This window comes from Tersicoccus phoenicis (assembly GCF_001968835.1).
Taxonomy (GTDB): domain Bacteria; phylum Actinomycetota; class Actinomycetes; order Actinomycetales; family Micrococcaceae; genus Tersicoccus; species Tersicoccus phoenicis.
In genome coordinates, this window is record NZ_MRDE01000024.1 from 57083 (window position 1) to 99127 (window position 42045).

The following is a 42045-nucleotide window of genomic DNA, read 5'->3' on the forward strand; positions in this document are numbered from 1 at the left end:
GGTCAGCCCTTGCTGCCGGGCACCTTCGCCGCTCCTTCCCAGTGAGCGCGGTTCGTCCGTCACCGCGAGGTCGGCCGTCACCGACGACCGCTCGGTGATCGCCGCACCGATCGGCCCGGCGCGTTGCAGGTCGTGCGCCGTGCGTCCGGTGGTCAGGGCGGCAGCGGCGAGCAGAAGCAGGGCCGCGCACATCAGCGACGCTGTCGGAGCCGGGGCGGCACGGGTGCCGTCATCCCCGTCGAGTGTCGCACCACCGGACCGCCGTCGCACGGACGCCACCACGAGGAGCGTGACCCCGGCCAGTACGGCGGCGGACGCCGCCCAGCCGGCGAGCCCCGGTACCGTGACCGCCAGGGCGGTGCACGCCCAGATGGTGGCGGCCGGCGCGACCAGTCGCAGGTCCCAGCGGCGATCGCGGGAGGGTCGCGGCGGTCGAGGTGCGCGGGCGTGATCCTGCGTGGGCGTTCTCCGCGGCGCTCGCGACCGGGCTCGTCTGGGCACACCGGCCACTTCGACAGCGGCACGATCACGGCCGGAGCGCGACGCCGGGGCACGGTGGCCGGCAGCCTCGCCGGTCGGCGGCACCACCGCCGAAGGAGCGTCGACGTCGGTCCCCAGGCCCCTGTCGGGGCCGATGTCGACGTCCGTGTCGGGGCCGGTGCGGGGGCCACGGCTGGCCGCCTCGGCCAACCGTCGCCACGGGGGGTCCGGTCGCCGGTTCATCCGATGGTCACGAGGGGGCGCAGTTCGGCCATCATCTTCTCCCCGATGCCGGGCACCGCGTCCAGGTCGTCGACGCTGCCGAAGGGCCCCTGCTCGGTGCGCCAGGCGACGATGCGTTGGGCCAGGACGGGCCCGACACGCGGCAGGGTGTCCAGTCCGGCGGCATCGGCCGTGTTGATGTTCACGGGCGCTCCCATGCCTGGCGCCGCGGCCGCCGGGTCCGGGCTCGAGGCCGACGCCGGACCGGGAACGGGCGCCGATTCGTCCCCGGCGGCCGGTACCCGGATCTGCGTCCCGTCCTCCGCACGCGCGGCCAGGTTCACGGCTTCCAGTCGAGCGCCCGGGAGGGCACCTCCCGCAGCGGTCACGGCGTCGGCGACCCGGCTACCGGCAGCCAGACGCACCACGCCCGGACGGCGCACGGCCCCCGCCACGTGGACGACCACCCGGCCGTCCCCGCCGGCCACGCGGTCCGACGGCGCGGTACCGGACGGCGCCGGATTCGTGCTCGGTGCACCGGCAGCTGCGCTGCGAGCCGACGGTGGATCGGCCGTCGCCGGTGGCATCGACGCCGGACCGAGCGGTGCTCCGGTGGCAACGGCCCGGACGCTGACCTCCGTCGTGGCGGGGACGATCAGGGCCCGCACCAGGAGAACGACCGCAATCACGGCCAGCACCACGGCGGCAGCCGTGCCGATCCGCCACACGATCCGTGCCGCGCCGTGCCGGTCACGGCCCGCGGGCCGGTGGCGAAACTCGTTCGCGGCATCGGTGTTCGAGAGGTCAGCGAGCCGTGTGGACGGATCGGGCATGCGACCACGCTAGGAGTGGGCGGGTACCTCCGGCAGGCGCCTCCCACCGGGATGTGGATTCAGCCGTCGGTTCGCGGCCGTGTGGAGGGAGAATCTCGGTGGCCGGTGACCACGCCGAGCACCCCGAGCCCCACGTGGGCGGCCAGTACCGAGGGGAGGCGGGACACCAGCGGGCGGACGCCGGTCTGCGCCGTCAGCCGCTCGGCCAGTTGGTCCGCCTCGGCGAGGTTGCCGAAGTGGTGCACGGCGCAGTCCCGGTCGGCTGCCGGCACGGTGCCGAGGTCGGCGACCGCCAGGGCCTCCAGCCGCCGGATCGCCCGGGGCGCCGAACGGACCCGCTCGAGGGGCACGACCACGCCGTCGTCGATCTGCAGCAGCGGCTTGATCGCCAGCACTCCCCCGAGCCAGGCCGCCGCCCCACCGACCCGGCCACCGCGGCGCAGCGTGTCCAGGCTCGGCACGTAGAACCGCACCCGGTGCTGCTCGGCGGCGCGGCGCGCCGCCGCAACGACCGCGGCCGGCGGCGCGCCGGTGGCCGCCATCAGGCACGCGTCACGGACGGCGAAGCCCAGCGCCATCCCGGCGGTGCCGGAGTCGATCACGGACACCGGCACCGGGACGCGGCCGGCCGCCCAGCGGGCCGAGTCGACCGTGCCGGACAGGCCGGCGGACAGGTGCACCGAGACGATGTGCGGGTGGCCGGCCGCGGCCAGGCGCCGGTACACGGCCTCCACGGCGCCCGGCGACGGCCGGGACGTGGCCAGCGTGCGGCCCGACGCCAACGCCAGCTCCAGCGCGGCCGGTGACCCGGGAGCCAGCGGTTCGCCGTCCACGGTGACCGGCAGCTTCAGCACGGTCAGGCCGTGATCGGCCTCCAGGGCGGCGCGCAACGCATCGGGCAGTCCGCAGGCGGCGTCGGTGACCACCGCCACCGGGAGCCGGACGCCCCGCTCGTCGTCGCCCACGCGGCCGTCCCGCCTGCTCCCGGTGGATGACCCGGCTCAGGCCGGGACGATGTTGACGAGCTTCGGCGCCCGCACGATCACGGTCCGCACCCCGCGACCGTCCAGCGACCGGGTCACCCCGTCGGCGGCCAGGGCGCGCTCCCGCAGCTCCTCCTCGCTGATGTCGACGGGCACCTCGAGGCGGTCCCGGACCTTCCCGGCGACCTGCACGACGGCGGTCACGGTCCGCTGCACCAGCAGCGACTCCTCCACCGCCGGCCACGCGGCCTGGTTGACCGGTCCCTCGTGGCCGAGCCGGTGCCACATGTCCTCCGCGGTGTACGGGCCGACGAGGCTGAGCAGGATCGCCACCGCCTCGGCCGCTTCCCGCACGGCGGGGTCCGCCGCACCGGGCCCGGCGTCGATCGCCTTCCGGGTCGCGTTCACCAGCTCCATGGTGCGGGCGATCACGACGTTGAACTTGTGGTCGTCCAGCAGGGCGGCGGCGTCCGCGACGGTGCGGTGGGTGACGGTCCGCAGCACCCGGTCCCCGGTGGCGGGATCGGCGCCGGCCGGGGACGCGACGTCGGCGGCCAGCCGCCACGCCCGGGCGAGGAACTTCGCCGACCCGGCCGGGGAGACGTCCGCCCAGTCGACGTCGTCCTCGGGCGGGGACGCGAACACCATGGTCAGCCGCACGGCGTCGACCCCGTACCGGTCCAGCTGCTGGCCCAGGTCCACGCCGTTGCCCAGCGACTTGCTCATCGCCCGGCCGCCGTTGAGCACCTGGCCCTGGTTCAGCAGCGCGCGGAACGGTTCGGTGAAGTCCAGCAACCCCTCGTCGTGCAGCACCTTGGTGATGAACCGGCTGTACAGCAGGTGCAGGATCGCGTGCTCGACGCCGCCGACGTACTGGTCCACGGGTGCCCACCGGCGCACCGCTTCCGGGTCGAACGGGCGCTCCGCCTCGTCCGGCGACGGGTAGCGCAGCACGTACCAGGACGAGTCGACGAAGGTGTCCATCGTGTCGGTGTCTCGACGGGCCGGCCCGCCGCAGGACGGGCAGTCCACTCGCACCCACGCCTCGTTGGACGCCAGCGGGGACTGACCACGCGGGGCGAGGTCCTCGCCGCGCATGTCCTCGGGCAGCCGCACCGGCAACGCCTCGTCGGGCACCGACACCTCCCCGCACGCCTCGCAGTGGATGATCGGGATGGGCGGGCCCCAGAACCGCTGCCGGGACACCAGCCAGTCCCGCAGCCGGTAGTTGACGGTCGCCTCCCCGGTGCCGGCCGCGGTGACCAGTTCGACGGCGCGGGCGATCGCCTCGGCCTTGTCCAGCCCGTCCAGGGGTCCCGAGTTGATCAGCACGCCGTCCCCGGTGGTCGCGATCCCGGTCACCGCGGGGTCCTCGTCACCGGTGTCGACGACGGCCCGCACCGGCAGGTCGAAGGTGCGGGCGAAGTCCAGGTCCCGCTGGTCGTGGGCGGGGACCGCCATGATCGCGCCGGTGCCGTAGTCGGCCAGCACGTAGTCGGCCGCCCACACCGGGATCCGCTCCCCGCTCAGCGGGTTGACGGCGTACCGGCCCAGGAACACGCCGGTCTTGGTCCGGTCGGTGGCCTGGCGTTCGATGTCGGAGAGGTGCTTGACCTCCTCCCGGTACGCCGTCAGCATCTGTGCGTGCTCGTCGGTGACCAGTTCGGTGGCCAGCTCGGCGTCGGCGGCGACGACGAAGAACGTGGCCCCGTACAGGGTGTCCGGACGGGTGGTGAAGACGGTGACGGCGGATCCACCAGCACCGGCGGGTGCGTCACCAGCACCGGCGGTTCCGTCGACGGGTTCGATGACGAAGTCGACGTGCGCGCCGGTGGACCGGCCGATCCAGTTCCGCTGCATGGCGAGGACCCGTTCGGGCCAGTGCCCGGCGAGCTGATCCATGTCGTCGAGCAGCCGATCCGCGTAGTCGGTGATCCGGAAGTACCACTGGTTCAGGGCCTTCTTCGTCACCGGGGTGCCGCACCGCTCGCAGGCGCCGTTGACGACCTGCTCGTTGGCCAGCACGGTCTGGTCCTTCGGGCACCAGTTCACCGGGGAGTTCTTCCGGTACGCCAGACCGCGCCGGTACAGCTGCAGGAACAACCACTGGGTCCACCGGTAGTACTCGGGGTCGGAGGTGTGCAGGCGCCGGCTCCAGTCCAGGCTCAGGCCGTAGCGCTGGAACGAGGCGGCCTGGGTCGCGATGTTCGCGTACGTCCACTCCGCGGGGTGCGCGTTCCGCGCGATCGCCGCGTTCTCGGCCGGCAGGCCGAACGAGTCCCACCCGATCGGGTGCAGCACGTCGTAGCCCTTCAGCCGCCAGTAGCGGGCGACGACGTCCCCCATGGCGAAGGCCTCGGCGTGGCCCATGTGCAGGTCACCGGACGGGTACGGGAACATGTCGACCACGTACCGGCGCTCCCGGGACCCGTCGTCGGCGGGGGCGAACACGTCGTGCTGCGCCCACCACGGTCCCCAGGTCGCCTCGAGCGCGGCGAAGTCCCAGCCGGCGGCCGGCGGCGCCTCGGTGGGCTGGGCTTCGGTGTGCTGCGCCTCGGTGTTCACGCTGATCTCAATCCTTCGGTACGCGACGGTGGTCTCGACGCCTCGGTGCGGCCCGATGACGGACCTGGACACACAAAAGCCCCTCGCTGCGCAAGGGGCCGCTGTGCCTGCGGGACGCGGAGCGCCCGGGCACAGCCTCTAGAGAAGTCGAAACGGCATGTCGTCATGCTACCGCGTCGGTACCGGTGACTGATCGACCGCCGCGGCCTAGCATGGCCGCCATGGCGCGTAGCGAACTGCCCGCACCCGTCGTCCGACCGGTCGACCCGGTCCACCCGTCACCCGGGGTGGACCGGCACGCGCTGGAGCGGGAGTTGCGCGCCCGGGTCGACGGCGAGGTGCGGTTCGACGCCGGCTCCCGGGCCGCCTACTCCACGGACGCGTCCAACTACCGGCAAGTGCCGATCGGCGTCGTCGTGCCGCGCACCCGGAGGGCCGCCGCCCGGACCATGCTGATCTGCGCCGAGCGCCGGGCCCCGGTGGTCTCCCGCGGTGGCGGCACGAGCCTGGCCTGGTGCTGGACGATCTGAACCGGCAGCTGGCTCCGCACGGACTCCGGTTCGGCCCGGAACCGGCCACCCACAACCACTGCACGCTCGGCGGCATGATCGGGAACAACTCCTGTGGCGCCACCGCCCAGCACACCGGCAAGACGGTGGACAACACCGTCGCCCTGGAGGTGATGCTGCCGGACGGCACCCGGATGGAGGTGGGGTAGACCTCCGACGACGCGTACGCCGAGATCATCGCCGCCGGTGGGCGCAGGGCGCAGGTCTACGGGCAGTTGCGCGCCCTCATCGACGAGTACGGGGACGCGGTGCGTCGCCGGTATCCGCCCATTCCCCGCCGCGTCTCCGGGTACAACCTGGACTCGCTGCTGCCCGAGAAGCAGTTCCACGTGGCGCAGGCCCTGGTGGGGACCGAGAGCACGTGCGTCCTCGTGCTCCGCGCCAAGCTCACGCTGATGCCGGTGGTGAACCACTACGGCGTCGTGCTGCTCGGGTGCCCGGACGCCGGCGCCAGCGGGGACGACGTGCCTGCCGTCGTCGCCCACGATCCGCTCGCGCTCGAGGGGTTCGACGCGAAGGTGATCGAGGACGAGCGGGCCAATCGGATGAACGCCACCGCGATCGAACAGTTGCCGGCGGGCCCGCAGGCCTGGCTGCTCGTTCAGTTCGGCGGCGACTCGGTGCAGGAGGCGCAGGTGGCGGCGCGCGCGTTCGCGCAGGACGCCCGCGGGTTCGCGTCGGAGCCGACCGTGACGGTGCTGACGGACCCGCAGGAGCAGGGACAGTTGTGGGAGGTGCGGGAGGCGGCGCTGGGTGCCGTCGCCCAGGTCCCGGGCCTGCCGGCGATGTGGCCCGGGTGGGAGGACTCGGCGGTGGCGCCGGAGCGGATGGGCGACTACCTGCGGGCCCTGCGCCGGCTGTACACCGAGTTCAGGTACGACGACGCCGCCGTCTACGGGCACTACGGGCAGGGATGTGTGCACAGTCGGGTCCCCTTCGACCTGGTCACCGCGGACGGCGTCGCCCGGTTCCGGGCGTTCCTGGAGCGCGCCGCCCGGCTGGTCGTCTCGATGGGCGGGTCCCTGTCCGGCGAGCACGGCGACGGGCAGGCCCGGGCCGAACTGCTGCCGATCATGTACGGCGACGACCTGGTGGACGCGTTCGCCCGGTTCAAGGCGATCTTCGACCCGGACAACCGGATGAACCCGGGGAAACTGGCCGCGCCGTACCGCATCGACGAGAACCTCCGGCTCGGTCCCGGGTACGCGCCACGGACCATGGACACGCACTTCGCCTTTCCGCGCGACGACGGCGACTTCGGCAGGGCGGCGCTGCGCTGTGTCGGGGTGGGCAAGTGCCGGCGGAACGAAGGCGGCGTGATGTGCCCGTCCTACATGGTCACGCGCGAGGAGGAACATTCCACGCGCGGCCGGGCCCGCGTGCTGTTCGAGATGCTGCAGGGTCACCCGGACTCCCCCATCCAGGACGGCTGGCGGTCCACCGCCGTCCGGGACGCCCTCGACCTCTGCCTGGCCTGCAAGGGCTGCAAGCAGGACTGCCCCGTCAACGTCGACATGGCCACCTTCAAGGCCGAGTTACTCAGCCACCACTACGCCGGGCGGCTCCGGCCGCTCTCCCACTACTCGATGGGGTGGCTTCCGGTGTGGGCGCAGCTGGCGTCCCGGCTCCCCACCGTCGTGAACGCCGTGACGGCGGCACCCGGTCTCTCCCGGCTGGCTCTGCGGCTGGCCGGTGCTGCGCCCCAACGGCAGATCCCCCGTTTCGCCGAGCAGAGCTTCACCGCGTGGTACCGGGAACGGAACCACCACGAGGAGCACAGCCGCGACGCGCACGGTCGCGGGGGCCACCGCCGCGAAGCGCAAGGTCAAGGGAACCGGGGCGGCGGCGGCCGCGGCGAGGTGGTGCTGTGGCCGGACACGTTCACCAACGTTTTCCATCCGCACATCGCGCAGGCCGCCGTCGAGGTGCTCGAGGACGCCGGTTGGCGGGTGGTGGTGCCCGAGCAGGCGGTGTGCTGCAGGCTGACTTGGATCAGCACGGGACAGTTGGACATCGCGAAGCGAGTGCTCCGCCGCACGGTCGCGGTGTTGCGCCCCTATCTGCGCAACGGCACGCTCATCCTCGGCCTGGAGCCCTCCTGCACCGCGGTCTTCCGCGCCGACGCCGTGCACGGTCAGCAGCTCGGCCAGGGTGACGGTCTGCACCTGGCCGAGCTGCTCGCCGCCGCGCTGCACACCGACCCGGACGAGCCGGCCCGGGCACGGCCCGAGGCGGCGTGGGCACCGCGCCCGCACACGTCACGGGCGGCCGGGTGGGCCGCGCTGAGCGCGGTGGTGCTCGGCACCGCCGCCGTGGTCGGATCTGCTCGCGTGGTCGGCACCGCCCGACGCAGCCTCGCGTCGACGTCCCCGAGCCGCATGCGGCGGTGACGACCGTGGACCGCCACCCCGGTCAGGGTGGCGGGCCACGGCGACGATCTCGACGGCGAGGCTCTTGACTACCGCACGTCGTCGTCGACCCAGTCGAAGGTGCGGGTCACGGCCTTCTTCCACAACCGCAGCTGCCGGTCCCGCTCGGCGGCGTCCATCTGCGGCTCCCAGCGCTTGTCCTCGGCCCAGTTGGCGGTCACGTCATCCGTGCTCTGCCAGAACCCGACCGCCAGGCCCGCCGCGTACGCCGCACCCAGGGCGGTGGTCTCGGTGACCTTCGGGCGGACCACCGGGATGCCCAGGATGTCGGCCTGGAACTGCATCAGCGCGTCGTTGGCGACCATGCCACCGTCCACCCGCAGGTCCTCCAGGTCGACGCCGGCGTCCGCGTTCGCCGCGTCGAGCACCTCGCGGCTCTGGAACGCGGTGGCCTCCAGCGCCGCCCGCGCCAGATGGCCGCGGGTGACGTACCGGGTCAGACCGACGATGGCCCCTCGGGCGTCGCCGCGCCAGTACGGCGCGAACAGCCCCGAGAACGCGGGCACGAAGTACACGCCACCGTTGTCCTCCACCGTGGCGGCCAGCTTCTCCACCTCGGGGGCGGAGGAGATGATGCCCAGCTGGTCGCGCAGCCACTGCACCAGGGAGCCGGTGACCGCAATCGAGCCCTCGAGCGCGTACACCGGCTTGGCGTCACCGAGCTTGTAGCAGACCGTGGTCAACAGCCCATTCGTCGAGCGCACGATCTCCTCGCCGGTGTTGACGATGAGGAAGTTGCCGGTGCCGTAGGTGTTCTTGGCCCCGCCCTTCTCGAACGCCGCCTGCCCGAACGTCGCCGCCTGCTGGTCGCCGAGGATCCCCGCGATCGGCACCCCGGGGACCATGCCACCGGTTCGGCCCTCCCCGTACACCTCGGAGGAGGACCTGATCTCCGGCAGCATCGACGCAGGCACGCCGAACACGTCGAGGATGTCCTGGTCCCAGGACAGACTCTCGAGGTCCATGAACATCGTGCGGGACGCGTTGGTCACGTCCGTGACGTGCACGCCGCCGTCCGTGCCGCCGGTCATGTTCCACAGCACCCAGCAGTCCGTGGTGCCGAACATGAGGTTCCCGGCCTCGGCCTTCGCGCGGGCCCCGTCGACGTTGTCGAGGATCCACTTGATCTTGGTTCCGGAGAAGTAGGTGGCCAGGGGCAGCCCGACCTTCTGCTTGAACCGGTCCGTCCCCCCGTCGGCCGCCAGCTCGTCGACGATCTTCTGGGTGCGCGTGTCCTGCCAGACGATCGCGTTGTACACGGGCTTGCCGGTGGTCCGGTCCCAGACCACCGCGGTCTCCCGCTGGTTCGTGATGCCGACGGCGGCAAGGTCCCGGTGGGTCAGGTTGCCGCGGCTGAGCGCGAGGGCGACGACCTCACGCACGTTGGTCCAGATCTCCTCCGGGTCGTGCTCGACCCAGCCGGCACGCGGGAAGATCTGCTCGTGCTCCTTCTGACCGGTGGAATGGATGCTGCCGGACTTGTCGAAAACGATGGCGCGGGACGAGGTGGTGCCCTGGTCGATCGCCAGAACGTAGTCAGCCATGAGTGACTCCTTCAATGAGGGTGGACGGGGTTCGCGGCTCAGGCCGCGATGACGACGCGGACGAGCGGGGCGAGCAGGCCGCCGAGGGCACCGCCGATCAGCGGACCGACGACGGGGACCCACGCGTAACCCCAGTCGCTGGAACCCTTGCCCCGGATGGGCAGGAACGCGTGGGCGATGCGCGGTCCGAGGTCACGGTTCGGGTTGATGGCGTAGCCGGTGGGACCGCCCAGGGACGCACCGATGCCGACCACGAGCAGCGCCACCGCCAGCGGACCGAGCCCGCTCGGGGTGTTGCCGAAGGCGATGATCACGAACACGAGCACGAACGTGCCGATGATCTCGGTGACCAGGTTCCACGGGGCGCTGCGGATGGCCGGGCCGGTGGAGAACACGCCCAGCTTGTTCGCCGGGTCCGGCTCCGCGTCGAAGTGCTGCTTGTAGGCCAACCAGGTGAGCACGGCACCGAGGATCGACCCGATCATCTGGGCGAGCAGGTAGAGCAGCGCGTTGCCGAAGGTCTTCTCGATCCCGGGGGCGAAGACGGGCGTGTCCGGGTTGACCCAGAGCCCGAGCGTGACGGCGAAGTTGAGGTGGGCACCGGACGCCGCGGCCGCGAACACGCCGGCGAACACGCCGAGACCCCAGCCGAAGTTCACCATCAGGAAACCGCCGCCGCTGCCCTTGGTCCCGGCGAGCGCGACGTTGGCGACGACGCCACAGCCCAGCAACAGCAGCAGCATGGTGCCGAGCATCTCGGCCACGAATGCCTGTGAAGACACCTTTGACTCCCTTCGTGCAGGTGGACGTGGCCAGCGACTCTGCTGGCCACGCGGGGGTGGAACGGACATCCCCGGGTACCGACGTGGGGTCATCGAGTGTCCCCCATCACATCTTGCGGGCAACTCAGCGAAGGCGCAACCGTAATGGCCCAAGTCGCGCGGCGAAAAGAAGCTCAGACGGTGCTCCCGGATAGAGTCGACGCCATGGATCCCGTGCCGCGTCCCGTTGTTCCTCCGGGCTCCGTGCGGGCCCCGGTGCCGCGCGAGATCGTGCTCAACAACGGTGTGGCCATGCCGGTCCTCGGCTTTGGCACGTATCATCTGCCCGCGGAGCGTGCCGCTCAACTGGTCGGGTCGGCGTTCGAGGCCGGGTACCGGCACGTGGACACCGCGGCGATGTACGGGAACGAGGGGGGCGTCGGAGCGGCGGTCCGGGAGGCCACGGCCGGGGCCGGGGACTTCCGGCTCGACCGCGAGGACGTGTTCATCACCACGAAACTGTGGAACGACCGGCACGACGACGCCCGTGCGGCCTTCGCCGAGTCACGGGACGCCCTGGGTCTGACCACCGTGGACCAGTACCTGATCCACTGGCCGCAGCCCACCGCCGACCGGTACGTCCACGCGTGGCGGCAGCTGGAGGACCTGTATCACGAGGGTGCGGTCCGCAGCATCGGCGTCAGCAACTTCACGGTGGCGCAGCTGGAGCGGCTGCTCGCTCAGACCACGGTGGTCCCGGCCGTGAACCAGGTTCAACTGCACCCCTACCGGCAGCAGGACGACCTGCTCGCGTTCCACGCCGCGCACGGCATCGCAACCGTCGCCTGGAGCCCGCTCGGCCGGGGCGCCTGCCTGCACGACGCCGAACTGGCGTCCATCGCCGGGCCGCTCGGCGTCTCGATCGCCCAGGTGATCCTGCGTTGGCACCTGCAGCGCGGCTGCGTCGTGATCCCGAAGGCGAGCAGCGAGGAGCGGATCCGGACGAACGGCGACCTGTTCTCCTTCCGGCTCGACGACGAGACGATGCGCCGGATCGCGGCGCTGGACCGCGGCCGCGACCACCGGGACCCTGGCGGGGAGTCGGTGCGATGACCGGGCAGCCCGAGGTCCTCTCCCTGCCCGACGGACGGCGTGCCCCGGTGTGGTGGTACGGCGGGGCGCTGGACGCCGCGGCCGGCACGCGGACGGTGGTGCTCGTGCACGGTTTCCGTGGTGATCACCACGGTCTGGCGGGCATCGCCACCGCCCTGGCGAACGCCGTGCCCGGGGTGCGGGTGGTCGTACCGGATCTGCCCGGATTCGGCGCGGCGGAACCGCTGCCCGGCCGGCACGACGTCGCCGCCTACGCCGGATTCGTCCGGCTCGTGGCCGAGGCGGCGTGCCCCGGCGCGTCCCCCGCCCTGGTCGGTCACTCCTTCGGTTCGATCGTCGCGGCGCACGCGGCCGCCGTCGACGGACCCGGCGGCGAGACCTCACCGCGGTTCAGCAGCCTGAGCCTGATCAACCCGATCGCGGCACCGGCCCTGGACGGACCGCAGGCCCTGCTCTCCCGGCTCGCCCAGCTCTACTACGCCGCCGGCGCCCGCCTTCCGGAGCCCGTCGGCCAGGCGCTGCTACGCAACCGGGTGATCGTCCGGCTGATGAGCGAGGTGATGGCGACGACCAGGGACCCGGCGCTGCGCCGCTTCATCCACGACCAGCACCGCCGCTACTTCAGCGCCTTCGCCGACCGGCGCGTGGTGCAGGAAGCGTTCACCGCATCGGTGACCAGCACGGTCACCGGCGTCGCCGACCGGCTGACGCTGCCGGTCCAGTTGATCGCCGGCGACGCCGACGACGTCGCGCCCCTGGACACCCAGCGGCGGCTGCACACGCTGCTGCCCGGCAGCGAGCTGTCGGTGATCGCGGGCGTCGGCCACCTGACGCACTACGAGACGCCGGAACTGGTCGCCGGCTTGATCGGCGGCTTCCTCGACCGGCACCCGGCCCCGTCGTCGGCACCGGACGCGGAACTACCGGCGGCGTCCGCGGGACCGACGTCGTGAGGCTGCTCGTCGACGCGCGTTTCACCCGGATCGGCCGGCACGACGGCATCAGCCGGTACGGGGCCAGCCTGATCGCCGCCCTGTCCCGGCACACCGACGTCGTCATGCTCATCCACGACGAGCGCCAGCTCGCGCTGCTGCCGGACGTGCCCTGGGTCAAGGTGACCAGTCCGCTCTCCCCCGCCGAACTGGTCATCGCGGGCACGATCAACCGGCTCCGCCCGGACGTCGTGTTCTGCCCGATGCAGACGATGGGCAGCGCGGGCCGCCGGTACGGACTGATCCTCACGCTGCACGACACGATCTACTACGACCACCCCACCCCGCCGGGGTTCCTGCCCGCACCGGTCCGGTTGTTGTGGCGGCTCTACCACCGGGCCTACTGGCCGCAACGACTGCTGCTGAACCGGGCCGACGCCGTCGCGACGGTCAGCACGACCACCGCGGACGCCATCGCGCGGCTGAGGCTGACCCGGCGCCCGGTCACCGTGATCGGTAACGCGCCGCAACCGTCGACCGCCTCGGGCCCGCGGGATCCCGGAACGCCGCCCGAGCGGTCCCTCGTGTACATGGGGGCGTTCCTGCCGTACAAGAACGTCGAGACGCTGATCGCTGCCCTGGGTCATCTGCCCGGGTACACGCTGCACCTGCTCAGCCGCATCGCGCCGGCCCGCCGCCGCGAACTGGCGGCGCGTGTCCCGCCGGGGGGCGACGTCGTCTTCCACGACGGGGTCAGCGACGAGGAGTACACGAACCTGCTGCACCGGTGCACCGCCCTGGTCACCCTCTCCCACGCGGAGGGCTACGGCTTGCCGCTGGTGGAGGCGATGGCCGCGGGCGCTCCGGTGATCGCCAGCGACATCCCGATCTTCCGGGAGGTCGGCGCGGACGCGATCCGTTACGTCCCGGCGACGGACCCGGCCGCGGTGGCCGCGGCCGTCCGTGAACTGGAGGATCCGCGCCGGTGGTCGGCCGCCTCGGTGGGCGGCGTGGCGCGCGCGGCCGACTTCGACTGGGACGCCTCCGCCCGGACCCTGCTGGCGCTGGCCGAGGACGTCATGGCCGAGCGGGCGCGGCGGCCGCGCCGGCCTTGAGCGGCGGCGAGCTCGGTCCCACGATCCTCACTGTCAGACCAGGTCGGGACCGTCCAGGCGCAGGTGCGCGGGTGCGGCCTGCTTGCCGGCCCACTGCCGGGCACGAGAGGCCTTCAGCGCGGCGGCCACCACCTCCCCCTGTCGGTAGGGGAAGAACACCAGGGCACGCTCCTCGCGGCCCCCGGCTCCGGTCGAGGGTAGATCATCGATTCCACCACCGGCGACGGGCACCGGGCCGATCACCCGGCAGCCCTCCGGCAGTTCGGCCCGCTCGAGCAGATCCCGGACCGAGTCAGGGGTCCCGGTGGCCGCGGCGACCCGCACGGCCGGCGGGAGCGCCAATTCCCGACGCAAGGCGTACTCCCGTTCGGCGAACCCGGCGGCGTCCCACCGCACCAGGGCGGCGACCGCGGCGGACTCCCCCGCCGTGACCACGACGACGCCGCCCTCGGCGGCACTGCGCACCAGCCCGGCCGCGCCGAACCAGCGCCGCACCGTCTCCTCGGCCGCCCGCAGCGACTCGCGTTCGAGCATCGCGTCGCCGTCGAGCAGCAGCGCGGCGGCGTACCCGGCCGCCGGGACCGGCTCGGCGCCCGAGGTGGCGACGACGAGCGCGGGTTCGTCCGGCACCTCGGTGCGCACGTGGTCACCCGAGGAGGAGATCACCGGTACCTGCGGGAACGCTCGGCCGAGCTCGTCGGCGGTGCGGAGCGCTCCGGCGGCAACCATCCGCGGGGCGGTGCCGCCGCAGACGGGGCACGCGTACGCGGCGGCACGCCGGTGACACCAGCGGCACACCGGAGGCGCGTGCTGACCGGTCACCGCCAACGGGCCGGCGCAGTGCGCGCACCGGGCCGGTTGCCGGCACCGCTGACAGGAGAGAGCCGGCGCGTACCCGGTCCGGGCCACTTGGACGAGCACCGGGCCGCGGGCGAGTGCGGCGCGTGCCGTCTGGTGCGCGAGTTGGGGCAGCCGGGCCACCCGGGCGAGCGGGTCGCGCGCGGACTGGACGCTGTCGGCGGTGCTGATCACGCGGGGCGCCGTCCGCCGACGGGTGTCCCGGTCGGGGCTCAGCGGCTGCGCCCAACCGGTGCTGACCAGGCGCTGCGCCTCGGTGCTGCGGCTGGATCCGGCCAGCAGGACACCGGCCCCGGTCCGGCCGGCGCGCAGCAGCAGCACCTCGCGGCTGTGCTGATAGGGCGCCCGGGGCTCGACGTGCAGATCGTCGCCGTCGTCCCAGCAGCAGAGGAGCCCGAGGTCGCGCACCGGTGCCCAGGCAGCGGACCGGGCGCCGATCGCCACCCGGGCGGTCCCGAACCGGAGTGCGAGGTAGTTCCGATAGCGGGGGGTCGGCCCGTCGTCGGCGCTGAGCCGGACCACGGCACCGTCGGGCAGCCGACCGGTGAGGGTGGCCTCCAGCCGGGCGAGGTCCCGCAGGTCGGGCACGACGACGACGGCGCCACGTCCGGAGGCATGGCAGGCGACGACCGCGGCGGCCAGCAGGTCCGGCCAGGCGTGCGGACCGTGGCCGGGCGCCGCATCGAGGACCGCGCGCGGGGTGCCACCGGCGCGCAGGTGGGCGAGGAAGGCCGCCCCGTGGGGGTAGCGGGAGAAGGCGGCGTCGGGCGCCGTTCCGCCGTCGGACGCGGGAACGCCGTCGCCGGACCCGGGGACGTCGGGCGCCGCGACGGCGGATTCCGGCGCGCTCACGTCCGCCGCCGGCACGTCGGCCGGGCCCGCCGTCGGGTCGTCACCCGTCCAGCGCAGCAGCTCCGGCGGCAGTTCGAGGGACTTCTCCACCGCCGCGACCCGGGACGGGATCGCGGCGCGCAGCACGTCCCAGGTGACACCGGCATACCGGGCGGCGACCGCCCGGGCGAGGTCCAGTACCTCCGGGGTGAGCACCGGCAGGGACGAGTCGACGCGCTGCAGTTCGGCCAGCCGGCCTTCCGGGTCGGGCTCCCGGACGCGTTCCACGACGAACCCGGACCGGATACGACCCGAGAACCGCACGGTCACCCGGCAGCCCACGGTGACCGCGTCGCTCATCACCGCGGGGATGCGGTAGTCGAAGGGCCGGTCCAGGTGCGGCAGGGGGCTGTCCACGACGACGCGGGCGATGTCCACGGGCTCGGCGGCCGGCTCGGGCGCGGAGTTCGCCCGTGAGACGGGTAGGTCGAGCAGTGCCGCCTGGCCGGAGTCCTCGTCCGGCGTCCACGCAGCCATCGGGTTCTCCCTCCTGCCGTTCTTCCGCGGTGCGCCCGGCGCCCGGGTGGGGTGCGGCGCCCGTGCACAGTTCAGCACCGGCCACCGACAGAACCGGGAGCGCCGTCCTGCGGAGCCGTCGACCGAACCGCCGTCGCCGGCGTGTGCTCAGAGCCCGGCGGCGCTGCGCAGGGCGTCGGCGCGGTCGGTCAGTTCCCACGTGAAGCCCGGCTCCTCACGGCCGAAGTGGCCGTGGGCGGCGGTACGCGCGTAGATCGGCCGCTGCAGGTCCAGGTCGCGGATGATGGCCAGCGGACGCAGGTCGAAGACCTCGCGGATGGCCCGGGAGATCCGACCGGGGTCCGTCTTCTCGGTGCCGAAGGTCTCCACGTACAGGCCCACCGGGTGCGCCTGCCCGATGGCGTACGCCACCTGGATCTCGGCGCGCGCGGCCAGCCCGGAGGCCACCACGTTCTTCGCCACCCAGCGCATCGCGTAGGCGGCGGACCGGTCCACCTTCGACGGGTCCTTGCCGGAGAACGCACCACCGCCGTGCCGGGCCATGCCCCCGTAGGTGTCGACGATGATCTTCCGACCGGTCAGACCGGCATCGCCCACGGGCCCGCCGATCACGAACGGGCCGCCCGGGTTGATGATGAGCTTGGCGGCCGAGGCGGCCAGCCCGGAGGAGGCGAGCACCGGGGCGATCACGTGTTCGGTGATGTCGGCTCGCAGCTGGTCCTGTGGGTAGTCGGGCTCGTGCTGGGTGGACACGACGACGGTGTCCACGGTCACCGGGGTCAGCCCGTCGTAGCCGACGGTGACCTGGGTCTTGCCGTCCGGGCGGAGCCGGGGCAGGGCCCCGGTGGTGCGCACGTCGGTGAGCCGCTCGGAGAGCCGGTGCGCGAGCCAGATCGGCATCGGCATCAGCACCGGCGTCTCGTCACTGGCGTACCCGAACATCAGACCCTGGTCCCCGGCACCCTGCCGGTCCAGGTCGTCGACCGCGCGGCCCTCCCGCACCTCCAGGGACGTGGTCACACCGCCGGAGATGTCCGGGGACTGCTCGCCGATCGAGACCGAGACACCGCAGTTGGCGCCGTCGAACCCCTTGTCGGAGGAGTCGTAGCCGATCCGCAGGATGGTGTCCCGGACGATCCGGGGAATCTCGACGTACCCGGACGTGGTGACCTCACCGGCCACATGCACGAGGCCCGTCGTGACCAGGGTCTCGACGGCGACGCGAGACTGCGGGTCGGCGGCGAGCAGTCCGTCCAGGATCGAGTCACTGATCTGGTCACAGATCTTGTCCGGGTGCCCGTTGGTGACGGACTCGGAGGTGAACAGGCGCAGATCGGTGGAAGTCACCCGATCACTGTACTGGCTGCGATCCCCGCGACCGTGTCGACGAGGAACACGGCGACATCATCCTTGGAGCCGGTCGCCTCGGCCACCTCGCCGTCCCGGGTGACGACCTGCACCGCGGTGCTGTCCTGCCCGAACACGGCCCCGGCGGTCACCTCGTTGAGCACCAGCGCGTCACAGCCCTTGCGGGCCAGTTTGGCGCGGGCGAACTCGAGCGGCGTGTGGGTGGCGTCACCGGTCTCGGCAGCGAATCCGACGATCACCTGGCCGGGCCGGGCCCGGTGGGTGGAGATCTCGGCGAGGATGTCGGGGGTGCGGGTCAGTTCGATGACCGGGTCGGTGCCGTCCTCGCTCTTCTTGATCTTGTGTGCGGCGAGACTGCGGGGCCGGAAGTCGGCGACGGCGGCGGCCATGATGACGACGTCCGCCGTGGCCGTGGCGCTGAGGACCGCGTCACGCAGTTCTTCGCTCGTCTCGACGGTGATCAGGTCGACGTCGGTCGGCGGCTCGACCTGCAGGTTCGCGCCGATCAAGGTCACGTCAGCTCCCGCGGCGCGAGCAGCTCGGGCCAGGGCGACGCCCTGCTTCCCACTGGACCGGTTGCCGAGGTAGCGCACGGGGTCCAGCGGCTCCCGGGTTCCGCCGGCGGTGACGAGCACGCGGCGACCGGTCAGGGCACCGGACTCGCCGGCCCGGCCCTGCTCGGCGGTGCCGGCTCCGGCCTGACCGCCCGCGGCGTCGGTGCGGAGGAGGGCCAGGGCGGCGGCGTGGATGTCGTCCGGGTCGGGCAGTCGGCCGGGCCCGCTGTCCGCGCCGGTCAGCCGGCCGACGGCGGGCTCGAGCACGTGCACGCCGCGGGACCGCAGCGTGGCGACGTTGGCGACGGTGGCCGGGTGCTGCCACATCTGGGTGTGCATGGCGGGCACGAGCAGCACCGGACAGGTGGCGACCAGCAGGGTGTTGGTCAGCAGGTCGTCGGCCAGGCCGTGGGCGGCGCGAGCCAGCAGGTCCGCGGTGGCGGGGGCGACGACGACCAGGTCCGCTTCGCTACCGAGCCGGACGTGGTTGACCTGCTCCACGTGCTCGAAGACGTCGCGTGGCGCCGGGCGGCCGGACAGCGCCTCCCAGGTGGCGGCGCCGACGAAGTTCAGGGACGCGGCGGTCGGCAGCACCGTGACGTCGTGGCCCTCCTCGGTGAACAGGCGCAGCAGCAGCGCACTCTTGTAGGCGGCGACTCCACCGCCGACGCCGAGGACGACCTTCACGCCCCGGTCCGGCTCACGCGTGCGGTTCGGTGTCGCCGAAGACGTCGGCGTCGTCCAGGGCCGACGGCGTGGTCTGCGGCGCGTTCGGGTCGAGGGCCTTGCGCTCGAGCAGGCCCTCGTCGATCTCGCGCAGGGCGATGGACAGCGGCTTCTCGTTCAGCTTGGTCTCCACCAGCGGACCCACGTACTCGAAGAGGCCCTCGTGCAGCTGGGCGTAGTAGGCGTTGATCTGGCGAGCGCGCTTGGCGCCGTAGATGACGAGCGCGTACTTGGAGTCGGTGTCCTCGAGCAGCGAGTCGATCGACGGGGAAATGATGCCTTCGGCGTGAGTGGTCACGGGTTCGTCTCCAGGAGGTCGGGGGCTCGAGCCGCCGGGTGGTGCCGGTGACTCGAGGATCGTCGGGCAGAGCCCTCGCTCGGGTCGGTGCGTCAGCGGGCCGGCAATCCCATCAGACTGACGAGCTCCGCCGCGGCCCGCTCGACCCGGTCGTTGATCACGGTGTGATCGAACTCGGGTTCTGCGGCAAGTTCCAGTCTAGCGGTCTCGAGCCGGTGCCGCTGTTCGTCGGCCGTCTCGGTGCCTCGTCCGATCAGCCGTCGCACCATCTCGTCCCACGTCGGTGGGGCGAGAAACACGAAGGAGGCCTCGGGCATCGCGTCCCGGACCTGGCGGGCGCCCTGCAGGTCGATCTCCAGCAGCACGCTGCGGCCCTGGGCCAGCGCTGCCTCCACCGCCGGCCGCGGTGTGCCGTACCGGTGCCGCCCGTGCACGACCGCCCACTCGAGCATCTGGCCGGTGGCGACGAGTTCGTCGAATCGCTCCGGGGTCAAGAAGAAGTAGTGCACCCCGTGCTGCTCACCGGGCCGCGGTGGCCGGGTGGTGGCCGAGACGGAGAGCCACACCTGCGGGAAGTGGTCGCGGATGTACGTGGAGACGGTGCCCTTGCCGACAGCGGTGGGGCCGGCCAGCACCGTCAACCGTGGGTCTCCGTCGAGCCGACCGCCGTCGCCTTGCCTGGACCGGGCGCGCGCCCGGTCGGCGGTCGGCGACGGTGCCGCCGGATCGGTGCCCATCACCGTCGGAAGTTCGTCGCTCACGATGCTCGGGCCCTTGTCCGGGCGCCGGGGTGCGGTCCTGCGGTGCCCTGTGCGTCACGGGACGGCTGCGATGTGACGAGCTGACCCTAGTGTGCGGTGAGGTAGTCGATCAAGGCCTTGCGCTGATGGACGCCGAGACCCCGGATCCGACGGGACGGCGAGATGCCTACCTCGGTCATGATAGCCGCCGAACGCTTCTTGCCCACGCCGGGCAGCGACTCCAGCATCTCGCTGACCTTCATCCGTCCGATCGCCTCGTCCGAGGCGCCCGAGTCGATCACGGCGGCGATCGAGGCCTTCCCCGACTTCAGCCGTGCCTTCGCATCGGCTCGCACGGTCCTCGCCGCGGTGGCCTTGTCCCGGGCACGCGCCCGCTCGTCGGTGGTCAACGGTTTCAGAGCCACGATTCTCTCCCGTGCACAGTCCCGATCGCCGGGACCGGCCTCGCGGACCGTCCGGCGCGTGGTTGTTGGTCGAACAGAGCCCGCGCCCCGGCCCGCGAGCACACCGGTGCGCGGGTGGGAAGGCCCCCGTGTCGCGTCGTGCAGGTAGTGTAACCCGGGCCCGTGGCCGGGAACAGGACGGGGGGTCACCCCGACGGCACGGTGTGCCCGCAGGTCAGCGCACGGACGCAGCGCCCCCGAGGCCGGCGCGCCAGCCGCGGTCAGCGGCCGCGGGACAGGGCCCGCAGTTCCTCGGCCGTCCGCTCGACTGCGGCGCGCACCTCCGCCATGCTCGGCCCCGCGGTCAGGATCTGCCGACTGGAGGAGACCAGCGCCGCCGGCACGGCGGGCCCGAACGTGGCCGCCACCTCCGCGACGCCGGCACCCTGCGCCCCGAACCCGGGGGCGAGGAGCGGACCGGCCACGGCGGCCAGGTCGATGCCCAGCCGGTCGATGCTCGCGGCGCCGACGGTGGCTCCGACGACCAGTCCGACCGGGCCCCAGCTGTCGGCGGACCGGCGGGCGGCGTTCTCGTCGGCGGCGGCCGCGCAGATCCGGGCGGCGACCGAGCCGCCCACGCCGTCGTCGCCGGCGTGCTGGACCGCGGCGCCCTCCGGGTTGGAGGTGAGAGCGAGCACGAACACGCCGCGGCCGGTCACGGCGGCCAGGTCGAGGGCCGGGCGCAGTGAGTCGAACCCCAGGTACGGGCTGAGCGTCACCGCGTCCGCGGCCAGCGGGGAGTCGTCGGCCAGCCACGCGTGCGCGTAGGCGGCCATGGTGGAGCCGATGTCGCCGCGCTTCGCGTCGGCGATGGTCAGCACGTCCGCGTCCGCCGCCTCCGCCAGCAGCCGCTCGAGCACCGCCAGTCCCGCCGACCCGTGCCGTTCGAACAGGGCCACCTGCGGTTTGATCGCGGCGCACCGTCCGGTGGCCGCCTCCAGCACGGAGCGACTGAACCGCTCGAGCCCGGCGGCGTCGTCCGCCAGGTCCCAGGCGCTCAGCAGCGCCGGATGCGGGTCGACGCCGACGCACAGGGGGCCGTTGCGGGTCATCGCCCGCTGCAGCCGGGGCCCGAAGCCCAGCACGGCCACGGAGGCGGGCTCAGGCACGGGCCGGCTCCTGCGCCCCGGCGAGCCGGGCCGCGTGCTCCTGCAGGCTGGCCACCGACCAGGTGTAGGTGCGCTGGGCCTCGATGGCCTGCACCGCCGCGCCGAGCTCGGCCAGGGTGGTGATCACCGGGATGCCCGTGGAGGTGGCGGCGGCCCGGATCTCGTACCCGTCCTCCCGTGCCGCTCCGCCGGTGGGCGTGTTCACGACGAGGTCGACCCCGCCGCTGGTGATCAACTCGCCGATCGTCGGGGCGCCCGGCTCGCCCGCATCGGTACCCGCCCGCTGGCCGGTGTCCAGCTGCCGGGCGGTACCGGCCTGCCGGGCGGTGCTGGCCTGGTGGAGGGTGTCGAGCTTGCGGACCGTGCCGGCCTTGATCCCGTTCCGGCGCAGCACCTCCGCCGTCCCGTCGGTGGCGAGCAGGGTGAACCCCAGGTCCGCCAGCCGCTTGACCGGCAGTACCATGGCCCGTTTGTCCCGGTTCGCGATCGACACGAACGCCGTGCCCGCCGAGGGCAGGGCATTGTTGGCCGCGGCCTGACTCTTGGCGAACGCGGTGTCGAAGTGCTTGTCGATGCCCATCACCTCGCCGGTGGAGCGCATCTCGGGTCCGAGCAGCGAATCGACGACGGTGCCCTCCGGGGTGCGGAACCGGCTGAACGGCAGCACGGCCTCCTTGACCGCGACCGGCGCGGACAGCGGCAGGGTGGACCCGTCGCCCTCGGCGGGCAGCAAAGCCGGCCGCTCCCCGTTCTCGCCCGGGGCCGGCGTCCGCAGTTGTGCGATGGTGGCGCCGGTGCCGATCAGGGCGGCGGCCTTGGCCAGCTGCACGCCCGTGGCCTTGGACACGAACGGCACGGTGCGGGAGGCCCGCGGGTTGGCCTCCAGCACGTACAGCACGTCGGAGGCGAGCGCGAACTGGATGTTGATCAACCCGCGCACCCCGACGCCGGCCGCGATCGCGAGGGTCGCGGCCCTGACCCGGTCGACGACGTCGGCACCGAGTGTGACCGGAGGCAGCACGCACGCCGAGTCGCCGGAGTGGATGCCGGCCTCCTCGATGTGCTCCATGACCCCGCCGACGTACAGGTCGGTGCCGTCGTAGAGGGCGTCGACGTCGATCTCGATCGCGTCCTCGAGGAAGCGGTCGATCAGGGCCGGGTGGTCCTCGGTGATCTCGGTGGCGTGCGCGATGTACCGGGCCAGGCCCTCCTCGTCGTACACGATCTCCATGCCGCGCCCGCCCAGCACGTAGGACGGGCGCACCAGCACCGGGTAGCCGATCTCGTCGGCGATGCTCTTCGCGTCCTCGAAGCTGACGGCGGTGCCGTTCTTCGGTGCGGTCAGCCCGGCCGCGTCCAGCACGCGCGAGAACGCGCCGCGGTGCTCGGCGGCCTCGATCGCCTCGGCCGGGGTGCCCAGGATCGGCACCCCGGCGGCCTGCAGCTGCGCCGCGAGCTTGAGCGGGGTCTGCCCGCCCAGCTGCACGAACACGCCCAGCAACCCCCCGGTCCGGCGCTCCGCCGCAATCACCTCCAGCACGTCCTCGAGGGTCAGCGGCTCGAAGTACAGCCGGGAGGAGATGTCGTAGTCCGTGGACACCGTCTCCGGGTTGCAGTTGATCATCACCGTGTCGATGCCGGCCTCGCCGAGCACCAGTGAGGCGTGGACGCAGGAGTAGTCGAACTCGATGCCCTGCCCGATCCGGTTCGGCCCGGACCCGAGGATGACGACGGACGGCTTGACGTGCGGCGTGATCTCGTCCTCCTCGTCGTACGCCGAGTAGTGGTACGGCGTGTAGGCGGCGAACTCGGCGGCGCAGGTGTCGACCGTCTTGAACACCGGCCGGACGCCGAGGGCATGCCGGATGCCGCGGACCACGTCCTCCGACCGGTGCGTCAGGGCGCCCAGCTGCGCGTCGGAGAAGCCGTGGGCCTTGGCGCGGCGCAGCAGCTCCGGCGTCAGGTCGGCGTCCCGGACCTCGGCGGCGACCTCGTTCAGCAGCACGAGCTGGTCGAGGAACCACGGGTCGATGGCCGTCGTGGCGTAGAGCTCCTCGATACTCGCCCCGGCCAGCAGCGCCCGCTGCACCTGGTGCAGGCGTGCGGTGGTCGGGGTCCCCGCCCCGGCGAGGGCGGCCTCCTTCTCCCCCGCGGCGGCCGGGCGGAAGTCGAAGGAGGAGCCGGCCTGCTCGAGCGAGCGCATCGCCTTCTGCAGGGCCTCGGTGAAGTTCCGGCCGATGGCCATCGCCTCCCCCACGGACTTCATCGTCGTCGTCAGGGTCGGGTCCGCGGCGGGGAACTTCTCGAACGCGAAGCGCGGCACCTTGACGACGACGTAGTCGAGGGTCGGTTCGAAGGAGGCGGGGGTCTCCCGGGTGATGTCGTTGCGGATCTCGTCCAGGGTGTAGCCGACGGCGAGCCGGGTGGCGATCTTGGCGATCGGGAACCCCGTGGCCTTGGACGCCAGCGCGGAGGACCGGGACACCCGGGGGTTCATCTCGATCACGACGACGCGCCCGGTGGCCGGCTCGACGGCGAACTGGATGTTGCAGCCGCCGGTGTCGACGCCGACCTCGCGAATCACCGCGATCGCGACGTCCCGCAGCTTCTGGTACTCCCGGTCGGTCAGGGTCAGGGCGGGCGCGACGGTGATGGAGTCGCCGGTGTGCACGCCCACCGGGTCGACGTTCTCGATCGAGCAGACCACGACGACGTTGTCGTTGCGGTCCCGCATCATCTCCAGCTCGTACTCCTTCCACCCGAGGATGGACTCCTCCAGGAGCACCTCGGAGGTGGGGCTGTACCGGATGCCGGCCCCGGCGATGCGGCGCAGGTCCGTCTCGTCGTAGGCGATGCCCGAGCCGAGGCCGCCCATGGTGAAGGAGGGGCGCACGACGACGGGGTAGTTCAGCTCCTCGACGGCGGCGAACGCCTCGGCCAGGCTGTGCACGATCCTCGAGCGGGCCGATTCGGCGCCGCACCGCTCGACGACGCCCTTGAACGCCTCCCGGTCCTCCCCGAGATTGATGGCCTCGACGTTGGCGCCGATCAGTTCGACGCCGTACGTCGAGAGCACCCCGTTGCTGTCGAGGGCGATGGCCGTGTTCAGGGCGGTCTGCCCACCCAGGGTCGGCAGCAGGGCGTCGGGCCGCTCCTTGGCGATGATCTTCTCGACCACCTCCGGAGTGATCGGCTCGACGTAGGTCGCGTCGGCCAGCTCCGGGTCCGTCATGATCGTCGCCGGATTGGAGTTGACCAGGATGACCCGCAGGCCCTCCTCCTTGAGCACCCGCAGCGCCTGGGTGCCGGAGTAGTCGAACTCGGCCGCCTGCCCGATGACGATCGGCCCGGAGCCGATCACCATGACCGAGGTGAGGTCGTCGCGTCTGGGCATCAGTGGGAATCCTCCATCAGGGCGATGAACCGGTCGAACAGGTAGGCCGCGTCGTGCGGGCCGGCCGCGGCCTCGGGGTGGTACTGGACCGAGAAGGCGGGGATGTCCAGGCAGCGCAGGCCCTCGACGACGTCGTCGTTCAGGCACACGTGGCTGACCTCGACCCGGCCGTAGTCGCCGACGGGGGCCAACACGGGCCCGTCCAGCGGGGCGTCGACGGCGAAGCCGTGGTTCTGGGAGGTGATCTCCACCTTCCCGGTGCTGCGGTCCAGTACCGGGACGTTGATGCCGCGGTGCCCGAAGCGGAGCTTGTAGGTGCCGAAGCCGAGGGCCCGGCCGAGCAGCTGGTTGCCGAAGCAGATGCCGAAGAACGGGATCCGGGCGTCCAGCACCCGGCGCAGCAGGGCCACCTGGTCGTCGGCGGTGGCCGGATCGCCCGGGCCGTTGGAGTAGAACACGCCGTCGGGTGCGATCGCCTGCAGGTCCGGCCAGCTGGTGGTGGCGGGCAGCACGTGCACCCGTACCCCGCGCTCGGCGAACCGGTGCGGGGTCATCGCCTTGATGCCCAGGTCGACGGCGGCCAGGGTGAATCGGACGGGCCCGTCCCAGCCGTGCTCGGCCGGTTCGATCACCTCGGCCTCGGTCACGGAGACCGTCTCGGCCAATCGGGCGCCGGTCATCGACGGGCTGGCGGCGACCGCGGCGGCCAGGTCGGCGACGGGCCGCTCAGCGTCGGGGCCGGAGAAGATGCCGCCGCGCATGGAGCCGGCGTCGCGCAGGTGCCGGGTCAGGGCGCGGGTGTCGATGCCGGCGATGCCGACGATGCCCTGCCGGACCAGCTCGTCGTCGAGGGCGACCTCGCTGCGCCAGTTCGAGGGCCGGCGGGCGGGGTCGCGGACGATGTAGCCGGCGACCTGGATGCGCACCGACTCGGCGTCCTCGCGGTTGACACCGGTGTTGCCGATGTGCGGCGCGGTCTGCACCACGAGCTGACCGGCGTAGGAGGGGTCGGTGATGGTCTCCTGATAGCCAGTCATGCCGGTGGCGAAGACGGCCTCGCCGAGTGCCTGCCCGACTGCGCCGTACGCGCGGCCGTGGAAGGTGCGCCCGTCCTCGAGGATCAGGATGGCGGGTGTGGTCATGCGGTGGGTCCCCTGCTCTCGCTGGTGTCGGTGGAATCGGGCGGCTCGGTGGGCCCGGTGCCGGGGGCGGGCTCCGCCTCGGGCACGCCGCCGGGCGTCTCGCGGCGCCGCACCCCCGGCAGGGTGAGCAGCGCCGCGATCAGGGCCGCCTGCTCGCCCGCGTGCCGGACGCGGAAGCCGGTGTCGACGCGGCGCGGTCCGAGCCGCCAGGTGAGCACGAGCAGCCCGTCCCGCTCGACGAACTTCCCCGCCATCCCGGACGTGGTGGTCACGGACTCGAGGTCGGCGGTGGGGATGACGACGTCGTCGGCGCCGCGACGGGCGATCAGCACCCCGCCGGGGTGCACCGTCAGGTCGGCGTCGGTGCGCACCCCGAGACCGTGCACGGCGACCCGGTCCAGCCAGTCGCCCGCGCTGGTGGTGACCACGTACATGCCCGCGGCGCCGGCGAGCGGCTCACCCAGCTCCCCGGTCCGCTGCGGGGCGGGCACGTCCGCCTGGCGCCGCTGCCGGGCGCGCCAACCCCGGCGCATCAGGGCGAACACGACGACGAGGAGCGCGACGAGCAGGATCACAGCGAGCACGCGGCCGTTCATCGGGTTGCCTCCGCCGCGATCGACGGGAGCGGCCGCGGGTCGGCCGACTTCCCGTCCAGGACCGTGGGATGACCGGCGAGGAACGTGGCGATCACCCGGCCGGGAAGCTCCCGTCCGGCGAAGGGACTGTTACGTCCCTTGGTGGCCATCGTCGCGGGGTCGACGACGCGTCGGGCGGCCGGGTCGACCAGGGTGACGTCGGCCCGTTCCCCGGCGGCCAGGCCGCCGCCCTGCCAGGGCAGCTTCCCGATCCGGGCGGGCGTCTGGGACATGATCCGGGCGACGCCGGCCCAGTCGAGCATCCCGGTCTCGACCAGGGTCTGCTGGACGACGGAGAACGCGGTCTCCAGACCGGTCATCCCCATCGCGGCCTGGCTCCACTCGCACTCCTTGGCCTGGGCCGGGTGCGGGGCGTGGTCGGTGCCGATGGCGTCGATCGTGCCGTCCGCGACACCCTCCCGCAGCGCCCGCACGTCGTCGGCGGTCCGCAGCGGCGGGTTGACCTTGTACACCGGGTCGTACCCGGTGACCTCCTCGTCGGTGAGCAGCAGGTGGTGCGGCGTCACCTCGGCGGTGACCCGGACGCCGCGCTGCTTCGCCCAGCGGATCAACTCGACGCTGCCGGCGGTGGAGACGTGGCACACGTGCAGCCGGGAGCCGACGTGCTCGGTGAGCAGCACGTCCCGGGCGATGATCGCCTCCTCGGCGACGGCCGGCCACCCGGTCAGGCCGAGGGTGGCCGAGACGCGGCCCTCGTTCATCTGCGCGCCCTCGGTCAGCCGCGGTTCCTGCGCGTGCTGGGCGATCACCCCGTCGAAGGCCTTGACGTACTCCAGGGCGCGGCGCATCAGCACCGGGTCGTGCACGCACATGCCGTCGTCGGAGAAGACCCGGACCCGGGCACGGGAGTCGGCCATGGCCCCGAGCTCGGCCAGCCGGGTGCCCCCCAGGCCCACGGTCACCGCACCGACCGGGCGGACTTCGGTCCAGCCGGCGTCCCGGCCCAGGGTGAAGACCTGCTCGACGACGCCCGCTGTGTCGGCGACCGGGTCCGAGTTCGCCATCGCGTGTACGGCGGTGTAGCCGCCCAGGGCTGCCGCCCGGGAACCGGTGAACACGGTCTCGGCATCCTCCCGGCCGGGTTCGCGCAGGTGGGTGTGCAGGTCGACGAACCCGGGCAGGGCGACCAGTCCGTCGGCGTCGACGGTGATGGCGCCGTCCGCGTCGACGGTGCCGGTCGCGGTGATCAGCCCGTTCTCGATCAGCAGGTCGGCGCAGTCCCCGCCGAGCGGGCGGGCGCCACGGATCACGTAGCGGCCCTGTCCGGGGGGCAGGGCGCTGGCGTCGGTCACGGAGTCGGTCACGGCAACCTCACGGAGTCGGAAGGGGAACGGGTTTCGGCGTCGGCGGCCTCGTCCGGGCCTCCGGCGAGCAGCTGGTAGAGCACGGCCATCCGGACGGAGACGCCGTTGCGGACCTGCGCCAGGACGGTGGACCGGGGCGAGTCGGCGGCCTCGGCGGCGATCTCCAGGCCCCGGTTCATCGGTCCGGGGTGCATGATGATCGTCTCGGCGGCCGGACCGCCCGCCGCCGATGCCGTGTCGAGGGCGGCCAGCCGGGCGGCGTCGAAGCCCCAGCGGCGGGCGTACTCGCGGGCGGTCGGGAAGAACGCGGCGTGCATCCGCTCCGCCTGGACCCGGAGCATCATCACGGCGTCGACGCCGTCGGCGAGCACCTCGTCCAGGTCGTAGCTGATCCGGGCCGGCCAGCCCGCCGCGCCGACCGGCAGCAGCGTCGGCGGGGCGACGAGGGTGACGTCCGCGCCGAGCGTGGTCAGCAGCCACAGGTTGGAGCGAGCCACCCGGGAGTGCAGCACGTCCCCGACGATGGCCACCCGGATCCCGCTCAGGTCGGTGCCGGCCGGGTCGGTGCCGGCGACGGCAGCACGGTGCCGGCGCAGGGTGAACGCGTCCAGAAGGGCCTGGGTGGGGTGCTCGTGCGTGCCGTCCCCGGCGTTGACGACGCCCGCGTCGATCCAGCCGGACCGGGCCAGCTGCTCGGCGGCGCCGGAGGACGCGTGCCGGATCACGACGGCGTCCGCGCCCATCGCCTCCAGGGTCTGGGCGGTGTCCTTGAGGGACTCTCCCTTGGACACGGAGGAGCCCTTCGCGGCGAAGGTGATCACGTCGGCGCTCAATCGCTTGGCGGCGGCCTCGAACGAGATGCGGGTCCGGGTGGAGTCCTCGAAGAAAAGGTTCACGACGGTGCGGCCGCGCAGCACCGGCAGCTTCCTGACCTCCCGGTGCTCGACCTCGGACATCCGTTCGGCGGTGTCGAGCAGTCCGATGGCGGTGGTGCGGGACAGGCCCGCGGTGCTCAGCAGGTGCTTCATCCCTCGATCACCACCTCGTCGACGGGCCGGGAGACCGGGTCGGTGGTAGCGCCGGAGGCGGTGTCGGGACCGGTGTCTGAGGCGGTGCCGAAACCGGTGTCGCCGTCGGTCTCGGTCAGCCGGACCCGGACCCGCTCGGCGGAGGAGGTGGGCAGGTTCTTGCCCACGTGATCCGCGCGGATGGGCAGTTCGCGGTGCCCGCGGTCCACCAGCACGGCCAGCCGGACGATCCGGGGCCGGCCCAGGTCGGCGAGGGCGTCGAGGGCGGCGCGGATGGTCCGGCCGGAGCAGAGCACGTCGTCCACCAGGACGACGACCTTGTCGTCCACGCCCGCCGGGGGCAGCGTCGTGGCGTGGGGGCTACGGACGGGGTGGCGGCGCAGGTCGTCCCGGAACATGGTGACGTCCAGCTGACCGACGATGGCGGCCGGGTCGGCGACGGGCTCGATGGCCCCGATGCGGGTGGCGAGCCGACGGGCCAGCGGGTAACCGCGGCGGGGGATGCCCAGGAGGATGAGGTTCTCGGCTCCCCGGTTGCCCTCGATGATCTCGTGGGCCATGCGGGTCAGCGCCCGGTCGATGTCGGGAGCCGACAGAACGACGCGCGTCCTGGTCCCGTTCGGGGGCACACTCATCCGCTGCCTCCTCCTTCCCCGCCTCACAGGACGGTCATTAAAGGGTGGGTGCGGCATCCACGCTACCACGGGGCCGGACCTATTCTGGGGCCTATGACCACCCCGGGCCGGCGGCAGGACCGCACGTTCGACCCCTACGATCAGTCGCCCTACCGGCCCGCGCCAGCGCCGGAACACGCGCCGCCGGCGTGGTCGGCGCCCGGGTGGCGCAGCCCGTCGCGGCCGCGGTCCTCCCCCGCCCCTGCGCGGCCGGTCGCGGTGGCACCGTTGTGGCAGGCACCCTCGAGGCCCCGGCGGGGCGTGGGCGGCACGGTCGTGCTCGTCCTGCTGTTCGTGTTCCTCGCCGCCGCGTCGATCGGCGTCGGTGTGCTGCTCGTGTCGCGGTTGGGCGCGGGCGCTTTGGTGATCTGTTGGCTGCTCGCGCTGGTCCCGTTGTCCATCGTGTTGCTGGCGGTCCGCTGGCTGGACCGCTGGGAACCCGAACCACCGGTGACGAAGGTGTTCGCGTTCCTGTGGGGGGCGGCCGGCTCGATCGTCGTCACGATGGCGATCGGTGAACCGGTGCGCCGTTACCTGCGTGCCGCCACCGATCCGGGCACGTCGGAGGTGCTGGGTACGGTGCTGCAGGCCCCGGTGGTCGAGGAGTTCGCCAAGGGGCTCGGCGTGCTGCTGCTCGTGCTGTTGCGGCGGCGGCACGTGGACGGGCCGGTGGACGGCATCGTCTACGCGATGCTCGTCGCGGCGGGTTTCGCGTTCACCGAGAACATTCTCTACTTCGGTTCCACCCTCGGCCGGGCGGGGGTGATCGACGCCTCCCTGGCGGCCGTCTTCATCGGCCGGGGCCTGCTCTCGCCGTTCGCGCACGCCATGTTCACCGGTTCTCTGGGCTTCGCCCTGGGCTGGGCGTCCCGCCGGCAGCACACCGTCCCGCTGCTGCTCGCGTTCGTGCTGGGCCTGGTGCCGGCGGTGGCGCTGCATGCGTTGTGGAACGGCGGGGCGACGCTGGCCGGCAGCTTCATCGGCTTCTACGTCCTGGTCGAGGTGCCCCTGTTCGTTCTCGCCGTCGCGGGCCTGGTGCTGCTGGGCCGCGGGGAGGTGCGGTTGACCCGGGCCAGGCTCGCCGACTACGTGCGCGCCGGGTGGTTCACACCGGCCGAGGTGCAGGTGCTCGCGACGCCGGCCGGTCGGCGGAAGGCGTTGGCGTGGGCGAGCAGCCGCGGCGCCCGGGCACCGATGAAGCGGTTCATCCGGGACGCCACGGCGCTGGCGTTCACCCGGCAGCGGATCATCGCCGGGTTCGACCGCACCGGGCGGCAGGGGAAGTCGGCTCGGCCGGGGAATGCCGTGTTGCAGCAGGAGGAGGAACTCCGGCTGCTGCACGCGGTCACCGCGGCCCGTGGCGAGGTGCTGGCCCGGACACGGTGACCGGACACGGTCACCGGACTCGGGTCAGGCCAGCAGGGTCGGCTTGAGCTGCTGGAGCCGGCCGAGCAGGCCGTTGACGAAGGACGGCGAGTCGTCGGTGGACAGTTCCTTGGCCATCGCGACCGCCTCCGCGACGGCCACGTTGTCCGGCACGTCGTCGTTGAACAGCAGCTCCCAGGCGCCGACCCGCAGCACGACCCGATCCACGGACGGCATCCGCTCCAGGGACCAGCCCTGGGAGTAGGTGGTCAGGTACTCGTCGATCTCGGTCTGCCGGCTGATCACCCCGTCGATGATCTGCTCGGTGTACTCCCCGTAGGTGGCCTCGGTGTTCCGCCGCCGCAGCGTGAGGATCTCCGCGGTCGGCAGCGACCGCTGCTCGGCCTCGAAGAGGATCTCGAAGGCCCGGCGTCGGGCCTTCCCGCGGGCACTCATCAGTTGACGCGGCCCAGGTAGTCCCCGGTGCGGGTGTCGACCTTGACCTTCGTGCCGGTCTCCAGGAACAAGGGCACCTGGATCTCGTACCCGGTCTCCACGGTGGCGGGCTTCGTCCCGGCCGAGGACCGGTCGCCCTGCAGCCCGGGCTCGGTGTACGTGATCTCCAGGACCACCGACGGCGGCAGCTCGATGGAGAGCACCTCGCCCTCGTGCAGGGCGATCTGCACGGTCTGGCTCTCCAGCATGAAGTTCGCGGCGTCGCCCACGGCCTCTCCGGCCACGGTCAGCTGGTCGTAGTCCGAGGTGTCCATGAACACGAAGTCGGCGCCGTCCTGGTACAGGTACTGGTAGTCGCGCCGGTCGACGGTCGCGAAGTCCATCTTGGTGCCGGCGTTGAACGTCTTGTCGACCACCTTGTTGGTGCGCACGTTGCGCAGCTTGGTGCGCACGAAAGCGCCGCCCTTGCCCGGCTTGACGTGCTGGAACTCGATGACGTTCCACAGGTTGCCCTCGAGGTTCAGGACGCTGCCGTTCTTGATGTCGTTCGTGGTGGCCACAGAGCGCTCTCTCGTCGTGATGATTGCCGGCGCGACGGAGGCCGGCACTGGCCGGGTCCGACACGGACGCCGGGTGGGCTCGAAAAAGCCACGGACCATGTTACAGGGCCGCCGCTGCCCCACGTGCTCCGATCATCCGCTCCGGCGCATCGGACCCGCCGGCGTCGCGTCCGGAAGCCGGCGGTGAACCTCAGTCGGCGATCTCGCCGAACGCGGTGAACAGCAAGGAGGTGTCGGGCACCTCGAGAATGCCGGGCCGGGCCAGGCCGTCCAGGACGATGAAGCGCAGCAGATCACCGCGCGCCTTCTTGTCCCGGCGCATGCCCTCGAGCAGCGTCTTCCACCGGTCCCCGCGGTAACTGACCGGCAGGCCGAGACCGGTGAGGATGGACCGGTGCCGGTCGGCGACGTCGTCGGGCGTCCGGCCCACCAGCCGACCCAGTTCGGCGGCGAAGACCAGACCGACGGAGACGGCGGCCCCGTGCCGCCACTGGTACCGCTCGGCCAGTTCGATGGCGTGGGCCAGGGTGTGCCCGTAGTTCAGGTACTCGCGCCGTCCTGACTCGTGCAGATCCGTCGAGACGATGTCCGCCTTGACGGTGATCGCCCGCTCCACCAGTTCCCGCAGCACGTCCGAGCCGGGATCGGTCGCCTGCTCGGGATGGCGCTCGAGCAGGTCGAGGATCACGGGGTCGGCGATGAAGCCGCACTTGACCACCTCGGCCAGGCCGGGGATCAGCTCGTGGGGCGGCAGGGTGGCCAGCGCGTCGAGGTCGGCGAGGACCGCGGTCGGCGGGTGGAACACCCCGACCAGGTTCTTGCCCTCGGCGGTGTTGATGCCGGTCTTGCCGCCGACCGCGGCGTCGACCATGCCGAGCAGCGACGTCGGCAGGTGCACGATCCGCACGCCCCGCAGCCAGGTGGCGGCGACGAAGCCGGCGACGTCGGTGACGGCGCCGCCCCCGACGGCCACGATCGCGTCGGAGCGGGTGAAGTCGTTCTGGCCGAGCACCTGCCAGCAGAACGCGGCGACCTGGATGTGCTTGCCCTCCTCGGCGTCCGGGATCTCCGCGAGCAGCGCGGTGTACCCGGCGTCGAGGAGCTCCTGCCGCACCGTCTCCCCGGTCGAGCGGAGGGCCCGCGGGTGGATGATCAGGACGCGCCGCACCCGTTCACCGAGGACCCCGGGCAGCGCACCGAGCAGACCGTGCCCGACCCGCACGTCGTACGTCTCGGCGCTGGTGGCTCCGGAGACCCGGATGGTCGTCGTCGTGGTGGTCACGCGTTCTCCTCCCAGTGCAGCAGGCGGTTGTTCAGTTCGATGGCGATGTCGTGGATGGGCCGGCCGGGCACGTCCAGGGTGATGTCGGCGAGCCGCTCGAAGGTGGGCCGCCGCTGCTCGTACAGCTCGGACCAGCGGCGGCGCGGGTCCGGTCGGAGCATCGGCCGGGTGAAGCTGCCGCTGATCCGGGGCAGCACGGTGTCCAGGTCGGTCTGCAGGTAGACGACGACGGTCTGGGCCAGGGCGTGGGCGACGGCCGGGTTCATCGGGGCACCGCCGCCGACGGAGAGGATCAGGGCCCCGCTGTCCGCACCGGCCGCGTTGGCGTGCACGTCGTGCGGGGGCAACCGGTGCTCGCCCAGCAGGTCGCAGATGGTCTGTCGTTCCAGCTCCCGGAACCGCTCCTCGCCCTGCTCGATGAAGATCTCCTGGATCGAGCCGTGCCGGCTGACGATGACCTGATCCGCGTCGATGAACGTGTAGCCGAACAGGTCGGCCATCCACATGCCGAGGAACGACTTGCCGGCCGCCATCGGGCCGATGATGACGACCGGCTTGAGCAGGGCGGCGGGGGGTGCCGGAGGATGCCGTCTCATCCGGCCACGCCGGGGCCGAACGAGTCCAGAGCCGCAGGCACGGCGGCGAGGAACGCGGCCAGGTTGCGGCGGGTCTCCGCCACCGAGTCACCGCCGAACTTCTCGGTGACCGCGTCGGCGAGCACGAGGGCGGTCATCGCCTCGGCGACGACACCGGCCGCGGGCACGGCGCACACGTCCGAACGCTGGTGGTGGGCCCGTGTCTGCTCGCCGGTGGCGACGTCGACGGTGCGCAGGGCGCGGGGCACCGTCGCGATCGGCTTCATCGCCGCTCGCACGCGCAGGGTGTCGCCGATGCTCATGCCGCCTTCGATGCCGCCGGCGCGGTTGGTGGAGCGGACGATGACGCCGCGCTCGTCGTGCAGGATCTCGTCGTGCGCCGCAGAGCCCCGACGGGTGGCGGTGGTGAACCCGTCCCCGACCTCGACGCCCTTGATCGCCTGGATGCCCATCAGGGCGCCGGCCAGCCGGGAGTCGAGCCGGCGGTCCCAGTGCACGTAGCTGCCCAGGCCCGGCGGCAGCCCGTAGGCGAGGACCTCGACCACGCCACCGAGGGTCTCCCCCTCCCGGTGGGCGGCGTCGACCTCGGCCACCATCGCCGCGGAGGTCGCGGGGTCGAAGCAGCGCATCGGGTCGGCGTCGAGCGCGTCGACGTCACCGGGCCCGGGCAGCGCAGCGTCGACGGGCACCGCGACGGGACCGATGCTCACGGTGTGGCTGACCAGGCCGATGCCGAGCTGGCGCAGGAAATTCGCGGCGACGGCGCCCAGCGCCACACGGGTGGCGGTCTCCCGGGCGCTGGCCCGTTCCAGCACGGGCCGAGCCTCGTCGAACCCGTACTTCTGCATGCCGGTGAAGTCGGCGTGCCCGGGGCGGGGCCGGGTCAGCGGGGCGTTACGGGCCAGCCCGGCGACCTCCTCGGGGTCGACCGGGTCGGCGGCCATGATCCGCTCCCACTTGGGCCACTCGGTGTTGCCGACCTCGACGGCGACCGGGCCACCCTGCGTCGTGCCGTGCCGGACGCCGCCGATGACGCGCACCGCGTCCTGCTCGAAATTCATCCGGGCGCCGCGCCCGTAGCCGAGCCGGCGCCGCGCCAGTGCGGCCTGGATCTGTGCCGTGGTCACCTCGACGCCGGCGGGAACACCCTCCAGGATGCCCACGACCGCAGGCCCGTGTGATTCTCCCGCAGTCAGCCAGCGCATGGTTCCCATCCTCGCACGCGCTCCGGCGGCTACTCGCGCCGGGGCAGCCCGACGGCGTCACACATGGCGTCCAGCAGCGCCGTCTCGTCGACCTCGGTTCCGGTACCGCCGCTCGCTGTCCCCGCCGCGAACCGCTCGGGCACGAACAGACGCACCTGTTCAACGGCCTGATAGAGCAGCATCTCCAGACCCGGCACGATCACTCCGCCGGCCCGAGCCCAGTGGTCGGCCAGCGCCGACGGCCACGGATCGTAGGCGGCGTCCAGCAGCACCGCACCGGACCGGACCGCGGTATGGGCCTGGACCATCGCGGCGGCGAGCCCGTCCGCGCCCCGCGGGGGCAGAGTGGCGATGACGAGGTCGGCCTCGGGCAGTTGGTCGACGGCGTCGTCCCAGTCGCAGAAGGTCAGCTCGACGCCGACTTTCCGCCCGACCCGCCGCACGTTGGCGGCGCGGGCGGAGTCCCGGACGAACAGGTCGACCTCCCGGGCCTCGAGCGCGGCCATGGCCGCGACCGCGGCGCTGGCCGTCCCGCCACCGCCGAGGACGGCGCCGCGCAGCCCGGGGCGCACCCCGGCGTGGGTGACCGCGTTGACGATGCCGTCGACGTCGGTGTTGTGGCCGGTCAGGACGCGCTCCCCGACGGGCCCGTCCACCGTGACCGTGTTGACGACACCGAGGGCCTGCGCACGACCGTCGAGCCGGTCCACCCGTTCGGCGGTGCCACCCTTCAGGGGCATGGTCACGGACAGTCCGGTCCAACCGTCCTCGGCGCGGACCCGCGCCAGAACCTCGTCGAGCTGGTCCAGGGTCGTGTCGATCGCCTCGTACCCGATCGCGACGTCGAGCATCCGGTAGGCGGCGGTGTGCAGCGCCGGCGACATGCTGTGGGCGATGGGGTGACCGAGGACGGCTGCCCGCCGGCCGGCATCCGGGCCGGGCGAACCGGACGACCGGCCGGACCCGCGCGGATCGGCCGCGTCGGGTGCGGTCACTTGCACCGACCGGGGTTCTGTGAACACCAGGCCGTGTACAGCTGGACGTTGCGCTGGTGCTCGGCCAGCGTCGTGGCGTACCTCGTCTCGCCGGTGTCGAGGTTGACCGTCACCCAGTAGTAGTAGGGCACCTTCGCGGGATTCTTCGCCGCGTCGATCGACTTCGTGCCGGGTGAGCCGATCGGCCCGATCGGCAGGCCGGGGTTGGCGAACGTGTTGTACTTGTTGCTCGCATCCTGCTTCTCCGCGATCGTCAACTCGTAGCTGCGCCGGTTGAGGCCGTAGCTGACGGTGGCGTCCGAATCGATGCGGCCGCCGGTCTCCTTGTTGTCCGGACTGAGCCGGTTGTAGATCGCGCCGGAGACCTTGGCGTAGTCGGCCTCCCCCGCCTCCGCCTCGATGATGCTGGCGATCGTGAGGAGTCGGAACTGTTCGCCGGGGTCGGTCACCCCCATGTCGGTGAGGGTCTTCTTCGTGTTGTTCACCATCTGGGCGATGATGTCCTTCGGCTTCGAGTTCAGCGGGAACCGGTACTCCCCCGGGCGCAGATATCCCTCGAGGTTCGGGGCCTTGGCGGGCAACCCGAACTGACGCGGGTTCTTGGCCAGGGCCTGGAACTCGTCGACCGGAATGTTGGTCGCCTTGGCGAGGACGTCGAAAACCTCGCTCTGCCGCGCGTTCTGGCTGATCGCTGCATACTGCACCGCGTTGGTGGTGGTGTCGAGCATCGCGGACAACGCGTCGGAGGCCTTCATCTCCTTCTTCAGCTGGTACTGGCCGGGCTGGATGAACTTGCCCCCGCCCTGCTTCTGCAGCGCCTCGTTGAAGGCCTTGACGCTGGCGACCACGCCCTGCTCGACCAGCGTGTTGCCGATCGCCAGGTTGGTGTCACCCTTGGTCACCGTGACGACGGCGGTGTCCCGGCCCGGCCCCGGGTAGTCCGGCGTCTGGAACCGGGCCATGAACGGCAGCACCAAGGTCGTCGTGAGCACGACGACGGCGGCGACGACGAGGGCGAGGGCCGCGATCACGACGGCCGTGCGGCGCCGGCGGACGCGCCGGGACGGCCGCGCACGGCGGTCCCGATCGCGGCGGCCGTCCTCGTCGTCGGGGCCGAAGCCGGGGATGGCGTCCAGGGAACCGGTGCTGGTGTCCTCGGAACGGTCGTGGGAGAGAGGGCTCACGAGCGGTCTCCATGATCGGGCGGGGTGTCCGCCGGGGTGGTCGGTGGGACGAGTTCACCGGGCCGGCGGCCCGCGCGCAACCCGTCCAGGGCCTGTTGCAGGATGCCGGTGGCGGCCACCTGGTCGACCCGGCTGCGGTGCTTCTTCATCGGCAGGCCCGCGGCGTGCAGCGAACGGTGCGCGGACACGGTGGTCAGTCGTTCGTCGATCAGCCGCACCTCCACGTCGGGCCTCAACCGGTCGGCGAGGCGCTGGGCGTAGTCCCGGGCCATCCGAGCACTGCTTCCTTCCTCCCCCGCCAGCGTGCGCGGCAGTCCGACGAACACGCCGACGGCGCCGCGCTCCAGTATCTCGCCCACAATAGTCGCAATGTCGCTGTCGGCGTCCGCATCGCGGGGCACCGTCGCGACGGGCGTGGCCAGGATCAGGTGGGGGTCACTGGCGGCGACGCCCACGCGGACGGCGCCGACGTCGACGCCGAGCCGCACGCCCGCCGGCGCTCCGGCCCGGCCGTCAGCGCTCACGCACGGCCCGCCACGGCGTCGCGCACGGCGGCCAGCGCGGCCGGGATCTTCCCGGCGTCGGACCCGCCGCCCTGCGCGATGTCGTCCTTGCCGCCGCCGCCGCCACCGAGCACTCCGGCGGCGGTGCGCACCAGGGCACCCGCCTTCACGCCGGCGGCGCGGGCCGCCTCGTTGGTGGCCACGAGCACCTGGGGCCGGTCCTTCGCGACGCCGGTGAGGGCGACCACGCCGGGGCCGGACCCGAGCCGGGTGCGCAGGTCCAGGGCCAGGGTGCGCAGATCGTCGGCGCCGGAGACCTGACCGGCGTCGTGGACGATCAGGCGCACGCCGTCGACGTCGGTCGCGGTGTCGACCAGGGTGGCGGCCGACGCGGCGAGCGACGCGGCGCGCAGCCGATCGAGTTCCTTCTCCACCGCCTTGAGCTTGTTCAGGGTGGCGGTGAGCCGCTCGGGCAGCTGCGGCGAGGGCACCTTGAGCATCTCGGACAGCTCGGTGACCAGGGCGCGCTCGGCGGCCATGTGCCGGAACGCCTCCATGCCGACGAACGCCTCGACGCGGCGGTTGCCCGAGCCGACGGACTGTTCGCCGAGCAGGGTGAGCGAGCCGATCAACGACGTCGAGTCGACGTGGGTGCCGCCGCACAGCTCGCGCGACCAGGCACCGTCGATCTCGACGACGCGCACGGTGTCTCCGTAGTTCTCCCCGAACAGGGCGGTGGCGCCGAGCGCCTTGGCCTCGGCCAGCGGCATCACGCGGGTGAGCACGTCGTGGTTGCTGCGGATGGCCAGGTTGCTGACCTCCTCCACCTCGCTGCGGGCGGCGGTGGACAGCTGCTCGCCCCAGGCGAAGTCGAATCGCAGGTAGCCGGCCTTGTTGAAGGAGCCGCGCTGCAGCGCCTCGGGGCCGAGAACCTGGTGCAGGGCCGCGTGCACGAGGTGGGTGCCGGTGTGCGCCTGCTCGCCGGCGTGCCGACGCTCCCGGTCGACGTCGGCGGTCGCGACCGCACCCGGGTAGACCTCGCCCTCGCGCACGATCGCCCGGTGCACGCTCAAGCCCTTGACCGGGGCCTGCACGTCGGTGACCTCGAGGACGTACCCGTCGCCGGTGATCAGGCCGGTGTCGGCGGCCTGCCCGCCACCCTCCGCGTAGAACGGGGTCTCGTCCAGGACGATCTCGATCTCGTCACCGGCACCGGCGCTGCCGGTGGCGGCACCGCCGAGCAGGACGCCACGTACACGGGACGCGGTCGTCAGTTCGTCGTACCCGGTGAAGGTGGTCCCGCCCTCGGCCATCAGGTCGCGGTAGACGCTCAGGTCGACGCCGCCGGCCTTCTTGCCCTTGGCGTCGGCGCGGGCGCGGTCGCGCTGCTCGGCCATCAAGGTGCGGAACCTGGTCTCGTCGACCTGCAGACCGGCCTCGGCGGCCATCTCCAGGGTCAGGTCGATCGGGAAGCCGTAGGTGTCGTGCAGGGTGAAGGCGTCCTGCCCGGACAGGTCGGTGCCGGCGGCGCGGGACGCGGCGACGGCCTCGTCGAGCCGGGTGGTGCCGGAGGCGATGGTGCGCAGGAACGCCTTCTCCTCCGCGTAGGCGATGCGGCTGATCCGGGCGAAGTCCGCCTCGACCTCGGGGTAGGTGCCCTTCATCGCGTCCCGGGAGGCCGGCAGCAGTTCGGGCAGGCACGCCTGCTCGACGCCGAGCAGGCGCATCGCGCGCACGGCGCGGCGGATCAGGCGGCGCAGGATGTAGCCGCGGCCCTCGTTGGACGGGGACACGCCGTCGGTGATCAGCATCAGGGCCGAGCGGACGTGGTCGGCGACCACGCGCATCCGCACGTCGTCGTCGTAGGCCGGGTCCGTCTTGTCCTCGGTGCTGGTGTACGTCTTCCCGGACAGCCGGGCGGCGGCGTCGAGCACGGGCCGGACCTGGTCCGTCTCGTACATGTTCTCGACGCCCTGCAGGATCATCGCCAGCCGCTCGACGCCCAGGCCCGTGTCGATGTTCTTCTTCGGCAGTTCGCCCAGGATCGGGAAGTCGTAGCCGCTGCCCTCGCCCCGCTGGTACTGCATGAACACGAGGTTCCAGATCTCGATGTACCGGGTGTCGTTGACGGCCGGGCCCCCGGCGGGCCCGTACTGCTCCCCCCGGTCGTAGAAGATCTCCGAGTCCGGGCCGGCGGGGCCGGGCTGGCCGGTGTGCCAGTAGTTGTCCTCCATACCGAGGCGCTGGATGCGCTCGGCGGGCACACCGATCTTCTCCTGCCAGATGGTGGCGGCCTCGTCGTCGTCCAGGTACACCGTGACCCACAGCCGCGCCGGGTCCAGGCCGTAGCCACCGTCCGCGACCGGCGTCGTCAACAGCTCCCACGCGAACGTGATCGCGCCGTCCTTGAAGTAGTCGCCGAAGGAGAAGTTGCCGGCCATCTGGAAGAACGTGCCGTGCCGGGCGGTCTTGCCGACCTCGTCGATGTCGAGGGTGCGGATGCACTTCTGCACGCTGGTGGCCCGGGAGTAGGGCGGGGTCTGCCGGCCCGTGAGGTACGGGATGAACGGCACCATGCCGGCGATGTTGAACATCACGGTCGGGTCCGAGGAGACCAACGACGCCGAGGGGACGACCTCGTGCCCCCGCTTGGCGAAGAAGGACTTCCAGCGGTCGGTGATCTCGTGCGTCTTCATGGTCGGCGGGCGGTCCTTCGCGTGGTCGGAGGGGAAAGGGTGGGACGGGACGGTGGGGCTGAGGGCGGTCAGGCGGTGGGCGGCCCGGCGGCCGTTCCAGCGCTATGACCGGTGCTCTGGGTGGCGGGTGGCGTGCCGGTGCTCAGTGTGGCGTGTGCCTTCTTGCTGCGGGCGGCGCGGCGCCGCTGCCCGAGGGCGGCGAGCCGGCCGAACGGGGTGCCGATCAGCGCCGTGACACTGGCCGAGAGGGCCGAGATGCTCGCGGCGGTCGCGGCGAGGTGACGGGAGATCTCGTCGACGCGGCGCAGCTGCTCGTGCGTGGTGGCGACCGTGCCGGTGACCTCCTGCAGCAGTGGCGTCGTCTCGTCGCTGACACCGCGGATGGCGCGCCGGGCCTCGTCGAACACGGCACCGAGTTTGAGGATCGGGACGGCGAGCAGGATGACGAGCACGGCGAAGACGCCGGCGGCGATCAGCCCGGCGATGTCACCACCACTCATCGGGTCTCCTCGTTGTCGGTGCTGCTCGATCTGGCTCGGTCACGGATGACGAGCTGGCCGCTCTCGTTGCTGCCGGTGCGGATCGACGCGGACGGCGGCCGGCCCCGATCCACTCTAGAACGTGCGTCTGTGCGGCGGGAACGTCGTCGAGCGGGTCCCCGGAGGCACGGGTCCCCGGAGGCGCGGGTCCCCGGACGCACGGATCGTCGGAGGCACGAACAGCCCGCGGCGGCGCCGCGGGCTGTTCGTCCGGTCTCGAGGTGGAACTCGGGTCAGCGAGCGTAGTACTCGACGACCAGCTGCTCCTCGCAGGTCACCGGGACCTCGGAGCGCTTCGGGCGGCGCACCAGGCGCGCCTGCAGCTGCTCCAACTGAACGTTCAGGTAGCCCGGGACGTTCGGCAGCACGTCGCGGTGGGCGCCGGCGGCGGCGACCTGGAAGGGGGTCATGGTCTCGCTGCGCTGGTGCACGTGGATGGTCTGGCCCTCCTTCACCCGGAACGAGGGGATGTCCACCCGGCGGCCGTCCACCATGATGTGGCGGTGGGTGACCAGCTGGCGGGCCTGCGCCATGGTGCGGGCGAAGCCGGCGCGCAGGACGAGGGCGTCCAGACGCATCTCGAGCAGCTCGATGAGGTTCTCACCGGTCAGGCCGTCGGTGCGACGGGCCTCGACGAAGATGCGCTCCAGCTGCTTCTCCCGGATGCCGTACTGGGCGCGCAGCCGCTGCTTCTCCCGCAGCCGGACCGCGTAGTCGGAGTCCTGCTTGCGGCGGGCACGGCCGTGCTCGCCCGGCGGGTACGGCCGGCGCTCGAAGTACTTGGCGGCCTTCGGGGTCAGGGCGATGCCCAGGGCCCGGGACTTGCGCGCCTGACGGCGCACACGTGCTTGTGCAGTCACGTCTACCTCTCGGTGGTTGCGGTGGCCGGCGGATCCTCGGATCACCGGCTCATGTCTGTGTGGTCTGGCCTCCGTCACGATCCGGAACGACGTGGTGGTTCTCGACGGTGTCCTGTCGAGAACGTCTCGTCCGGCCGTGGAGCGGAGAGCGTGGCGCAGCCGCTACCCGTGCTACAACCGCCACGACCCGCACGCAGCCTCCCGGTTCGCACCGGAGACGCGTGGAGGATTGCGGCGGCTTGCCAGCCAACCGGTCCATCCTACCGTACGCAGCGCCCTCGACGGCTCTGGCGTCGGGATGGTTCAGGAGCGCCTTTGCGCGATCCGCTGCACGTTGGTCGACACCTGTGCCTTCAATTGCAGCAAACACCCATTCGTGTGCTCAAGAAGAGCCCTTCTTGGAGCGTTCTCTTCTCGTGAGATGAACCCTGATCCACCGGTGAGGTTGGTGGGGTGAGCGTGGCGGAGAACGAGAATGCCCCCTTGAGCTGGGAAGATGTCGATTGCGACGTCTAATCCACCCAGTCAAGAGGGACACCTCGTAAGTGAAAGCTTCTCACACGATCCGGCCGGTT

Annotated in this window: 37 protein-coding genes (1 of these 37 running past the window's edge); 7 read left to right on the forward strand and 30 right to left on the reverse strand. The window is 72.3% G+C overall.

All coding sequences use genetic code 11. From position 1 onward, the window contains the following. The 4 genes from BKD30_RS05610 to leuS form a co-directional block, all read right to left on the reverse strand. Positions 1-501, reverse strand: the start of a protein-coding gene (locus BKD30_RS05610) for a ComEC/Rec2 family competence protein (RefSeq protein ID WP_218189255.1). Its footprint begins 2205 nt before the window's first position; the window shows 501 of its 2706 coding nt (coding positions 1-501); it begins with the start codon at positions 499-501; its stop codon lies beyond the left edge, outside the window. Between the two features lie 218 nt (positions 502-719). Then, the gene (locus tag BKD30_RS05615; RefSeq protein WP_083956046.1) at positions 720-1535 is read right to left on the reverse strand and encodes a ComEA family DNA-binding protein; all 816 of its coding nucleotides are present in this window, start codon (positions 1533-1535) and stop codon (positions 720-722) included. A gap of 59 nt (positions 1536-1594) precedes the next feature. After that, entirely contained in the window at positions 1595-2500 is a 906-nt protein-coding gene (locus tag BKD30_RS05620) for a DegV family protein (RefSeq protein ID WP_076703033.1), read from the reverse strand. Positions 2501-2536: 36 nt separating this feature from the next. Next, a complete protein-coding gene (leuS, locus tag BKD30_RS05625; RefSeq protein WP_235861497.1) occupies positions 2537-5083 on the reverse strand; it encodes a leucine--tRNA ligase in 2547 nt (848 codons plus the stop codon). Positions 5084-5304: 221 nt separating this feature from the next. Between leuS and BKD30_RS16450 the strand changes: the two genes are divergently transcribed. From BKD30_RS16450 to BKD30_RS05640, 3 genes are all read left to right on the forward strand, one after another. After that, positions 5305-5613, forward strand: a complete 309-nt coding sequence (locus tag BKD30_RS16450; RefSeq protein WP_218189256.1) for an FAD-binding oxidoreductase — start codon at positions 5305-5307, stop codon at positions 5611-5613. After that, positions 5598-5801: an FAD-binding oxidoreductase gene (locus BKD30_RS16455; protein ID WP_076703037.1), complete on the forward strand. Its 204-nt coding sequence runs from the start codon at positions 5598-5600 to the stop codon at positions 5799-5801. The genes BKD30_RS16450 and BKD30_RS16455 overlap by 16 nt, the downstream gene beginning before the upstream one ends. Before the next feature lie 66 nt (positions 5802-5867). Then, positions 5868-8042 carry an FAD-binding and (Fe-S)-binding domain-containing protein gene (locus BKD30_RS05640; RefSeq protein WP_076703039.1) on the forward strand — a complete coding sequence of 725 codons (2175 nt, stop codon included), beginning with the start codon at positions 5868-5870 and terminating at the stop codon, positions 8040-8042. Positions 8043-8110: 68 nt separating this feature from the next. On the opposite strand, the gene glpK is transcribed toward BKD30_RS05640, so the two are convergent. After that, positions 8111-9625 (reverse strand): glycerol kinase GlpK, encoded by a 1515-nt coding sequence (gene glpK / locus BKD30_RS05645; protein ID WP_076703041.1) that lies wholly within the window; start codon positions 9623-9625, stop codon positions 8111-8113. A gap of 38 nt (positions 9626-9663) precedes the next feature. Further along, a complete protein-coding gene (locus BKD30_RS05650; RefSeq protein ID WP_235861506.1) occupies positions 9664-10380 on the reverse strand; it encodes an MIP/aquaporin family protein in 717 nt (238 codons plus the stop codon). Between the two features lie 231 nt (positions 10381-10611). Between BKD30_RS05650 and BKD30_RS05655 the strand changes: the two genes are divergently transcribed. Genes BKD30_RS05655 through BKD30_RS05665 form a run of 3 tightly spaced genes read left to right on the forward strand, consistent with a single transcriptional unit; the run spans position 10612 to position 13546 of the window. Next, on the forward strand, positions 10612-11499 hold the full coding sequence (locus BKD30_RS05655) for an aldo/keto reductase (protein ID WP_076703045.1): 888 nt from the start codon (positions 10612-10614) through the stop codon (positions 11497-11499). After that, positions 11496-12452 (forward strand): alpha/beta fold hydrolase, encoded by a 957-nt coding sequence (locus BKD30_RS05660; protein ID WP_076703047.1) that lies wholly within the window; start codon positions 11496-11498, stop codon positions 12450-12452. The genes BKD30_RS05655 and BKD30_RS05660 overlap by 4 nt, the downstream gene beginning before the upstream one ends. Next, on the forward strand, positions 12449-13546 hold the full coding sequence (locus tag BKD30_RS05665; RefSeq protein ID WP_076703049.1) for a glycosyltransferase family 4 protein: 1098 nt from the start codon (positions 12449-12451) through the stop codon (positions 13544-13546). The genes BKD30_RS05660 and BKD30_RS05665 overlap by 4 nt, the downstream gene beginning before the upstream one ends. 33 nt (positions 13547-13579) lie before the next feature. Here the strand turns inward: BKD30_RS05665 and BKD30_RS05670 are convergent, their stop codons facing one another. From BKD30_RS05670 to pyrR, 13 genes are all read right to left on the reverse strand, one after another. Continuing rightward, positions 13580-15772: a primosomal protein N' gene (locus BKD30_RS05670; protein ID WP_076703051.1), complete on the reverse strand. Its 2193-nt coding sequence runs from the start codon at positions 15770-15772 to the stop codon at positions 13580-13582. A gap of 147 nt (positions 15773-15919) precedes the next feature. Next, a complete protein-coding gene (gene metK / locus BKD30_RS05675) occupies positions 15920-17119 on the reverse strand; it encodes a methionine adenosyltransferase (protein WP_076703052.1) in 1200 nt (399 codons plus the stop codon). Then, entirely contained in the window at positions 17116-18381 is a 1266-nt protein-coding gene (gene coaBC, locus BKD30_RS05680; RefSeq protein ID WP_076703054.1) for a bifunctional phosphopantothenoylcysteine decarboxylase/phosphopantothenate--cysteine ligase CoaBC, read from the reverse strand. Before coaBC ends, metK begins: the two co-directional genes overlap by 4 nt. Before the next feature lie 13 nt (positions 18382-18394). Further along, positions 18395-18718 (reverse strand): DNA-directed RNA polymerase subunit omega, encoded by a 324-nt coding sequence (gene rpoZ, locus BKD30_RS05685; RefSeq protein ID WP_083956048.1) that lies wholly within the window; start codon positions 18716-18718, stop codon positions 18395-18397. 92 nt (positions 18719-18810) lie between these two features. Beyond that, the gene (gene gmk / locus BKD30_RS05690) at positions 18811-19479 is read right to left on the reverse strand and encodes a guanylate kinase (RefSeq protein WP_235861498.1); all 669 of its coding nucleotides are present in this window, start codon (positions 19477-19479) and stop codon (positions 18811-18813) included. Positions 19480-19565: 86 nt separating this feature from the next. Next, a complete protein-coding gene (mihF, locus tag BKD30_RS05695; RefSeq protein ID WP_076703056.1) occupies positions 19566-19883 on the reverse strand; it encodes an integration host factor, actinobacterial type in 318 nt (105 codons plus the stop codon). A 260-nt stretch (positions 19884-20143) separates the two neighbouring features. Beyond that, a complete protein-coding gene (gene pyrF / locus BKD30_RS05700) occupies positions 20144-21031 on the reverse strand; it encodes an orotidine-5'-phosphate decarboxylase (protein ID WP_076703058.1) in 888 nt (295 codons plus the stop codon). Beyond that, positions 21024-24425 (reverse strand): carbamoyl-phosphate synthase large subunit, encoded by a 3402-nt coding sequence (gene carB, locus BKD30_RS05705; RefSeq protein WP_076703060.1) that lies wholly within the window; start codon positions 24423-24425, stop codon positions 21024-21026. Before carB ends, pyrF begins: the two co-directional genes overlap by 8 nt. Continuing rightward, positions 24425-25567: a glutamine-hydrolyzing carbamoyl-phosphate synthase small subunit gene (gene carA, locus BKD30_RS05710; RefSeq protein WP_076703061.1), complete on the reverse strand. Its 1143-nt coding sequence runs from the start codon at positions 25565-25567 to the stop codon at positions 24425-24427. The genes carB and carA overlap by 1 nt, the downstream gene beginning before the upstream one ends. Beyond that, on the reverse strand, positions 25564-26151 hold the full coding sequence (locus tag BKD30_RS05715) for a PH-like domain-containing protein (RefSeq protein WP_328586894.1): 588 nt from the start codon (positions 26149-26151) through the stop codon (positions 25564-25566). The genes carA and BKD30_RS05715 overlap by 4 nt, the downstream gene beginning before the upstream one ends. 8 nt (positions 26152-26159) lie before the next feature. After that, positions 26160-27527, reverse strand: coding sequence for a dihydroorotase (locus BKD30_RS05720; RefSeq protein WP_235861500.1), 1368 nt, complete (start codon positions 27525-27527; stop codon positions 26160-26162). After that, on the reverse strand, positions 27524-28555 hold the full coding sequence (locus BKD30_RS05725) for an aspartate carbamoyltransferase catalytic subunit (protein ID WP_076703064.1): 1032 nt from the start codon (positions 28553-28555) through the stop codon (positions 27524-27526). Before BKD30_RS05725 ends, BKD30_RS05720 begins: the two co-directional genes overlap by 4 nt. After that, positions 28552-29190, reverse strand: a complete 639-nt coding sequence (gene pyrR, locus BKD30_RS05730; RefSeq protein WP_076703066.1) for a bifunctional pyr operon transcriptional regulator/uracil phosphoribosyltransferase PyrR — start codon at positions 29188-29190, stop codon at positions 28552-28554. The genes BKD30_RS05725 and pyrR overlap by 4 nt, the downstream gene beginning before the upstream one ends. 300 nt (positions 29191-29490) lie before the next feature. On the opposite strand from pyrR, the gene BKD30_RS05735 reads away from it, so the two are divergent. Further along, a complete protein-coding gene (locus BKD30_RS05735; protein ID WP_159440547.1) occupies positions 29491-30615 on the forward strand; it encodes a PrsW family intramembrane metalloprotease in 1125 nt (374 codons plus the stop codon). A gap of 24 nt (positions 30616-30639) precedes the next feature. Here BKD30_RS05735 and nusB read toward each other — a convergent pair whose 3' ends face one another. From nusB to rpsD, 11 genes are all read right to left on the reverse strand, one after another. Then, a complete protein-coding gene (gene nusB / locus BKD30_RS05740) occupies positions 30640-31050 on the reverse strand; it encodes a transcription antitermination factor NusB (protein WP_076703068.1) in 411 nt (136 codons plus the stop codon). Continuing rightward, on the reverse strand, positions 31050-31610 hold the full coding sequence (gene efp, locus BKD30_RS05745) for an elongation factor P (protein ID WP_076703070.1): 561 nt from the start codon (positions 31608-31610) through the stop codon (positions 31050-31052). Before efp ends, nusB begins: the two co-directional genes overlap by 1 nt. Before the next feature lie 190 nt (positions 31611-31800). Beyond that, positions 31801-32892, reverse strand: a complete 1092-nt coding sequence (gene aroB, locus BKD30_RS05750) for a 3-dehydroquinate synthase (protein ID WP_076703072.1) — start codon at positions 32890-32892, stop codon at positions 31801-31803. Continuing rightward, on the reverse strand, positions 32889-33488 hold the full coding sequence (locus BKD30_RS05755; protein ID WP_076703074.1) for a shikimate kinase: 600 nt from the start codon (positions 33486-33488) through the stop codon (positions 32889-32891). The genes aroB and BKD30_RS05755 overlap by 4 nt, the downstream gene beginning before the upstream one ends. Further along, complete coding sequence (gene aroC / locus BKD30_RS05760) at positions 33485-34693, reverse strand: chorismate synthase (RefSeq protein WP_076703075.1); 1209 nt, start codon at positions 34691-34693, stop codon at positions 33485-33487. The genes BKD30_RS05755 and aroC overlap by 4 nt, the downstream gene beginning before the upstream one ends. A 29-nt stretch (positions 34694-34722) precedes the next feature. Beyond that, positions 34723-35688 (reverse strand): shikimate dehydrogenase family protein, encoded by a 966-nt coding sequence (locus BKD30_RS05765; RefSeq protein WP_076703077.1) that lies wholly within the window; start codon positions 35686-35688, stop codon positions 34723-34725. Next, the gene (gene mltG / locus BKD30_RS05770; protein WP_083956050.1) at positions 35685-36872 is read right to left on the reverse strand and encodes an endolytic transglycosylase MltG; all 1188 of its coding nucleotides are present in this window, start codon (positions 36870-36872) and stop codon (positions 35685-35687) included. Before mltG ends, BKD30_RS05765 begins: the two co-directional genes overlap by 4 nt. Next, on the reverse strand, positions 36869-37396 hold the full coding sequence (gene ruvX / locus BKD30_RS05775) for a Holliday junction resolvase RuvX (RefSeq protein ID WP_235861502.1): 528 nt from the start codon (positions 37394-37396) through the stop codon (positions 36869-36871). Before ruvX ends, mltG begins: the two co-directional genes overlap by 4 nt. Continuing rightward, positions 37393-40071 (reverse strand): alanine--tRNA ligase, encoded by a 2679-nt coding sequence (gene alaS, locus BKD30_RS05780; RefSeq protein ID WP_076703081.1) that lies wholly within the window; start codon positions 40069-40071, stop codon positions 37393-37395. Before alaS ends, ruvX begins: the two co-directional genes overlap by 4 nt. Before the next feature lie 68 nt (positions 40072-40139). Continuing rightward, a complete protein-coding gene (locus BKD30_RS05785; protein WP_076703083.1) occupies positions 40140-40571 on the reverse strand; it encodes a DUF948 domain-containing protein in 432 nt (143 codons plus the stop codon). 272 nt (positions 40572-40843) lie between these two features. After that, positions 40844-41470 (reverse strand): 30S ribosomal protein S4, encoded by a 627-nt coding sequence (gene rpsD / locus BKD30_RS05790; RefSeq protein WP_076703085.1) that lies wholly within the window; start codon positions 41468-41470, stop codon positions 40844-40846. Between the last annotated feature and the right edge of the window lie 575 nt (positions 41471-42045).

Bases quoted from the DNA above. Each gene is read 5' to 3' on its own strand.
- pyrR (WP_076703066.1), bottom strand. From the start codon at position 29,190: ATGAGTGTGCCCCCGAACGGGACCAGGACGCGCGTCGTTCTGTCGGCT.
- carB (WP_076703060.1), bottom strand. From the start codon at position 24,425: ATGCCCAGACGCGACGACCTCACCTCGGTCATGGTGATCGGCTCCGGG.
- BKD30_RS16450 (WP_218189256.1), top strand. From the start codon at position 5,305: ATGGCGCGTAGCGAACTGCCCGCACCCGTCGTCCGACCGGTCGACCCG.
- BKD30_RS05655 (WP_076703045.1), top strand. From the start codon at position 10,612: ATGGATCCCGTGCCGCGTCCCGTTGTTCCTCCGGGCTCCGTGCGGGCC.
- BKD30_RS05660 (WP_076703047.1), top strand. From the start codon at position 11,496: ATGACCGGGCAGCCCGAGGTCCTCTCCCTGCCCGACGGACGGCGTGCC.
- carA (WP_076703061.1), bottom strand. From the start codon at position 25,567: ATGACCACACCCGCCATCCTGATCCTCGAGGACGGGCGCACCTTCCAC.
- BKD30_RS05615 (WP_083956046.1), bottom strand. From the start codon at position 1,535: ATGCCCGATCCGTCCACACGGCTCGCTGACCTCTCGAACACCGATGCC.
- BKD30_RS05755 (WP_076703074.1), bottom strand. From the start codon at position 33,488: ATGAGACGGCATCCTCCGGCACCCCCCGCCGCCCTGCTCAAGCCGGTC.
- BKD30_RS05725 (WP_076703064.1), bottom strand. From the start codon at position 28,555: ATGAAGCACCTGCTGAGCACCGCGGGCCTGTCCCGCACCACCGCCATC.
- BKD30_RS05650 (WP_235861506.1), bottom strand. From the start codon at position 10,380: ATGCTCGGCACCATGCTGCTGCTGTTGCTGGGCTGTGGCGTCGTCGCC.
- alaS (WP_076703081.1), bottom strand. From the start codon at position 40,071: ATGAAGACGCACGAGATCACCGACCGCTGGAAGTCCTTCTTCGCCAAG.
- aroC (WP_076703075.1), bottom strand. From the start codon at position 34,693: ATGCGCTGGCTGACTGCGGGAGAATCACACGGGCCTGCGGTCGTGGGC.
- glpK (WP_076703041.1), bottom strand. From the start codon at position 9,625: ATGGCTGACTACGTTCTGGCGATCGACCAGGGCACCACCTCGTCCCGC.
- nusB (WP_076703068.1), bottom strand. From the start codon at position 31,050: ATGAGTGCCCGCGGGAAGGCCCGACGCCGGGCCTTCGAGATCCTCTTC.
- BKD30_RS05670 (WP_076703051.1), bottom strand. From the start codon at position 15,772: ATGGCTGCGTGGACGCCGGACGAGGACTCCGGCCAGGCGGCACTGCTC.
- BKD30_RS05785 (WP_076703083.1), bottom strand. From the start codon at position 40,571: ATGAGTGGTGGTGACATCGCCGGGCTGATCGCCGCCGGCGTCTTCGCC.